The 54,619-nt window shown below is 69.1% G+C and carries 55 protein-coding genes, 1 pseudogene and 2 riboswitches (1 of these 58 cut by a window edge); of the genes and pseudogenes, 28 read left to right on the top strand and 28 right to left on the bottom strand.

Going from position 1 to position 54,619, the window contains the following annotated elements; all coding sequences use genetic code 11:
* Positions 1-223: the 5' portion of a LysR family transcriptional regulator gene (locus C1I89_RS08470; RefSeq protein WP_102772330.1), read on the bottom strand. Its footprint begins 665 nt before the window's first position; 223 of the gene's 888 nt are visible here — the first part of the coding sequence; it begins with the start codon at positions 221-223; the stop codon falls past the left edge of the window.
* A 147-nt stretch (positions 224-370) separates the two neighbouring features.
* Between C1I89_RS08470 and C1I89_RS08465 the strand changes: the two genes are divergently transcribed.
* Entirely contained in the window at positions 371-1,570 is a 1,200-nt protein-coding gene (locus C1I89_RS08465) for an MFS transporter (protein WP_102772329.1), read from the top strand.
* A 111-nt stretch (positions 1,571-1,681) separates the two neighbouring features.
* Here the strand turns inward: C1I89_RS08465 and C1I89_RS08460 are convergent, their stop codons facing one another.
* On the bottom strand, positions 1,682-2,137 hold the full coding sequence (locus tag C1I89_RS08460) for a DUF4168 domain-containing protein (RefSeq protein ID WP_102772328.1): 456 nt from the start codon (positions 2,135-2,137) through the stop codon (positions 1,682-1,684).
* 196 nt (positions 2,138-2,333) lie between these two features.
* A complete protein-coding gene (gene trhA, locus C1I89_RS08455; protein WP_102772327.1) occupies positions 2,334-2,978 on the bottom strand; it encodes a PAQR family membrane homeostasis protein TrhA in 645 nt (214 codons plus the stop codon).
* Between the two features lie 186 nt (positions 2,979-3,164).
* Here trhA and C1I89_RS08450 point away from each other — a divergent pair, with 186 nt between their 5' ends.
* On the top strand, positions 3,165-4,238 hold the full coding sequence (locus C1I89_RS08450; protein WP_102772326.1) for an extracellular catalytic domain type 1 short-chain-length polyhydroxyalkanoate depolymerase: 1,074 nt from the start codon (positions 3,165-3,167) through the stop codon (positions 4,236-4,238).
* Between the two features lie 5 nt (positions 4,239-4,243).
* Here the strand turns inward: C1I89_RS08450 and C1I89_RS08445 are convergent, their stop codons facing one another.
* Both C1I89_RS08445 and C1I89_RS08440 read right to left on the bottom strand, forming a co-directional pair.
* On the bottom strand, positions 4,244-4,750 hold the full coding sequence (locus tag C1I89_RS08445) for a VOC family protein (protein ID WP_102772325.1): 507 nt from the start codon (positions 4,748-4,750) through the stop codon (positions 4,244-4,246).
* 20 nt (positions 4,751-4,770) lie between these two features.
* Complete coding sequence (locus C1I89_RS08440; RefSeq protein ID WP_102772324.1) at positions 4,771-5,127, bottom strand: DUF1428 domain-containing protein; 357 nt, start codon at positions 5,125-5,127, stop codon at positions 4,771-4,773.
* Positions 5,128-5,291: 164 nt separating this feature from the next.
* Between C1I89_RS08440 and C1I89_RS08435 the strand changes: the two genes are divergently transcribed.
* Positions 5,292-6,272: a GlxA family transcriptional regulator gene (locus C1I89_RS08435; protein ID WP_102772323.1), complete on the top strand. Its 981-nt coding sequence runs from the start codon at positions 5,292-5,294 to the stop codon at positions 6,270-6,272.
* 74 nt (positions 6,273-6,346) lie between these two features.
* Here C1I89_RS08435 and C1I89_RS08430 read toward each other — a convergent pair whose 3' ends face one another.
* The 5 genes from C1I89_RS08430 to ppk2 (C1I89_RS08410) form a co-directional block, all read right to left on the bottom strand.
* A complete protein-coding gene (locus C1I89_RS08430) occupies positions 6,347-6,901 on the bottom strand; it encodes a hypothetical protein (protein ID WP_102772322.1) in 555 nt (184 codons plus the stop codon).
* 191 nt (positions 6,902-7,092) lie between these two features.
* Positions 7,093-7,548, bottom strand: a complete 456-nt coding sequence (locus tag C1I89_RS08425; RefSeq protein WP_102772321.1) for a DUF1801 domain-containing protein — start codon at positions 7,546-7,548, stop codon at positions 7,093-7,095.
* Between the two features lie 48 nt (positions 7,549-7,596).
* Complete coding sequence (locus tag C1I89_RS08420) at positions 7,597-8,049, bottom strand: SRPBCC family protein (protein ID WP_102772320.1); 453 nt, start codon at positions 8,047-8,049, stop codon at positions 7,597-7,599.
* Positions 8,050-8,152: 103 nt separating this feature from the next.
* Positions 8,153-8,881 carry a TerC family protein gene (locus C1I89_RS08415; protein ID WP_102772319.1) on the bottom strand — a complete coding sequence of 243 codons (729 nt, stop codon included), beginning with the start codon at positions 8,879-8,881 and terminating at the stop codon, positions 8,153-8,155.
* A 136-nt stretch (positions 8,882-9,017) separates the two neighbouring features.
* On the bottom strand, positions 9,018-9,836 hold the full coding sequence (ppk2, locus tag C1I89_RS08410; protein WP_102772318.1) for a polyphosphate kinase 2: 819 nt from the start codon (positions 9,834-9,836) through the stop codon (positions 9,018-9,020).
* A 352-nt stretch (positions 9,837-10,188) separates the two neighbouring features.
* Between ppk2 (C1I89_RS08410) and C1I89_RS08405 the strand changes: the two genes are divergently transcribed.
* The 7 genes from C1I89_RS08405 to C1I89_RS08375 all read left to right on the top strand — a co-directional run bounded on the left by C1I89_RS08405 (position 10,189) and on the right by C1I89_RS08375 (position 18,069).
* Positions 10,189-11,724 carry an efflux transporter outer membrane subunit gene (locus C1I89_RS08405; RefSeq protein ID WP_102772317.1) on the top strand — a complete coding sequence of 512 codons (1,536 nt, stop codon included), beginning with the start codon at positions 10,189-10,191 and terminating at the stop codon, positions 11,722-11,724.
* Complete coding sequence (locus C1I89_RS08400; protein WP_102772316.1) at positions 11,717-12,823, top strand: HlyD family secretion protein; 1,107 nt, start codon at positions 11,717-11,719, stop codon at positions 12,821-12,823. The genes C1I89_RS08405 and C1I89_RS08400 overlap by 8 nt, the downstream gene beginning before the upstream one ends.
* The gene (locus tag C1I89_RS08395) at positions 12,813-13,880 is read left to right on the top strand and encodes a DUF2955 domain-containing protein (protein WP_102772315.1); all 1,068 of its coding nucleotides are present in this window, start codon (positions 12,813-12,815) and stop codon (positions 13,878-13,880) included. Before C1I89_RS08400 ends, C1I89_RS08395 begins: the two co-directional genes overlap by 11 nt.
* Positions 13,881-13,893: 13 nt before the next feature.
* Positions 13,894-14,391: a transporter suffix domain-containing protein gene (locus C1I89_RS08390; protein WP_102772314.1), complete on the top strand. Its 498-nt coding sequence runs from the start codon at positions 13,894-13,896 to the stop codon at positions 14,389-14,391.
* 117 nt (positions 14,392-14,508) lie between these two features.
* Positions 14,509-15,561 (top strand): quinolinate synthase NadA, encoded by a 1,053-nt coding sequence (nadA, locus tag C1I89_RS08385; protein ID WP_102772313.1) that lies wholly within the window; start codon positions 14,509-14,511, stop codon positions 15,559-15,561.
* Between the two features lie 22 nt (positions 15,562-15,583).
* A complete protein-coding gene (gene nadB / locus C1I89_RS08380; RefSeq protein WP_102772312.1) occupies positions 15,584-17,143 on the top strand; it encodes an L-aspartate oxidase in 1,560 nt (519 codons plus the stop codon).
* Between the two features lie 95 nt (positions 17,144-17,238).
* Positions 17,239-18,069: an IclR family transcriptional regulator gene (locus C1I89_RS08375; RefSeq protein ID WP_246842345.1), complete on the top strand. Its 831-nt coding sequence runs from the start codon at positions 17,239-17,241 to the stop codon at positions 18,067-18,069.
* Positions 18,070-18,253: 184 nt separating this feature from the next.
* Here the strand turns inward: C1I89_RS08375 and C1I89_RS08370 are convergent, their stop codons facing one another.
* The gene (locus tag C1I89_RS08370) at positions 18,254-19,684 is read right to left on the bottom strand and encodes an FAD-binding oxidoreductase (protein ID WP_102772310.1); all 1,431 of its coding nucleotides are present in this window, start codon (positions 19,682-19,684) and stop codon (positions 18,254-18,256) included.
* A gap of 192 nt (positions 19,685-19,876) precedes the next feature.
* Between C1I89_RS08370 and C1I89_RS08365 the strand changes: the two genes are divergently transcribed.
* The 5 genes from C1I89_RS08365 to dmpG all read left to right on the top strand — a co-directional run bounded on the left by C1I89_RS08365 (position 19,877) and on the right by dmpG (position 24,784).
* On the top strand, positions 19,877-20,899 hold the full coding sequence (locus C1I89_RS08365) for a TRAP transporter substrate-binding protein (RefSeq protein ID WP_102772309.1): 1,023 nt from the start codon (positions 19,877-19,879) through the stop codon (positions 20,897-20,899).
* 123 nt (positions 20,900-21,022) lie between these two features.
* Positions 21,023-21,505, top strand: a complete 483-nt coding sequence (locus C1I89_RS08360) for a TRAP transporter small permease (protein ID WP_102772308.1) — start codon at positions 21,023-21,025, stop codon at positions 21,503-21,505.
* A complete protein-coding gene (locus tag C1I89_RS08355; protein ID WP_102772307.1) occupies positions 21,502-22,785 on the top strand; it encodes a TRAP transporter large permease in 1,284 nt (427 codons plus the stop codon). Before C1I89_RS08360 ends, C1I89_RS08355 begins: the two co-directional genes overlap by 4 nt.
* Positions 22,786-22,828: 43 nt before the next feature.
* Positions 22,829-23,737: an acetaldehyde dehydrogenase (acetylating) gene (locus C1I89_RS08350; RefSeq protein ID WP_102772306.1), complete on the top strand. Its 909-nt coding sequence runs from the start codon at positions 22,829-22,831 to the stop codon at positions 23,735-23,737.
* Positions 23,738-23,749: 12 nt separating this feature from the next.
* Positions 23,750-24,784, top strand: a complete 1,035-nt coding sequence (dmpG, locus tag C1I89_RS08345; protein ID WP_102772305.1) for a 4-hydroxy-2-oxovalerate aldolase — start codon at positions 23,750-23,752, stop codon at positions 24,782-24,784.
* A gap of 8 nt (positions 24,785-24,792) precedes the next feature.
* Here the strand turns inward: dmpG and C1I89_RS08340 are convergent, their stop codons facing one another.
* Entirely contained in the window at positions 24,793-25,647 is an 855-nt protein-coding gene (locus C1I89_RS08340; RefSeq protein ID WP_102772304.1) for a helix-turn-helix domain-containing protein, read from the bottom strand.
* Between the two features lie 261 nt (positions 25,648-25,908).
* On the opposite strand from C1I89_RS08340, the gene C1I89_RS08335 reads away from it, so the two are divergent.
* From C1I89_RS08335 to C1I89_RS08325, 3 genes are all read left to right on the top strand, one after another.
* A complete protein-coding gene (locus C1I89_RS08335; RefSeq protein WP_102772303.1) occupies positions 25,909-26,787 on the top strand; it encodes a fumarylacetoacetate hydrolase family protein in 879 nt (292 codons plus the stop codon).
* Positions 26,784-27,566, top strand: coding sequence for an alpha/beta fold hydrolase (locus tag C1I89_RS08330; RefSeq protein ID WP_102772302.1), 783 nt, complete (start codon positions 26,784-26,786; stop codon positions 27,564-27,566). The genes C1I89_RS08335 and C1I89_RS08330 overlap by 4 nt, the downstream gene beginning before the upstream one ends.
* 66 nt (positions 27,567-27,632) lie before the next feature.
* Positions 27,633-28,949, top strand: coding sequence for a metal-dependent hydrolase family protein (locus C1I89_RS08325; protein WP_102772301.1), 1,317 nt, complete (start codon positions 27,633-27,635; stop codon positions 28,947-28,949).
* A gap of 12 nt (positions 28,950-28,961) precedes the next feature.
* On the opposite strand, the gene C1I89_RS08320 is transcribed toward C1I89_RS08325, so the two are convergent.
* Positions 28,962-30,188, bottom strand: a complete 1,227-nt coding sequence (locus C1I89_RS08320; RefSeq protein WP_102772300.1) for a D-amino acid dehydrogenase — start codon at positions 30,186-30,188, stop codon at positions 28,962-28,964.
* Between the two features lie 46 nt (positions 30,189-30,234).
* A riboswitch (glycine riboswitch) is annotated at positions 30,235-30,326 on the bottom strand.
* A gap of 1 nt (position 30,327) precedes the next feature.
* A riboswitch (glycine riboswitch) is annotated at positions 30,328-30,420 on the bottom strand.
* Between the two features lie 205 nt (positions 30,421-30,625).
* On the opposite strand from C1I89_RS08320, the gene C1I89_RS08315 reads away from it, so the two are divergent.
* The 6 genes from C1I89_RS08315 to C1I89_RS08290 all read left to right on the top strand — a co-directional run bounded on the left by C1I89_RS08315 (position 30,626) and on the right by C1I89_RS08290 (position 35,859).
* Positions 30,626-31,423: a DUF2242 domain-containing protein gene (locus tag C1I89_RS08315; RefSeq protein WP_102772299.1), complete on the top strand. Its 798-nt coding sequence runs from the start codon at positions 30,626-30,628 to the stop codon at positions 31,421-31,423.
* 89 nt (positions 31,424-31,512) lie between these two features.
* Positions 31,513-31,938 carry a CopD family protein gene (locus tag C1I89_RS08310; RefSeq protein WP_258231367.1) on the top strand — a complete coding sequence of 142 codons (426 nt, stop codon included), beginning with the start codon at positions 31,513-31,515 and terminating at the stop codon, positions 31,936-31,938.
* 149 nt (positions 31,939-32,087) lie between these two features.
* Positions 32,088-32,903: a MetQ/NlpA family ABC transporter substrate-binding protein gene (locus tag C1I89_RS08305; protein WP_102772297.1), complete on the top strand. Its 816-nt coding sequence runs from the start codon at positions 32,088-32,090 to the stop codon at positions 32,901-32,903.
* Positions 32,904-32,906: 3 nt separating this feature from the next.
* Positions 32,907-34,013 (top strand): methionine ABC transporter ATP-binding protein, encoded by a 1,107-nt coding sequence (locus tag C1I89_RS08300; protein ID WP_102772296.1) that lies wholly within the window; start codon positions 32,907-32,909, stop codon positions 34,011-34,013.
* The gene (locus tag C1I89_RS08295; RefSeq protein ID WP_102772295.1) at positions 33,991-34,647 is read left to right on the top strand and encodes a methionine ABC transporter permease; all 657 of its coding nucleotides are present in this window, start codon (positions 33,991-33,993) and stop codon (positions 34,645-34,647) included. Before C1I89_RS08300 ends, C1I89_RS08295 begins: the two co-directional genes overlap by 23 nt.
* A 21-nt stretch (positions 34,648-34,668) precedes the next feature.
* Positions 34,669-35,859, top strand: a complete 1,191-nt coding sequence (locus tag C1I89_RS08290) for a trans-sulfuration enzyme family protein (protein WP_102772294.1) — start codon at positions 34,669-34,671, stop codon at positions 35,857-35,859.
* On the opposite strand, the gene C1I89_RS08285 is transcribed toward C1I89_RS08290, so the two are convergent.
* The gene (locus C1I89_RS08285; protein ID WP_102772293.1) at positions 35,834-36,301 is read right to left on the bottom strand and encodes a hypothetical protein; all 468 of its coding nucleotides are present in this window, start codon (positions 36,299-36,301) and stop codon (positions 35,834-35,836) included. The two genes, C1I89_RS08290 and C1I89_RS08285, sit on opposite strands and share 26 nt — an antisense overlap.
* Positions 36,302-36,450: 149 nt before the next feature.
* Between C1I89_RS08285 and ppk2 (C1I89_RS08280) the strand changes: the two genes are divergently transcribed.
* A complete protein-coding gene (gene ppk2, locus C1I89_RS08280) occupies positions 36,451-37,473 on the top strand; it encodes a polyphosphate kinase 2 (RefSeq protein WP_258231396.1) in 1,023 nt (340 codons plus the stop codon).
* 18 nt (positions 37,474-37,491) lie between these two features.
* Here the strand turns inward: ppk2 (C1I89_RS08280) and C1I89_RS08275 are convergent, their stop codons facing one another.
* From C1I89_RS08275 to C1I89_RS08255, 5 genes are all read right to left on the bottom strand, one after another.
* Positions 37,492-37,842: a DOPA 4,5-dioxygenase family protein gene (locus C1I89_RS08275; RefSeq protein WP_102772291.1), complete on the bottom strand. Its 351-nt coding sequence runs from the start codon at positions 37,840-37,842 to the stop codon at positions 37,492-37,494.
* Positions 37,843-37,852: 10 nt separating this feature from the next.
* Positions 37,853-38,212, bottom strand: a complete 360-nt coding sequence (locus C1I89_RS08270) for a translation initiation factor Sui1 (RefSeq protein ID WP_102772290.1) — start codon at positions 38,210-38,212, stop codon at positions 37,853-37,855.
* A 7-nt stretch (positions 38,213-38,219) separates the two neighbouring features.
* On the bottom strand, positions 38,220-38,600 hold the full coding sequence (locus C1I89_RS08265) for an RNA-binding S4 domain-containing protein (protein ID WP_102772289.1): 381 nt from the start codon (positions 38,598-38,600) through the stop codon (positions 38,220-38,222).
* Between the two features lie 65 nt (positions 38,601-38,665).
* Entirely contained in the window at positions 38,666-39,655 is a 990-nt protein-coding gene (locus C1I89_RS08260) for a tripartite tricarboxylate transporter substrate binding protein (protein ID WP_102772288.1), read from the bottom strand.
* On the bottom strand, positions 39,652-40,488 hold the full coding sequence (locus C1I89_RS08255; RefSeq protein WP_102772287.1) for an amidohydrolase family protein: 837 nt from the start codon (positions 40,486-40,488) through the stop codon (positions 39,652-39,654). Before C1I89_RS08255 ends, C1I89_RS08260 begins: the two co-directional genes overlap by 4 nt.
* A gap of 71 nt (positions 40,489-40,559) precedes the next feature.
* Between C1I89_RS08255 and C1I89_RS08250 the strand changes: the two are divergent.
* Positions 40,560-41,542: pseudogene (locus tag C1I89_RS08250) on the top strand (LysR substrate-binding domain-containing protein).
* 80 nt (positions 41,543-41,622) lie between these two features.
* Positions 41,623-43,458, top strand: a complete 1,836-nt coding sequence (locus tag C1I89_RS08245) for an ABC transporter ATP-binding protein/permease (RefSeq protein WP_102772286.1) — start codon at positions 41,623-41,625, stop codon at positions 43,456-43,458.
* A gap of 10 nt (positions 43,459-43,468) precedes the next feature.
* On the opposite strand, the gene C1I89_RS08240 is transcribed toward C1I89_RS08245, so the two are convergent.
* A complete protein-coding gene (locus tag C1I89_RS08240; RefSeq protein ID WP_102772285.1) occupies positions 43,469-44,272 on the bottom strand; it encodes an aspartate dehydrogenase in 804 nt (267 codons plus the stop codon).
* 167 nt (positions 44,273-44,439) lie between these two features.
* Here C1I89_RS08240 and C1I89_RS08235 point away from each other — a divergent pair, with 167 nt between their 5' ends.
* Complete coding sequence (locus C1I89_RS08235; protein ID WP_102772284.1) at positions 44,440-44,937, top strand: GNAT family N-acetyltransferase; 498 nt, start codon at positions 44,440-44,442, stop codon at positions 44,935-44,937.
* Here C1I89_RS08235 and C1I89_RS08230 read toward each other — a convergent pair.
* The 8 genes from C1I89_RS08230 to C1I89_RS08195 all read right to left on the bottom strand — a co-directional run bounded on the left by C1I89_RS08230 (position 44,910) and on the right by C1I89_RS08195 (position 54,393).
* Positions 44,910-45,872 carry a BMP family ABC transporter substrate-binding protein gene (locus C1I89_RS08230; RefSeq protein WP_102772283.1) on the bottom strand — a complete coding sequence of 321 codons (963 nt, stop codon included), beginning with the start codon at positions 45,870-45,872 and terminating at the stop codon, positions 44,910-44,912. The genes C1I89_RS08235 and C1I89_RS08230 overlap by 28 nt on opposite strands.
* Positions 45,869-46,846, bottom strand: a complete 978-nt coding sequence (locus C1I89_RS08225; RefSeq protein ID WP_102772282.1) for a Bug family tripartite tricarboxylate transporter substrate binding protein — start codon at positions 46,844-46,846, stop codon at positions 45,869-45,871. The genes C1I89_RS08230 and C1I89_RS08225 overlap by 4 nt, the downstream gene beginning before the upstream one ends.
* Positions 46,847-46,992: 146 nt before the next feature.
* Complete coding sequence (locus C1I89_RS08220) at positions 46,993-48,381, bottom strand: amidohydrolase (RefSeq protein ID WP_102772281.1); 1,389 nt, start codon at positions 48,379-48,381, stop codon at positions 46,993-46,995.
* Positions 48,382-48,524: 143 nt separating this feature from the next.
* A complete protein-coding gene (locus tag C1I89_RS08215; protein ID WP_102772280.1) occupies positions 48,525-50,018 on the bottom strand; it encodes an MFS transporter in 1,494 nt (497 codons plus the stop codon).
* Positions 50,019-50,097: 79 nt separating this feature from the next.
* The gene (locus C1I89_RS08210; protein WP_102772279.1) at positions 50,098-51,048 is read right to left on the bottom strand and encodes a Bug family tripartite tricarboxylate transporter substrate binding protein; all 951 of its coding nucleotides are present in this window, start codon (positions 51,046-51,048) and stop codon (positions 50,098-50,100) included.
* 38 nt (positions 51,049-51,086) lie between these two features.
* Positions 51,087-52,355: a carboxylesterase family protein gene (locus C1I89_RS08205; RefSeq protein ID WP_102772278.1), complete on the bottom strand. Its 1,269-nt coding sequence runs from the start codon at positions 52,353-52,355 to the stop codon at positions 51,087-51,089.
* A gap of 132 nt (positions 52,356-52,487) precedes the next feature.
* Positions 52,488-53,438, bottom strand: coding sequence for an adenosine deaminase (locus tag C1I89_RS08200; RefSeq protein ID WP_102772277.1), 951 nt, complete (start codon positions 53,436-53,438; stop codon positions 52,488-52,490).
* Between the two features lie 19 nt (positions 53,439-53,457).
* Positions 53,458-54,393, bottom strand: a complete 936-nt coding sequence (locus C1I89_RS08195; RefSeq protein WP_102772276.1) for a LysR family transcriptional regulator — start codon at positions 54,391-54,393, stop codon at positions 53,458-53,460.
* Positions 54,394-54,619 lie beyond the last annotated feature (226 nt).

The raw sequence follows: 54,619 nt of genomic DNA, 5'->3' as shown, positions 1-54,619 counted from the left end.
CGCACAGGATGCGCCGACAGCGCTCCAGGAACAGCGCGCCTTCGGCGGTCAGCGTGATGCTGCGTGTACTGCGGTGGAATAGACGCACGCCCAGGCGCTCCTCCAGCCGGGACACGCTTTTGCCCACAGCCGAAGAGGACACGCCGAGATTGCGCCCGGCTTCGGAGAAACTGCGGGTTTCCGCCGCCTGCACAAAGAATGCGATACCGCCGAGAGATTCCATGGCGTAGGTAATTTAGGAAAATTTGTCCAATATATTAAGAACATTAGCATTATTGTCTTGATCGGCATCTGCCTGCACCATGACTGCCTACATTCAATTCGTGCCGATTCCATGCCACATGGGCTCGGCATTCACAAAGGCAGATTCATGGCAATTTCGACCACAACGGCCCTCGGTGGCGTTACCCGATCCGCGCGCCTTCCCATCGCATCGCTTCTGGCCCTGGCGTTTGCCGGTTTCGTTACGATCCTCACGGAAGCGCTGCCAGCGGGCCTGCTGCCTCAGATCAGCGCCGGGCTGGGAATTTCCGAAGCACTGGCCGGCCAACTCGTGACCGTCTACGCCATTGGCTCGCTGGTAGCGGCGATTCCGCTAACCGCCGCCACGCAAGGCGCGCGCCGTCGCCCGCTGCTGCTTGCCGCCATTGCCGGTTTCTTCATCGCCAATACCGTCACCACGCTATCCAGCAGTTATGTCCTGACGATGGTGGCGCGCTTCCTCGCGGGTGTGTCGGCCGGCCTGTTGTGGGCGCTGCTGGCGGGCTATGCCGCGCGCATGGTGCCCGAGCACCAGAAGGGCCGGGCCATTGCTATGGCGATGGTCGGCACGCCGCTGGCGCTGTCGCTGGGCGTGCCGGCCGGCACTTTTCTTGGCGGCCTGGTCGGCTGGCGCATGTGCTTCGGCATCATGAGCGGGCTGGCGCTGCTGCTCATCGTGTGGGTACGCGTCAAGGTGCCGGACTTCGCCGGGCAGGCGGCCGGCAAACGGCTGTCGCTGCGCCATGCGTTCACCGTGGCCGGTGTGCGCCCGGTGCTGTTCGTGGTGCTGGCCTTCGTACTGGCGCACAACATTCTCTACACCTACATCGCACCGTTCCTGGCGGCGGCGGGGATGGCGCAACGGACGGACCTGGTGCTGCTGGTGTTCGGCGTCACGTCGCTGCTGGGCATCTGGATCGTCGGCGTGCTGATCGACCGGCACCTGCGTGCGTTGACGCTGGCCAGTACCGCTTTGTTCGGCCTGTCCGCACTGGCGCTGGGGGGCGCCGGCGATGCGCCTGCAATGGTCTATGCGGCGGTCGCCGTCTGGGGACTTGCCTTCGGTGGCGCGGCGACCTTGTTCCAGACGGCCATCGCCAAGACCGCAGGAGACGCGGCCGACGTGGCGCAGTCGATGCTGGTCACGGCCTGGAACATGGCGATCGCGGGCGGCGGCATCGTCGGTGGCGTGCTGCTGGACCGGCTGGGTGTCGTGGCCTTCTCACCCGCGTTGCTGGTGCTGCTGGCCGCCACCCTGGTCGTGGTGCGCGCCGCCAGGCAGCACGGTTTTCCAGCGGCGCGAGGATAAGACGCGATGGCGTTCCCGCATGTGCGTTGCTTCCTGGGGGGGCCTACGACAAAAAAAACGCCACGCGCCCGAAGGCGGGTGGCGTTTGCCGCGGCGGGGGCAGCGGCGGCGTCAGCGGGCGGGCGCGCCCTTGGTCATGTTCATGACGCGCTGCTTGAGCTGCGGGTCCTGCTGCACGGCCTGGCCGATGCCGTTGAATTCCTCGACGCTCAGGCCGTCGGCGCGGACCAGCTGCACCATCTTGGCGTCCGCTTCCTGGACGACCTTCTGCTTGGCTTCGTCGGTCTTGGCGGCGTCGACCTTGGGACGGTATTCGTCCACGACGCCGGAGATTTTCTGCGAGGCCGACGCGTAGCGCTGCAATTGCTGCTCGGTCGGCTGGATCGCGGGCGGGGGCGCCATCTGCTGCTGGGCCTGGGCTTGGGGCTGGGCGGCCTGCTGGGCAAAGGCGGGGGCACCGGACAGCGCCGCCGTCAGCAGCACGGCGGGCAGGACTCCCCACGCCGCGCGCGCCTTGCGCGCTTGCTGCCCCGCGGCAATATGGAATGCATTAGTGGAACGCTGCATGAAACCTCCATGTTCCGGTTGAATGTCCGACCATGATGGCAACCGGCCCGGCCCAGGGGCAAGTTTCGCGATGTGTTTTCCTGTGTCGGCAGGCCACCGCGGGCGCGCGGCGCGCGGCAGGGCGGCCCCGGGGGCGGGGCGGAAACGTTTTGCGCGTTTTCGTAGTCGCTGCTGGCCGCGATGTTTCCGGGCGCAATCAGGCCGCGTACCAGAGCACGGCGAAGAAATGGCAGACGGTGCCGGCCAGCACGAACAGGTGCCAGACGAAATGGCTGTAGCGCCAGCGGTTGTCGAGCACGAAGAAGGCCACGCCGCCGGTATAGGCCAGGCCGCCGGCGACCAGCCACCACAGGCCGCCGGTGGGCACTTTCTCGATGAGTGGATTGACGGCGATGAGCACCAGCCAGCCCATCGCCAGGTACAGTCCGGTGGACAGGGCGGGGCGGTTGAGCCGCTTGCTGGCCTTCAGGCCCACGCCCAGCAGGGCCATGCCCCACACCAGGCCGAACAGCGTCCAGCCCCACGGGCCGCGCAGCGCGCCCAGGGCGAATGGCGTGTACGTGCCGGCGATCAGCAGGTAGATGGCCGAATGGTCCAGCAGGTTGAAGAACTCCTTGGCGCGGCAGCGCGGCAGCGCATGGTATATGGTGGAGGCCAGGTACAGCAGGCACATCGACGCGGCGAATACCGCGGCCCCCACGATGAAGGCGGCGTCGCCCTGGCGCACGGCCGCGACGATCAGGATGGGCGCCGAGGCCACCGCGCCGGCCGCGCCGACGCCATGGCTGATGGCGTTGGCGATTTCTTCGCCTAGGGTCTGGGGTCTGTCGTCGGGAAACATGAATGCGTCTCGGTTGGGCAAGCCTCCACCATAGGCGCTTTGCGACGCCGTCTCAAGACCGCCGCAAGGCGGATACGGCGCAGATTTGATCTGGTGCAAGCCGGCGCTTGCCGCGGGGTCCGGGAGACCGCGCTGGCGCAGTTACCATACGATACATTCTCCAGGGGCTGACTGACCGAGGTTCGGATGGCGCGCAGTTTCACCAGTCTGATATTCAAGACCGCCAAGCGGCTCGGCCGGCTGCAGCGCGCCGCGTTACTGGCGGCCGCGCCCAAGGCCGCCAGGCGGGCGGCCGTGCGCCGCAAGCCGGCGAAACCGGCCGCCAAACCCGCCGCCAAGGCCGCGGCGGCGGCGTCCGCCGGCCTGGGAGCCGGGCGCTGGGAGGCCTCCCGCCAGTACACCGACGGGTCCGGCCGGCGCCTCGCCTTCGCGCGCTATACGCCGGTTTCCGCGCCGCGTACCGGCATGCCGCTGGTGGTGATGCTGCATGGCTGCCGCCAGACCAGCCTGGCGTTCGCGCGCGGCTCGCGCATGAACCAATGGGCCGATGCCGGCGGTTTCATGGTGCTGTATCCGCAGCAGTCGCTGGCGCGCCAGGTGCAGCGCTGCTGGCGCTGGTTCCAGCCGGACGACGCGCACGGCGGGGCCGAGGCCGACCTGATCGCCGGCCTGATCCGCTCGGAAGCGGCCCGCTTCGGGGTGGACCCGGAGCGCATCTACATCGCCGGCCTGTCGGCGGGCGCGGGCATGGCCGCGCTGGTGGCGCTGCGGCATCCGCGCCTGATCGCCGCGGTGGCCATGCATTCGGGGCCGGTGGCCGGCGACGCCCATAGCGCGGCCGGCGGCCTGGCCGCCATGCGGCGCGGCAGCGTCAAGCCGCTCGCGCCGCTACTGGAAAACATCGCGGACCCCACCGTTTTCCGGCTGGGCATGCCCGCGCTGATCCTGCATGGCCATCTGGACCCGGCGGTGGCGCCGCGCAATGCGCGCCAGTTGTTCGAGCAGTTCCGCGCGCTCAACGGCGTGCCGGCCGACGCCGCGCCGGTCGAGCGCGTGCTGGGGCTGGGCACCGAGCGGGCCTATCGCCGGCTGGACCTGCAGCGCGGGCGCAGCACCGTGCTGCGCCTGTGCGAGATCATCCGGCTGGAGCACGCCTGGAGCGGCGGAGACGGGTCCGTGCGCTACCACTCGGCCAACGGCCCCGATGCCTCGGCGCTGATCTGGCGCTTTTTCCGCACCCAGCGCCGCGTAGCCAGCTGAAGGGCTCAGGGCTGGGGCTTCTTGGCGGGATCGCCGCAGCCCTGCATGTCTCCCATCTTGGCCATGTTCTCGCGGATTTCGTCCGGCGTCAGGTCGAACTTGTGCGTGGCGATGGACCAGCGGTGGCCGTAAGGGTCCACCACCTGGCCATAGCGGTCGCCCCAGAACATGTCGGCCGCCGGCATGGTCACCTGGGCGCCGGCGGCGACGGCCTGCTTGATGGCCGCGTCCACGTCTTCCACGTACAGGTGCAGCGTGACCGGCGTGCCCTTGAGCGCCTTGGGGCCCAGCGAGCCCCATTCGGGGAAGTCGTCCATCAGCATCAGCACCGAGTCGCCGATGCGCACGGCCGCGTGCATGACTTTGCCGTTGGGTCCGGCCAGCCGCGTGATTTCCTGGGCGTTGAACGCTTTCTTGAAAAAGTCGATGGCTTGCGCCGCGCCTTCGCACACGATGTGCGGGGTCAGCGTGTGCATGCCTTCGGGGATGGGCTTGCTTGCAGGGGTGTTCATGTGGATCTCCGATATTGGGTTCAGTCGCCGACCAGCGTGCGGAATCCCCCCCAGCACATCCGCTTGGTGTCGAACACGCCTTCGCAGCACATGTCCTTCAGGCGCGGATCGGCCATGACCTTGGCGTTGATGCGGTCCCGCTCGGCCCGGCTGGCGTACAGAATCCAGGCGAATACGACGGTCTCGCCTTCGCGCGCGCCGGCCGCGGCGGTGAACGAGCCGAAGCCTTCGCCGTCGATGTCGTCGGCCGCGCCTTCGCGGTAGTCCAGCGCGCCGTGCTCGAGCCAGATGGTCCGGGCCAGGCTGGACATCTTCTGGTAGGCGTCCAGGTTGGCCGTGGGCACGCTCAGTAGAAAGCCGTCTATGTACTTTTCCATGATGAACTCCTGGTGTTGTTCTGATGCGCCCGGCGGCCCCGCGAGCCGCCTCTGGGCACATGCCGGAGCGGGTTCCGGTGTATGTCACTGTATCGGGATCCGGCGCGCTTTCAGATAGGCAATTGCGACATTCTTGAGGGTGGATTGCGACAGCCGCCAGGCGTATGCTTTGCAGGATGAAAAACATCGCTTTCCTGCTGCCCCGCGGGGCCAACATCGCGTCCCTGGAAACCGCCCGGCACGGCTTCCTGGTCGCCAACGAATATCTGGCCGCGCACGGGCGCGAGCCCCGGTTCAAGGTATGCACGCTGGCCCTGACGCGCGAGGTCAGCCTGGACGACGGCCGCATCACGGTGCAGGCCGACATGGTGCTGGACGAGGCGGCGGACATCGACATCTGCATCGCGCCGCCGCTGCTGGGTTCGGTGTCGGACGCGGTGCTGTCGAACCGCGAGCTGATCGAATGGCTGGCGCGCCACCACCGCGCCGGCGGCGAGGCCGCCAGCCTGTGCATGGGCGCCGCGCTGCTGGCCGCCGGCGGCCTGCTCGACGGCCAGCAGGCGGTGGTGCACTGGGTCGCGCAGAACCTGTACGCCAGCATGTTTCCCAACGTGCGCTGGGTCAGCGACCGCGTGGTCATGGCCGACAATGGCATCTACACCAGCGGCGGCGCGTTCTCGGCCGCGCACCTGGTGCTGCACCTGATCGAGAAATACACCGACCGCGAAACCGCCATCTGGTGCGCCAAGTACTTCCAGCTGGACTGGAGCCGCCAGAGCCAGCTGCCGTTCTCGGTGTTCATGGGCCAGAAGGCGCATGCCGACGAGGTGGTGCGCGCGGTGCAGGACTACATCGAAGGCCGCTACACGGAGAAGATCACGGTCGAGGAACTGGCCGGCCGCCACGCGATGGGCCGGCGCACCCTGGAACGGCGCTTCCGCCAGGCCACCGGCAACAGCATCGTGGAGTACCTGCAGCGGGTGAGGGTGGAAGCGGCCAAGAAACGGCTGGAGACCTCGCGCAAAAGCGTGGCCGAGGTCATGTACGAGGTCGGCTACAACGACACCAAGGCCTTTCGCGACATTTTCAGCAAGTACTGCGGCATGTCGCCGGTGGGTTACCGCGAGCGGTATCACTTCCAGTAGGATGGGTAGAGCGCGAGAGCCTTTATGCAAGAACGCAAACGTCCAGCGCGCGTAACCCATCGGTCCGCACCAAGTTATCTGGACGTGGTCGCCCACATCCGGTCTCTATACCACGCCGTGAACTTCATCGCCCCCGCAAGCGCGGCCAGCGTCACCGCGATCGCGATGCCCTGCGGCAGCTGCGGGCGGTAGACCAGCAGCGCGTCGGTCGCCGCCATCACGGCGAAGGCCAGCGCCCAGGCGGCGGCGATCGCGTATTTCATGCGCGCGAAGCTGCGGGCCTTCCAGACGTATTCGGGTTCTTTTTCGCGCGCGTAGGCCAGCGTGAACGGCCGGCGCAGCGCCAGGGTCAGCAGGATGATGAACAGCAGCCCGGTGTCCACCCGCAGGCGCGCCTCGGAGATGGTCCAGGATTCGCCGTCGACCATGGGCGCGTACAGCGTCAGCCCGGCGAACAGCACGAAGGTGCCCGTCTCCATCAGCTTGACGCGGCGCTCCGGACTGATCCAGTCGCGCAGCACCAGCCCGGCCGATACGATCGCGCCAGCGGCCAATCCTTCCAGCACCCCGACAGCCCTTTCGATGATGACAAACACGATGAAGGGCGCGAACGCCAGCAGGATGTTCATCTTGATTCCCCAACCCTTGAGCTTTTGAGCACGCTCATTGCGCGTTTGCCGCGCCACAGTGAGTATCAAGACGCGAACGGTGTCTATTTCTGTCTGTCGTCCAGGATGAAGCATGTCGGGCCGCTCGTCCATCGGCCGCCGGGACGCATACCCAAGGATGAAATCCGCCATGCGTAGCAATCGCCGGCGTCCTACATGCGTTCGCCGGGCAGTTCGCTGGCCTGCCTGACCCAGTCCAGGAACTGCGCCTCGTCCAGCGCATCGTTTTCGTGGATGTCCAGATAGCGCGTCGCGGGGTGCTTGGACGCGCCCGGCGGAATTGGACTCAGCGAAGCGCCGCGGAAGAAGGCCACCTTCACGTAGCGGGTGAAGCAATGGAAGCTGAGAAACCAGCCCTGGCCCTCGACCCCGTAAAAGGGCGAATTCCATTTGACCGCCTTGTGCACGCCGGGCACGGCGCGCACGATCAGCGCGTCCAGGCGCCGGCCCAGCGCGCTCTTCCAGCCGGGCATGGCCGCGATATAGGCCTGCACCGGCGCGTCGCCTTCGCCCTTGGGGATCTGGGGATTGCCGCCGGACAGCAGCGCGGGCTGTCCGGGGGCAACGGAGGCGCTTTTGGCGGCTCGCTTATCGGTCATGTTCGACATCCTGGCGCATGCACGGATTAGACCTGGAGCATTAATCCCGCGTTGCGGCTAGGCGTCGTCGGGCATCTCGGCCTCGACCAGGCGCCTGAGCTGGTCCAGCGAATCCTGCCAGCCCAGGTAGCACATCTCCGTGGGGATGGCCTCGGGGATGCCTTCCTGGCGGATGGTGATTTCCGTGCCGCAGGATACCTGGCGCAGCGTGACGCTGGTCTGCATGTCGCCCGGCAGGCTGGGATCGTCGAACCGGTCCGAATAGCGGATTTTCTGGTTGGGGATCAGTTCCAGGTATTCGCCGCCGAAATCGTGGCTGTGGCCCGTGCCGAAATTGCGAAACGCCATCTTGTGCACGCCGCCGACGCGGGCGTCGAGCTGATGCACCAGGCAGGTGTAGCCGTAGGGGGGAAGCCAGCGCGCGACGGCGTCGGGTTCCAGGAAGGCCCGATAGAGGCGATCGGGCGTGGTGCGCATGACGCGATGGAGATTGACAGTACCGGTAGCCATGGTGAGTCCGCCTTTCGAAGAGTTTGCGTACTGACACGACGTACCAGTGAAGCGGAAATCGACACGGCAGGCCTAGGGGAAAACCCTGGAAATCCACAAACCGTTACGAAGTCGAGGCCGATTCGCCGCGGGCCGGTCGCTTGCGCCGCCGGCGCGCGGCCAGCCACTTGCCGGCCACGATGACCAGCAGCGCGCCCGCCAGCTCCACGCCCAGCTTGAGCGGCGCGGCCGGCTCGCCCCAGCGCTCGACGATGAAGATGTCGGTGATCAGCATGCCGCCGGCGATCCAGCCCAGCAGCCCGGCGCCGAAGGTCACCGCGATGGGGAAGCGGTCGATCAGCTTGAGCACCAGGGTGCTGCCCCACACGATGATGGGCACGCTCACGCACAGCCCGAAGATGACGTAATACAGCTGGTGGTCGGCCTGGGCGTTCTGCGCAGCGCCGGCGATGGCGATGACGTTGTCGAGGCTCATCGCGAAATCGGCCAGGATGATGGTCTTGATGGCCGACAGCACGCTGGTGCCCGCGGCGATGTTGCCGTGCGCGTCTTCCTCGGGGGCGAGCAGCTTGATGCCTATCCATACCAGCAGCAGGCAGCCCAGGGCCTTCAGGAAGGGGATGTCCAGCAGCACCAGCGCGAAGGCGATCAATAGCACCCGCAACAGCACGGCCCCCGCCGTACCCCAGAGTATGCCCCGCATTCGTTGGCGCGGCGGCAGATTGCGGCAGGCCAGCGCGATCACGACGGCGTTGTCGCCGCCGAGCAGGATGTCGATGAGAACGATCTGGAATATGGCGCCCCAATGGAACGTCTCGATGGCCTCGAGCATAAGTCTCCCGCCGCGAAGAAACGATGGGGCGCAGTAGGCGACGCGTTGCCGCCGCTGCGGATTTTTCAACCATTCTAGGCAAGCGCGCGGCCCGGGCGGCCAGTACTGGCGCTGCGTTCATGGTTATGCGCGGCCCTCAGTACAGCTCGGGCACCTGCCTTACCGGACGGTCCGGCTCGCGGTAGTCGCCCGGCTTCTGGCGCTTGGGCAGCTTGACCTTGGGCCGCGGCACGGACTCGTACGGAATGCTGGCCAGCAGGTGGCGGATGATGTTCAGGCGCACCCGCTTCTTGTCGTCCGATTGGGCGACGTGCCACGGCGAAACGTCGGTGTCGGACGCCTCGAACATATCGTCGCGGGCGCGCGAATAGTCATACCAGCGGCTGTACGAGTCCAGGTCCAGCCGCGACAGCTTCCAGATCTTGCGTTCGTCGTTGATGCGGGCCTGCAGCCGGCGCGTCTGTTCTTCCTGGCTGACCTCCAGCCAGTACTTGAGCAGCAGCACGCCGGAGCCGATGATGGCGCGCTCGACCAGCGGCACGGCCTTCAGGAAATTGTCGACGTCTTCTTCGGAGCAGAAGCCCATCACGCGCTCGACGCCCGCGCGGTTGTACCAGCTGCGGTCGAAGATCACGACCTCGCCCGCGGCCGGCAGATGCGGCAGATAGCGCTGTATGTACATCTGCGTTTTCTCGCGGTCGGACGGCGCGGCCAGGGCCACCACGCGGAACACCCGCGGGCTCACGCGTTCGGTGATGGCCTTGATGGTGCCGCCCTTGCCGGCGCCGTCGCGCCCTTCGAACAGGATGCAGACCTTGGCGCCGGTGCGCACGACCCATTCCTGGAGCTTGACCAGTTCGACGTGCAGGCGTTCGAGCTCACGGTCGTACTCCTTGGCCGAAAGCCTGGCCGGCGCCGACTTTTTATCCTTTTCTGCCTTCTTTCGAGCGTTCATGGCGGCACTCCGGAGTGCATGGCTGGAAACCTGCGTGCGCGTCGCGCGTCGCGGCGCGCAATCGAATTTAGCGCCGGACGGCGGGTTTTGTACATCGGCGCAACGGGGTCATCCCGACCCTCGTCTCTTCCTGTCCACACCCCTCTGGCGGGAAGCAAAAAAGGCTCCTAGAATCGATGCGCAAGTTGACATTCCGTCATGCAATCGCGGCATCCAGACCAGGAGACCCGTCTTCTTTGGATTTTGACCGCCCGGCCCGGGCGCCCCGCTGAAAATGCCAGGGCCCCGAGCCGGGTCCACGGGCGCCGCGCGCGCCGTTGCGGCTAGGTTCTGATCGATCCGATATCCATCGATGTCGCTGCGGACTTGTACGAATCGGCTGCTGCTGATGGGCGTGTTCTGCCTGGGCGGCTGCATGAAACTCGGGCCGGACTTCCAGCCCCAGCACGCGTCCTGGGCCGACGGCTGGAACACGCCGGCGCTGCAGCAGGCCACCCGCGCCGGGGTCGAGCCCGACGCGCGCCAGTGGTGGCGCATCTTCGACGATCCCGTCCTCGAATACCTGATCGGCCAGGCCGACGCCGGCAACGGCGGGCTGCGCATTGCCGGCCTGCGCATCATGGAGGCCCGCGCCCAGCTCGGCATCGCCCGCAGCGGGCTCTATCCCCAGGTCCAGGTGGTGGGCGCGGACGCCCTGTACACGCATCGCGCTTCGCGCTCGGCCCTGGGCACGCCGCAGCCCAGCAGCTTCTGGCAGTACAGCGCGGGATTCGATATCGGCTGGGAGCTGGATTTCTGGGGGCGTTTCAGTCGCGCCATCGAGTCGGCCGACGCGGCGTATTTCGAGGCCCAGGCCAACCGCGAGGACGTGCTGGTGCTGCTGCATGCCCAGGTGGCCGACAGCTACTACACGCTGCGCACCGCCGAGGCGCGGCTGCGCATCGCCCGCGGCAACGCCGCCATCCAGAAGCGCAGCTACGAGATCACGCAGCGCCTGTACGCCAGCGGCGAGACCGACGAGCTGGACCTGCAGCAGGCCAAGACCCAGTACCTGAGCACGCTGGGCACCATTCCCCAGTTCGAAAGCCAGATCATGCGCGCGCGCAACGCGCTGGCCGTCCTCATCGGCCGCCCGCCCGGCCCCATCCCGCAACTGGCCGAGAAAGAGGCGGTCGTCCCGCTGGTCGACCGCGCGGTGCTGCAGGACGTGCCCGCCAACCTGCTGCTGCGCCGGCCCGACGTGCGCGCCGCGGAATTGCGCATCGCCGCGCAGTCGGCCCAGATCGGCGTGGCCGAGGCGGACCTCTATCCCTCGCTGACCCTGCTGGGCAGCATCGCCTGGACCGCCACTTCGCTGGCCGGAACCGGCGGCGGCGCGGCCCTGCTGGCCGGACCGAGCCTGAGCTGGAACGTGTTCGACCACGGCCGGCTGCAGAACAACGTGCGCGTCCAGGACGCGCGCCTGCAGCAGCTGATCGTCGCCTACCAGGACGAGGTGCGCGAGGCCGCGCGCGAGGCCGACGACGCCGCCAGCGGCCTGATCAAGGCCGTGGAGCGCGACCGCATCCTGCAGCAGTCGGCGCAGGCCGCCGAGCGTTCGCTGGCGCTGGCCAACGCGCTCTATCGAGAGGGCTATACCGACTTCCAGCGCGTGCTGGACGCGCAGCGCGCCGTGGCCTCGCAGCAGGACGCCTACGTGGTCAACCGCGGCGGCGCGGTGGGCGACCTGATCGCCTTGTACAAGGCCCTGGGCGGCGGCTGGCACACCGGCGAGCCGGTGCTGGACGCGGCCACCCGGCAACAGATGGAGCGGCGCACCGACTGGGGCGACCTGCTGGCCGAACCGCAGGCCGCGCCGCTCGCGAAGAAGGGGAAAGCCGATGAATGAACCGCAGCCCGCCGCCGCGCCTGCGCCGTCCGACCCTGCCCGCAAGGGCGTGGGCTGGGTCGCGCTGCTCATCGTGCTGAGCCTGGCCTGGTATCTGCTGGCCGACCGCTATACCCCGTATACGCAGCAGGCGAGGGTGGAGGCCTTCGTCATCGCGGTGGCGCCGGAAGTGTCGGGACGCGTGACCAAGGTTTACGTGCGCAACAACCAGGACGTGCAGGCCGGGGCCGCGCTGTTCGACGTGGACCCGGAGCAGTACCGCATCGCGCTGGAGCGCGCCCGCGCGGACCTGGAATCCATGCGCAGGCAGATCGGCGCCAGCACCGCCGGCATCGATTCGGCCCAGGCCTCGCTGCGGGCCGCGCAGGCCAACGAACTGAAGGCGCGCCAGGACAGCGGCCGGCTCGAACGCCTGTACCGCGAGGACCGCGGCACGGTCTCGCTGCGCCGGCTGGAGATCGCCCGCGCCAGCCTGGAGCAGGCCGTCAGCCAGGTCGCGGCGGCGCGCGCCGAAGTGCAGCGGGCGCGCGAGCAGGAGGGCGGCAGCGACGAGGACAACGCCAGGCTGCGCAGCGCCGCGGCCGCCGTGCAGAAGGCCGAGCTGGACCTGGCCAACACGCGGGTGCGCGCCAGTTCGCCCGGATTGATCACCGACCTGCGCACCGACGTCGGCCAGTTCGCCGCCGCCGGCAAGGCCGTCATGACGCTGATCCCGATCCATGACGTCTGGATCAGCGCGGAGATGACCGAGAACAACCTCGGCCATATCGAGCCGGGCACGCCGGTGGGCATCGTGCTGGACGCGCGTCCCGGCCGCATCTTCGACGGCCGGGTGCGCAGCGTGGGCTATGGCGTCAACGTCGGCCCGGGCACGCCGCCGGGCGGCCTGCCGACGGTGCAGAACAGCCGCGACTGGCTGCGCCCGGCGCAGCGCTTTCCGGTCATCGTCGAGTTCGACCGGGACGACCTGCCCGAACTGCGCGACGTGCGCGTGGGCGGACAGGCCGAAGTGATGGCGTTTCCCAGCTCCGGCAATCCGCTCAACCTGCTGGGCCGCGCCTATCTGCGCCTGATGAGCTGGCTTTCCTATGCCTACTGACGCCATTGCCGACGGCCGCGATCCGCGCGGCGTGCGCGCCCTGCGCCTGGGCGTGGGCGTCGCGCTGTGCGTGGCGATCGGCTTCGGCCTGGACCTGCCCATACCGATGGTCGCGCCGGTGCTGGGCGTGTTCCTGCTGGCCGGCATGAACCAGCCCTTGTCGGCCCGGGCCGGGCTGGGGCTGGTGGCGGCGGTCGGGCTGGCCACGGCCACCGGGCTGCTGCTCAGCCCGCTGCTGCGCTATTACCCGCTGGCCGGCGTGCTGCTCATCGGCCTCTGTCTGTTTCTGGCGTTTCGCGCCGGCATGCGCGGGGCCAACGGCGTGCTCACGATGTTCCTGATCATCGGGCTGACCATCATCGCCGCGGCCGGCACCGTCGATTTCCGGCTGGCGGCGCTGGCGGTCGAAGCGCTGGCCAAGGGCCTGCTCGCGGCCGTCGCCGTGCTGGGCTGTTGTCACTGGCTGTTCCGCGAGCCGGCGCTGGCGCCCAAGCCGCCGGCCGCGCCGGTCCTGCCGCCGGACCAGGCCGCCCGGATGGCCTTGCGCGCCACGCTGGTCGTGATGCCCGCCTTCCTGCTGGCGCTGACCGATCCGCTGGGCTACATGCCCATCATTCTGAAGTCGGTCAGCCTGGGGCGGCAGGCCTGCGTCACGGCGGCGCACGGCGCGGCGCGCGAACTGCTCGGCTCCACGCTGCTGGGCGGGCTGCTGGCCGTGCTGTTCTGGTGCGCGCTGAGCCTGTGCGTCAGCCTCTGGATGTTCTTTCTGTGGATGCTGCTGTTCGGCCTGCTGGCCGCGCGCAAGCTGTACCGGCTCAGTCCCACCCGGCATCCGCCGAGCTTCTGGCTCAACACGCTGGTGACGCTGGTCATCCTGCTCGGCCAGTCGGTGCAGGACAGCGTCGCGGGCAAGGACGTCTACACCGCCTTCGCCGTGCGCATGGGCCTGTTCATCGCCGTCACGCTGTACGCCTGCCTGATGCTGCGGCTGTTCGAACCGCGCCGCCGCGCGCCACGTCCGCCGGGGCCGTCAGTCCCGGCTTATTCAGACACCTGAAGAGGAGTCAGTCATGTCATCGCCGGAAAACACGTCTCAAGCCGCTCCCAGGGCGGGGTGGCGCTTCAAGTGCGGAATCGCGCTTTTCATCCTGGCCTTCGCGCTCTGGTTCCTCATCCCGATCGCCGCCGCCCTCGACGTGCCGGGCTCGCGCATCGCCGCGTTGACCGGCACCATCTTCATCGCCAACAAGGTGCTGCTGCTGACCTGCGTGGCCGTGATGGGCAAGGAGGGCTTCCAGCAGCTCAAGGCCATCGTCTTCGGGCATGCCAAACGGCTCGCGCCGGTGCAGAAGGTGGGTCCGGTGCGCCATGCCATCGGCCTGGCGATGTTCCTGATTCCCATCCTGACCTCGACGCTGGAGCCCTATGTGGATCAGCTGTGGCCCGGCCTCAGGCCCAATATGTGGCAGCTGCAGGTGCTGGGCGACGTGATGCTGATCGCCAGCTTTTTCGTGCTGGGCGGGGACTTCTGGAGCAAGCTGCGGGCGCTGTTCGTGAGGACGGCGTAGCCCCCCGCATCCGGGCAAAAACGGGTTGACACGATTTATGCTCAACACTAGCATAAATCGTGCCCTTTTTTTTGATCCACAAATACTCAAAATGAGTATATTGTGACGGAGACGCCCATGAATGCCCGGTCCAACGAATTTGACCTGCCCGCCGCCGCCGACCGCGTGCGCACGCTGCTGGCGCGCGAAGGCGCGGTGCTGGTGGCCCATTACTACGTGGACGCGGCCCTGCAGGAACTGGCCGAGCAGACCGGCGGCTGCGTCGGCGATTCGCTGGAAATGGCGCGCTTCGGGCGCGACCATCCGGCGCGCACGCTGGCGGTGGCGGGCGTGCGCTTCATGGGCGAGACCGCCAAGATCCTGAGCCCGGACAAGCGCATCCTGATGCCGGACCTGGAAGCCACCTGCTCGCTGGACCTGGGCTGCCCGGCCGCGGACTTCGCCGCGTGGTGCGACGCCCATCCCGACCGGACCGTGGTGGTCTACGCCAACACCAGCGCCGCGGTGAAGGCGAGGGCGGACTGGGTCGTGACCTCGTCCATCGCGCTGGACCTGATCGCCGCGCTGCACGCGCGCGGCGAGAAGATCCTGTGGGCGCCCGACCGCCACCTGGGCGCCTACGTCCAGCGCCAGACCGGCGCCGACATGCTGTTGTGGCAGGGCGCCTGCGTGGTGCACGACGAGTTCAAGGGCGTGGAGCTGGAACTGATGCGAGCCGAACATCCGCAGGCCCGGGTGCTGGCCCACCCCGAGTCGCCCGAGCCGGTGCTGGCGCAGGCCGACGTGGTCGGCTCCACCACGCAGCTGATCGACGCCGCCCGCCGGCTGGATACGGACACCCTGATCGTGGCGACCGACCAGGGCATTCTGCACAAGATGCGCGCGCAGGCGCCGGGCAAGACTTTCCTGGCCGCGCCGACCGCGGGCGACAGCGCCACCTGCAAGAGCTGCGCGCACTGTCCCTGGATGGCCATGAACGCGCTGTCCAGCCTGGCCGACGCGCTGGAACACGGGCGCAATGAAATCCTGCTGGACCCGGCGCTGGGCCTGCGCGCCAAGCGGCCCATCGACCGCATGCTGGATTTCGCCGAACGGCGCAAGCGCCGCGTGCAGGCCAGCGGCGACCTGGCCCGCGACGGCGCGCTGTACGCGCGCGTCGGTCCGGCCTGATTTCTAACCGGAGAACGGGCGCATGGAATTCGACGTCATCATCATCGGCAGCGGGTTGGCGGGCCTGGCCGCGGCGTTGGAGCTGGCCCCGCGCCGGCGGGTCGCGCTGGTGTCCAAGGGCGGGCTGGCCGACAGCGCCAGCAACCGCGCGCAGGGCGGCATCGCCGCGCCGCTGGCCGCCGGCGACAGCGTGCAGGCGCACGTGCGCGACACGCTCGTGGCGGGCGCGGGGCTGTGCGATGCGTCCGCAGCCCGCGCCATCATTGGGCAGGCCTGCGGCGCCATCGACTGGCTGCGCGAACAAGGCGTGGCGTTCAGCGCCGATTCCGGCGGCCTGCACCTGACGCGCGAAGGCGGGCACGGCCAGCGCCGCATCGCGCACGCGGCCGACGCCACCGGCCGCGCCATCGTGGCCGCGCTGGGCGCGCGGGCGCGCGCGACGCCGGGCATCACGCTGCTGGAGCGGCATTGCGCCGTGGACCTGCTGCTGTCGGGCGCGCCGGCGGCGTGCCGCGGCGTGCGCCTGCTGGATCTGCGCGGCGCGCGGGTGTTCGACGCCGCCGCCGCGCACGTGGTGCTGGCCAGCGGCGGCGCGGGCCAGGTCTATCGGACGACCACGGCGCCGCCGGCCGCCACCGGCGACGGCATCGCCATGGCGTGGCGCGCCGGCTGCCGCGTCGCCAATCTGGAGTTCACGCAGTTCCATCCCACCGGCCTGCATCATCCGCAGGCCGACGGTTTCCTGATTTCCGAGGCGGTGCGCGGCGAGGGCGGCCTGCTGCGCCTGCCCGGCGGCGAGCGCTTCATGCCGGCGCACGACCCGCGCGCCGAACTGGCGCCGCGCGACATCGTGGCGCGCGCCATCCAGGCGGAGATGTCCGGCCGCGGGCTGGACTGCGTGCAGCTGGACATCAGCCACCAGCCCGCGGAATTCCTGCGCGCGCACTTTCCCACCATCCACGCGCGCTGCCTGGCGCTGGGCATCGACATGGCCGCCGTGCCGATTCCCGTCGCGCCGGCCGCGCACTACACCTGCGGCGGCGTGGTCGCCGACGTGTCCGGCCGCAGCGATCTGCCGGGGCTGTACGCGGTCGGCGAGGCCGCCTGCACCGGGCTGCACGGAGCCAACCGGCTGGCCAGCAATTCCTTGCTGGAGTGCGTGGTGACGGGCAGGGCGGCGGCGCGGGACATCCTGCTGCATGGCGCGGCGTCCGGCCCGGCGGGCGGACTGGAACTGGCCGGCGACGCGGCGGCCGTCGCGCCGCCGGCCGCGGACCTGGCGCGGCTGCGGCACGAGCTGCGCGCAGTGATGAGCCGCGACGTGGGCGTGGTGCGCAGCGATGCGGGCCTGCGGCGCGCGGCCGCAACCACCGGCGCGCTGCGCGCCGAAATGCAGGCGCGCTTCGAGCGCGAGGGCGCCAGCCTGGAAATGCTGGAGCTGCGCAATCTGGCGCTGGTGGCCGACCTCATCGTGGCCGCGGCGCGCGCCCGCGCCGAGAGCCGGGGCGCGCACTTCAACCGCGATCGCCCGCCGGCCGAAACCGCCGACGCGCACTGCGCCGCGGCGCTTGCAATACCGTAGAATACCGGCGGCCAAGCCCGCTCATCGTCGAGCAAGGGCGTCTTGGCCGAACGGGATGCGCGGCGGGCATGGCATGCCGCGTCAGGGTGAAACAGGTGAAGCAAGCAAAGACCTCCTCCAGCACGGCCAAGTCAGCGGCCAAGTCCGCGGCCAAGTCGGACGACCAGGCCGCGCGCCCGGAACCGGGTTCCAGCCAGACGCTGATCCGCGGCCTGGACATCATCGAATCGGTCGCCGCCGGCATCGGCGACCTGGGGGAAATCGCGCAGCACACCGGCATGACCTACAGCACGGTGCATCGCATCGTGCTGGCGCTGGCGCGGCGCAACTACCTCAAGCGCGACCCGCAGCGCGGCTACCGGCTGGGCCGCAAGCTGCTGGAGCTCGGCTTTCACGCGTATTCCGAAGTGGAGCTGACGCGCATCGCGCGCCCCATGCTGCAGGCCCTGGCCGACAAGACCTCCGACACCGTGCACCTGGCCACCGTGGACCACGGCCTGGTGATCTACCTGGACAAGATATCCAGCCGCCGCGCCATCGAGATCAGTTCGCGCATCGGCGGCAGCAAGCCGCTGATCTCCACCGGCGTGGGCAAGGCGCTGCTGCTGGACGCGGGCGAGCAAGAGTGGGAAGCTATCTACGAACAGCAGCGCCATCTGCTGCGCCTGCCTGTGTCCAAGTCCGCGTGGATCAAGCTGATGCGCGGCTACGCGCAGGCCGGCTACGCCTACGACACCGGCGAGGACGAGCCGTCCATCCGTTGCGTGGCCGCGCCGATCCGCGACGGCAGCCGCAAGACCGTCGCCGCGATCAGCGTGTCCAGCACGCTCGAATACATGGATGAAAAACGCATGAAGGCGCTGGCGCCGGTGGTATGCGAGACGGCCCGCAGGATCAGCGCGGAGCTGGGCAGCAGCCAGGGGTAGGCGGTGGGTTTTGCGGGGTGATGGGTTTCGCGCGTTCGGCATTTGAGTTCTTGCTTACGGAATCTCGCGCTACACCCATCCTACGATGCCCAGGCCGTAGGATGGGTGTAGCGCGAGATTCTTTGAAGAAAAACCCGAATGCCGAACGCGCGAAACCCATCAGCCGCCGCCAACCGCCCCGTTATCAAACGGCCAGAATCTTCCCCGGATTCATGATCCCGTGCGGGTCCAGCGCCCGCTTCATCGCCGCGATCAACGACAGCTCCGCCGGATTGCGGCTGTAGTGCAGCCACGGCCGCTTGTGCAGCCCGATGCCGTGCTCGGCCGAGACTGATCCCGATAGGCTGCGCACGATGTCGTAGAACGCGGCCTCGATGCGCGCTTCGGTCTTGCGGCCATCGGCCGGCAGCGGCCCCACCACGATATGCACGTTGCCGTCGCCCACGTGGCCGAAGTAGATCGCGCGCACGTCGGGGAAATCGCGCGCCAGCGCCTGGCGCATCCGGGCCACGCATTCCTCGATGCGCGAGATGGGCGCGGATACGTCGAAGTTGATGGTGGGCGCGAAAGTGCGCAGCATCTCGGAGATGGCGTCGCGCAGTTCCCAGAAGGCCTGGGCCTGCGCGTGGGACTGGGCGATGGCGGCGTCGGCGATCCAGCCTTCGGCCAGCGCGTGCTCCAGTACCGCCTCGAAGCACGCCGCGTCCTCTTCGGGCGCGGCCGCCTGCAGGTCCAGCAGCACGTACAGCGGATACGTGGCCGGCAGCGGCGCGGCGATGCCGCCGGCGGTGGTGGCCGCGGCATAGTAGTCCTGCCACATCACCTCGAACGCGCTGACCCGGCCGCCCAGGCGGTGCTGCGCATGGCGCAGCAGCTTGATGGCCGAGCCGAAATCGGGCGCGGCCACCAGCGCGGTATTCGCGCCCGAGACGCCCGGATGCAGGCGCAGCACGGCCTGGGTGACGATGCCCAGCGTGCCCTCGGTGCCGATGAACAGATGCTTCAGGTCGGGGCCGGCATTGTTCTTGACCATCTTGTTCATCATGGACAGCACGGTGCCGTCGGGCAGCACGGCTTCCAGCCCCAGCACCAGGTCGCGCGCCATGCCGTAGCGGATCACCCGGTTGCCGCCGGCATTGGTGGCGATGTTGCCGCCGATCTGGCAGGAGCCGCGCGCGCCCAGGTCCAGCGCGAACAGAAAGCCGGCGGCCTGCGCGGCTTCCTGCACGGCCTGCAGCGGCGTGCCGGCCAGCACGGTCATGGTGGCCGAGGCGGGGTCCAGTTCGACCACGCCGGACATGCGTTCCAGCGAGACGAGCACGCAGCCTTCGATCGGCGTGGCGCCGCCGGCCAGGCCGGTCAGCCCGCCTTGCGGCACCACCGGGCAGCGTCCCGCGTGGCACAGCGCCAGCACGCGCGCGACCTCGGCGGTGTCGCGCGGACGCACCAGGGCCAGCGGCCTGCCGCCTTCCTCGCCGCTCCAGTCGTTCAGGAACCGGGCCTCGATGTCGGCGCCCGCCAGCACTTCGCCGATGCCGGCGTCGGCGCGCAGCGCGGCCAGCATGCTTTCAGGGTTCCAGGGTGCGGACGCTGTTTCCGATGCCGCAATGTTCATGCAGGGACTCCTCTTTCGGTTGTGGAATGGCCGGAGTGTCCGGCCATTATTCTCATATGTTGAGAGCATCTATCATTATTTGAAAAAATTCTAGCATCAATCTAGAATGCGCCTACGGCATTCCCAGCCCGATTCACCCGAACAAGAACATGCCGCCTCCCACGGGAGCGGCGCAGCGTTGGAGACAAACCAATGACGAATCTCATCACCACGAAGCTGTTCCGGCTTGCGGCCATCGCCGCGGCGACGACCCTGTGCGCGGCCGGCCTTGCGGGCCGGGCGCAGGCGGCCGAAAAAATCGTGCTCAAGGCGGGCCACGCCGCCTCCACCAGCAACACCGGCCACCAGGCCCTGGAACACCTGGCCAAGGAACTCGCGGCCAAGACCGACGGGCGCATCACGATGGAGATCTTCCCCAATTCGCAGCTCGGCAGCGAACGCGAACTGGTGGAAAGCATCCAGCTGGGCAACGTGGACATGACCTTCGTGTCCTCGGCGGTGCTGGGCAACTTCAACAAGGAATTCTTCGCGCTGGATATCCCGTTCCTGTTCAAGGACCGGGCCAGCGTCTATCGGGTGCTGGACGGCGATATCGGGCAGGGCCTGCTGGCCAGCCTGGACAAGGTCGGCATCAAGGGCGTGGCCTACTGGGAAAACGGCTTTCGCCAGCTGACCAACAGCAAGAAGGTGATCAAGTCGCCGGCCGACCTGGAAGGCATGAAGATGCGCACCATGGAGAACGAGGTGCACATCGCGGCCTGGAAGGCCGAGGGCGCCAACCCCGCGCCGCTGGCCTTCGGCGAACTGTTCACGGCGCTGCAGCAGGGCACGTTCGACGCGCAGGAGGGGCCGATCAACCTCTTCTACGACATGAAGTTCAACGAAGTGCAGAAGTACATCACCAAGACCAACCACGTGTATTCGCCGTGGCCGCTGTTGATCAATCCCGAGGTCTACGAGCGCTTCAGCGACGCCGACAAGAAGGCGTTCCTGCAGGCCGTCAAGGACACCACCGCCTACCAGCGCGAACTGGCGCAAAAGGCCGATGAGAAGGCCGAGGCCGCCATGCCCACGGTCACCTTCACCAGCCTCACGCCCGAAGAGCTGGCGGCGTTCTCCAGCCGCATGGGTCCCATCCAGGAAATGGTGAAGAAGAAGGTCGGCGGCGACATCGTCGACCGCATCGTGGCCGAAACCGGCAAGACCGGCGGCTGAGCCCGGCCGGCGCCGGGCGCCGGAACCCTTCCAACGCGCGCGCAAAGCGCGCCTCCAAGCCGCCGCCGCGCATCGCGGCGGCGCGGCCGGCCGCGCGCCGGCCGTCTTCGGAACGACGCAATCATGTGGAAATTTCTAGACAAGCACCTGGAAGAAGTGCTCACGGTGTTCCTCCTGGCGGCCATGTCGCTGCTGATCTGCGCCCAGGTGTTCATGCGCTACGTCATGGACAGCTCCCTGGCGTGGTCGGAGGAACTGGCGCGCTATTGCTTCATCTGGGCCACCTATCTGGGCGTGAGCTACGCCGTCAAGCGCAATGCGCACATCTGCGTGGAGGCGGCGGTGTCGCGCCTGCCCGGCAGGCTGAAGGCGGGCTTCGTGATCCTGTCGCACGCACTCTTCATCGTGTTCGCGGCGATGGTGGTCAAGGAAGGCTACGCGCTGACGCTCAAGATCTTCAAGTTCGGCCAGACCTCGTCCTCGCTGGGCCTGCCGATGGGCGTCATCTACCTGGCGCCCACCGTCGGCTTCGCGCTAGTGATCTTCCGGCTGGTGCAAAGCATCTTCGTTGAACTGGGCGCGCTGCGCCACGGAGGCCGCGCATGATTTCGCTATTGCTGTTCGGCAGCTTCCTGGCGCTCCTGATACTGAGCGTCCCCATCGCCATCTCGCTGGGCCTGGCCTCGGCCGTCGCGCTGATCTACAGCGGCAAGGTCAGCAGCAGCTACATCGCCCAGGGGCTGGTGACCTCCATCGATTCCTTCCCGCTCATGGCAGTGCCGTTCTTCATTTTGGCCGGCGACCTGATGGGGCAGGGCGGGCTGTCGCGCCGCCTGCTCAACGTGGGCAACGTGCTGTTCGGGCGCTATACGGGCGGGCTGGCCATCATCGCCATCGTCACCTGCATGTTCTTCGCCGCGATCTCCGGCTCGGGGCCGGCCACGGTGGCCGCGATCGGCGGCATCATGCTGCCGGCCATGGCCCAGCAGGGCTACGACAAGGGCTATTCGGTCGGCCTGATCGCCGCGGCCGGCAGCATCGGCATCATCATCCCGCCCAGCATCCCGATGATCATCTATGCGGTGTCGGCCAACGTGTCGATCACCAAGATGTTCCTGGCCGGCATCATTCCCGGCCTGCTGATCGGCGTGGCGCTGATCGTGGTGGCCTACCTCAGCGCGCGCAAGCACGGCTACCGCGGTTCGGAGCGGCGCTACAGCGGCGCCGAGATCGCGGCCGCGGTATGGGACGCCAAGTGGGCGCTGCTGGCGCCGGTGATCATCCTGGGCGGCATCTACGGCGGCGTGTTCACGCCGACCGAGGCCGCCGCCGTGGGCGTGCTGTACGGCTTCGTGGTGGGCGCCTTCGTGCACAAGGAATTGAGCTTCAAGGGGCTGTACCAGGTGATCGCCGGATCGGCGCTGACCTCGGCCACCGTGATCGTCATCGTCGGCACCGCGACCATCTTCGGCCGGGTGCTGGCGATCGAGCGCATCCCGTTCGTGATCGCCGACTACATCGTGCACCTGACCGACAACCCCATCGTCATCCTGTTGCTGATCAACGCGCTGCTGCTGTTCGTGGGCATGTTCATGGAGACCATCGCCGCCATCATCATCCTGACGCCGATTCTGCTGCCGGTGGTCACGGCGGTGGGCGTGGACCCGGTGCACTTCGGCATCGTGATCATCGTCAACCTGGCGATCGGCATGGTCACCCCGCCGGTGGGCGTGAACCTGTTCGTCGGCGCGCGCATCGGCGGCGTTGCGCTGGAGAAGGCGGCGGCCGGCTCCATCGCCTTCATCGTGGCCATGATCGCCACCCTGCTGGCGATCACCTACGTGCCCGGGCTGTCCCTGGCGCCGCTCGGCCTGATGGGCAATTGAGGCGGCGCGGCGGTTCTTTCGTTCAATCATCAAGGAGTAAACCATGTCACGCAAACTGCGGGCCGCCATCATCGGCTCGGGCAACATCGGCACCGACCTGCTGGCCAAGCTCCAGCGCAGCCCGGTGCTGGAGCCGGTCTGGATGGTGGGCATAGACCCGCAATCCGACGGGCTCAAGCGCGCGCGGGAAATGGGCCTGCGCGTCACCTCGGACGGGGTCGACGGCCTGCTGCCGCACCTGGAAGAGAACGGCATCGACTTCGCTTTCGACGCCACCAGCGCCTATGTGCACAAAGAGAACTCGGACAAGCTCACCGCGCGCGGCGTCAAGGTCATCGACCTGACGCCGGCCGCCATCGGCCCGTACTGCGTGCCGCCGGTCAACCTCAAGGACCTGCTGGGCGGCGGGCACAACAACGTCAACATGGTCACCTGCGGCGGCCAGGCCACCATTCCCATGGTCTACGCCGTCTCGCGCGTGCAGCCAGTGGAATACGGCGAGATCGTGGCCACCGTGTCGTCGCGCTCGGCCGGCCCCGGCACCCGCAAGAACATCGACGAATTCACCCGCACCACGGCCGGCGCCGTGGAACGCATCGGCGGCGCCAAAAAGGGCAAGGCCATCATCATCCTCAATCCGGCCGAGCCGCCGCTCATCATGCGCGACACGGTCCATTGCCTGACCGAGACCGAGCCCGACCAGGACAGAATTCGCGAGTCGGTACACGCCATGATCGCCGAGGTGCAGAAGTACGTGCCGGGCTACCGGCTGGTCAACGGGCCGGTGTTCGACGGCAGGCGCGTGTCGGTCTACCTGGAGGTCGAGGGCCTGGGCGACTACCTGCCCAAGTACTCGGGCAACCTGGACATCATGACCGCGGCGGCGGTGCGCAGCGCCGAAATGTTCGCCGAACAGATGCTGGCCGACGCCGCCGTCCCGGCCGCAAACTAGGAGATCAGGAACATGGAACTGAAAGGCAAGAAAGTCGTACTGCATGACATGACGCTGCGCGACGGCATGCATCCCAAGCGCCACCAGATCACGCTGGAGCAGATGGTGTCCATCGCCCGCGGCCTGGACGAGGCCGGCGTGCCGATGCTGGAGGTCACGCACGGCGACGGCCTGGGCGGCGCGTCGGTCAACTACGGCTTCCCGCTGCACACCGACGAGGAATACCTCGCGGCGGTGGTGCCGCAGATGAAGCAGGCCAAGGTGTCGGCGCTGCTGCTGCCGGGCATCGGCACGGTCGACGACCTGCGCCGCGCCCACGCGCTGGGCGTGCACACGCTGCGCGTGGCCACGCACTGCACCGAGGCCGATACCTCGGAGCAGCACATCGGCGAGGCGCGCAAGCTGGGCATGGACACGGTGGGCTTCCTGATGATGAGCCACATGAACAGCCCCGAGGGACTGGTGCGGCAGGCCAGGCTGATGGAAGGCTACGGCGCCAACTGCATCTACATCACCGACTCGGCCGGCCATCTGCTGCCCCATACCGTCAAGTCCAGGATCGAGGCGGTGCGCGCCGCGCTGCGCCCCGAGACGGAGCTGGGCTTTCACGGCCACCACAATCTTGCGATGGGCGTGGCCAACAGCATCGCCGCGATCGAGGCCGGCGCGGTACGCATCGACGCGGCCGCCGCGGGCCTGGGCGCGGGCGCCGGCAACACGCCGCTGGAAGTGCTGGTGTCGGTGCTGGACCTCATGGGCGTGGAGACCGGCGTGGACGTGTTCAAGATCCAGGACGTGGCCGAAGACCGCGTGGTGCCCATCATGGACTTCCCGATCCGCATCGACCGCGACGCGCTCACGCTGGGCTATGCCGGCGTGTACGGCTCGTTCCTGCTGTTCGCCAAGCGCGCCGAGCAGAAGTACGGCGTGCCCGCGCGCGAGATCCTGGTCGAAATGGGCCGGCGCGGCATGATCGGCGGCCAGGAGGACATGATCGAGGACACGGCGCTGTCGCTGCTGCGCCAGAAGCAGGCCGCGGCCGCCTGAGCGCGGCTTCAGTCGACGCCGGTCAGCAGATGCTGCGCCGGCCCGGTCGCCGCGCGCCGGAAGCGCGACGGCGACACGCCCATGTGCTCGCGGAAAAAGCGCGAAAAATTGCCGGGCGTCGAGAAACCCAGATCCAGTGCCACCGAGGTCAGGGGCTGCTTCTGGTGCGCCAGCAGGCGCACAGCTTCCTCCACGCGCACCGCGCTCCAGAACACCTGGGGCGTGGTGTTGAGCTGGTCGCGGAACAGCGCGAAGAAGTGCCCGCGCGACAGTCCGACGCGGCTGGCGACGTCCTCCACGGCCATCGGCTCGTGGACGTGCTGGCGCATATAGGCGATGGCCGCGCGCAGCCGGCGGTCCAGCGCGGGCGCCGGCGAGACCGGACGCGGCGCCCGGTCCGGCCCGGCCGACGATTCGATCGCGGCCAGCAGCAGGGCTTCGACCTCGGCGTCGATATCGGCGCCCGGGTGCTGGTGCGGCGCGACGATCTTGTCCAGCAGGCGCCAGCAGCTCTGCCGCACGGCGGCGTCGATGGGCACGCCGGGCGCGTCGAAATGGAACGGGCGGCCGGTGGCGGCGCGCCGTTCGTCCAGCCAGGGCTTGGCGATGTAGAGGACCAGGAAAATCGCCGGGCCCGAACGTTCGAGCAGCCGCGCGTCGTGCGACTCGTAGGGGTTGGCGCCCAGCGCCAGGTTTTCGCTGTAGGGCACCACGGTCTGGCCGACGCGGCCTTGCGCCCGCGAGCCGCCCAGCCACAGGGCGAGCTGCACTTCGGCGTGCGCGTGCGCGATCAGGTCATCGCGCAGTTCCAGCACGACGGCGCGGCCGAACGCGCCTTCGTGCAAGGCATAAGTCTCCTGCATCTCCGTCTCCTGTCTTTTCGTCCTCGCCTTGCGAGCCAGCTGGGTGAGTCCGTTGCGCGGCGGCGGCGCCTGCGGGAATTTTATGGGCGTTTGCGCGCGAATCCGGCGTAGGTGTATTCACCTAGCACAAGATCTGACTCTGCGATAAGTCCGCGCACCCGGCGATAAGCGCGCCGCGGCCGGCGCCTATAAAGTCCTCCGAACCTGCCGGCGCGCCACGGGCCCGCCGCGGGACTGTTCAGGTAGAAGAAGGAGACGGTAGTGCGCATTGCTAGCTTTATATTGAACGGCAGCCAGGAAGTGGGACTGGTGTCCGCCGATGGCGCGACGGTGGCGCCCCTGGCGTTCGACGCGGAACGCAAGCGCCTGGGCGCCCAGGCCGTGATCGACCTGCTGGCCGCGGGCCGCGAACTGCCCGCAACGGGGGCGGCGCTGCCGCTGGCCGAGGCGAGGCTGCTGGCCCCGCTGCCCAGGCCGCGCCGCAACCTGTGGTGCGTGGGACGCAACTACCACGCCCACGCCAAGGAGCTGTCGGCCTCGGTCTTCAAGGACAACGACGCGAATCCGGAGTCCTGGCCCATCGTCTTCACCAAGGTGCCCGAGTGCGTGGTGGGGCCGCGCGACGACGTGCTGCTGCCGGCCGACGTCTCGTCGCAGATCGACTACGAGGCCGAGCTGGCGGTCGTGATCGGCAAGGGCGGCAAGAACATCCCGCGCGCCCGGGCGCTGGAGCACGTGTTCGGCTATACGGTCGTCAACGACGTCACCGCCCGCGACGTGCAGATGCGCCACCAGCAGTGGGACATGGGGAAATCGTTCGACACGTTCTGTCCCATGGGGCCGTGGATCGCCACCGCCGACGAGTTCGACGGCACGCGCACGCGCGTGCGCTGCTGGGTCAACGGCGAGCTGCGCCAGGACGGACCCACGGAGAACATGATCTTCGACATTCCGTTCCTGATCGAAACGATTTCGCGCGGCATCACGCTGTATCCCGGCGACGTGATCGCGACGGGCACGCCCGCGGGCGTGGGCATGGGCATGCAGCCGCCGCGCTATCTGGCCGCCGGCGACGTGGTGCGCGTGGAGGTCGAAGGTCTGGGCGTCATCGAAAACACTTTTGTCGAGGAGCAAGCATGAGCACGAACTACGTCAACGGTCTGGCGGTGGAAATCGACGGCGAGGGGCCGGCGCTGTTGTGCATACACGGCCTGGGCGGCTCTTCCAACACCTGGACGCCGGTGATGGGCGCGTTCGAGGGCTTGCGCGTCATCCGTCCGGACCTGCCGGGCAGCGCGCGCTCGCCGCTGGGTTCGCAGCCCTTGTCCATCCAGACCTACGTGGACGCGCTGGCCGGCATGCTGGCGGAACTGAAGATCGATACGCTGCACATCGCCGCGCATTCCCTGGGCACCATCGTGGCCCAGCATTTCGCCGTGGCGCACCCCGGCCGGGTCAGGTCGCTGGCCCTGTTCGGGCCGCTGGCCGCGCCGCCCGACGCCGGACGCGCCGGCATCCGCGCGCGCGCCGAGCTGGCGCGCGGCGGCGACGCGGCCATGCAGGAGATCGCGGACGCCATCGTCAAGGGCGCGACCAGCGCCCGGACCAGGCAGGATCAGCCCGCGGTGCTGGCGCTGGTGCGCGAAAGCGTGATGCGCCAGCCGCCGGAAGGCTATGCGCAAAGCTGCGAGGCGCTGGCCGGCGCGCAGCCCGCCGCCGTGGAATCGCTGGACGTGCCGGCGCTGCTGGTGACCGGCGACCAGGACGGCGTGGCGCCGCCGGCCAACGTCGAGGCGCTGGCCGGCCGCATCGCGGCAAGCCGTTACGTGGTGTTCGGCGATTGCGGACACTGGACGACCTATGAACAGCCCCAGGCCTGCGTGCAGGCCCTGCGGGAGTTCTACGCGGCGCAGCGTTAGCCGCTCTTTTCCTGGCGTTTCAACATAAGAAAGCCGGCCCGCGGCGCGGGCCGGAGGAGACTTGTCATGTCCAGAATTGCCATTACCAATGTCGCCATCTTCGATGGCACCGGCGAAGCCGTGTTCAAGGGCGAGGTGCTGATCGACGGCGCGCGCATCGCCGAGGTCGCGCGCGCGCCGCGGCAGGTGAGCCGCGATGGCGCGCGCGTCATCGACGGCCGCGGCCGCTTCCTGATGCCCGGGATGACCGAGGCGCACACGCATTTCTCGTGGAACGACCAGCCCTCGCTCGCCGCCATCCAGTTCATGCCGCCGGAGGAACACATACTCTGGTGCGTGCGCGTGGCCAAGCGCTATCTGGAGATGGGCTGGACCTCGGCCGTCGGCGCGGCGGCCGCCAAGCCGCGCCTGGACGTGGTGTTGCGCAACGCGATCGACGCGGGAGAATGCCCCGGCCCCCGCTACCTGGCGGGCAGCCAGGAGATCACCACGATCGGCGCGCTGGGCGACAACACGCTGCCGCACATGCCGTTCGATGAGCTCAGCTTCGGCAGCGTCTGCAGCGGCCCCGAAGAGATCCGGCGGTCGGCGCGCACCTTCATCAAGTACGGCGTCGACCACCTGAAGATCAATCTGTCGGGCGAGTACATCGCCGGGCTGCCAGCCGAAATGTCGCCATTCTCGGAAGAGGAGATCGCCATGCTGGCGGCCGAGGCCAAGCGTTTCGGCAAGCGCGTGGCGGCGCACGCGCGTTCGAGCGAATCGGTCAAGCAATGCGTGCGGCACGGCATCGAGATGATCTATCACGCCAGCTTCGCCGACGAAGAGGCGCTCGACATGCTGGAAGCCAACAAGGACAGGCACTTCGTGGCGCCGGGCATCGGCTGGCTGGTTCGCACCGCCTTCCATGCTTCCGACTACGGCATCACGCCCGCCGCCGCCGAGCAGATGGGCTACAAGCGCGAACTGGAGATCGCCGCCGAATCGCTGCGCAAGATGCACCGGCGCGGCATACGCATCCTGCCTGGCGGAGACTACGGCTTCGCCTGGATGCCGCACGGAACCAACGCCTCCGATCTCCAGTATTTCGTGGATTATGTCGGCATGACGCCCACCGAGGCGCTGGTGTCGGCCACCCGGCTGGGCGGGGAGATCATGCAGCGGCCGCACGAGCTGGGCATGCTGCGTCCCGGCTATCTGGCGGACGTGGTCATGGTCGACGGCAATCCGCTGGAGGACCTGTCGCTGCTGATCGACCCGGACCGCATCAGCCTGGTGATGAAGGACGGGCGGATCTGCAAGAACGCCTGCCCGCCGGGCGCGGAAGGCGCGCCGCCGCGCGCCGTCGAGCAGGACAGCAGGGAAGCGGTCGCGGCGCATTGAGCGCCGCAGGGCTCAGGCCCGGCCCATGCCTGCCTGGACGCTGGCCGCCAGCATCTGGGCGGTCGCGGCCGACAGCGTCCATCCCAGGTGGCCGTGGCCGGTGTTGTAGAACACCCCCGGCCGCTTGCCGGGGCCGACCCTGGGCATCATGTTCGGCGTCATCGGGCGCAGCCCGCACCACGGCACCACGCGCGCGGTGCGCACGCCGGGGAAGTGGCGGCGGGTCCAGTCCACCAGCGGCTGCACGCGTTCGGCCCGGATGTCCAGGTTGAACCCGTTGAATTCCGCCGTGCCGGCCACGCGGAAGCGGTCGCCCAGGCGGCTGGTGACGATCTTGGCGGCCTCGTCCAGCAGGCTCACGCAGGGCGCGGCGGCGCGGCTGGCCTCGTCGTCCAGGTGCACGCTGATCGAATAGCCCTTGACCGGGTAGATGTTGAGCGAGTCTCCGAGCTGCCGCGCGAACTGGCGGCTGGCCGCGCCGGCGCAGATCACCACGGCGTCGGCCGATTCCTGGCGGGCCGGCAGCGCGCCTGCCGCCAGGTCCAGACGGTAGGCGCCGCCCTCGTGCGCGATGGCGGTGATGTCGGCGTCCTGCACGAACCGCACGCCGCGGCGCTGGCAGGCGCGGGCCAGGCCGCTGGTGAACTTGTGGATGTCGCCGGTGGCGTCCGACGGCGTGTAGAAGCCGGCGTGGCAGGCGGTCTGCAGGGCCGGCTCGATGCGGCGCGCTTCTTCCGCGGTTACCTCGTAGCGCTCCAGCCCGCCTTGCCGCAGCAGCGCGTTGGCGCGGCGCGCGGTGTCGAAGCTGGCCGCGTCGTGGTAGATGTGCAGGATGCCGCGGCGCTCCAGGTCGAAATCGATGCCTTCTTCTTCGGCCATGGCGTAAAGGTGCTGGCGCGCCTCGATGGCCAGGCGGGTGGTCTCGATGGTGTTCTGGCGATAGTTGCGGATCTGCCCGATGAACTGGGCCAGCCAGGAATACTTGTGCCAGCCCGGACGCGGATTGAGCAGCAGCGGGGCGTCGTGGCGGCCCAGCCAGCGCAGGCCTTTCATGATGGTGGACACGCTGTTCCAGACCTCGGCGTTGCTGGCCGACAGCTGGCCGCCGTTGGCGTAGGAAGTCTCCATGGCGGGGTAGCGCTGGCGGTCGTAGACGGTGACGTCGAATCCCAGCTTGTTCAGGGCATGGGCGGACGTGACGCCGGTGATGCCGGCGCCGATGATGGCGATGCGGGGCATGGTCGCTCCAAGGGTAGGGTGGCCGCGGCCACCCGGCCGCAGCACCCCATCTGTCTTGGTACCTGAGAGTTTCACGCGCCGCGCGGAGGGCGGCGGGTTCCCCTTCGGTGGGCGCGCGCGGCGCCGCTCTCCAGATTGTCTAGACCGCGCAGTCCTGGTTGCCTGAGAGTTTCCGGGGCGGTTGCTCCGTCGGCGCCTGCCGCGGCGGGCAGGTCTCTTCTGCGAGGTTTTGGATCGACGCGGGCAGAATAGCCAAAATCCGGCGGCGTGGGACCAGGGGTTAGTCCCAGTAGCCGTTCGTTTTGTCCCTGTTATATCGCCTGTTACCTCTCTGTTGAACTGTTCATTCCTGGTAAAGGCTTGAGGCGGGGGGATGCGCTATAACCGACGTTCACGCATCACACTGCCGCAAGCCGCCGGCTCGCGGACGCCCATACATGCCTCGTATCACCCGCCGTTCGTCCCTGATCCTGCTCGCCGCCCTGACGGGCGCCGTGGCCGGATGCTCCTCCCCCAAGCCCGCGTATGAGAAGGAGGACTTCACCCAGAACGACACCTACTCGCGCAGCGTCGCCGCCAGCAGCGCGGCCGCCTGCGACGCGGGCCGGCGCGCCTTGCTGAGCCAGGGCTACCTGATCGACCGCTTCGAGTCGGCGCGCGTGACCGGGCACAAGAATTTCCAGGCCGAGGACGGCCAGCATACGCAGATCAGCTTCAATATCGAATGCGCCGCCGATGGCGCGTCGAACGAGCGCTCGACGGTGTTCGCCACCGCGGTGCAGGACCGTTATTCGATCAAGCGCACCGCCAATTCGGCCAGCGTGGGCGTGAGCGTGCTGGGCCAGGTGTCCATGCCGTTCGGCGCCAGCGACGATTCGCTGGTCAAGACCGCCAGCCAGACGGTGGCGCGGCCCAAGTTCTACGACGGATTTTTCCAGCTGTTGCAGCGCTTCCTGCCGGACGCGCAGGCCGCTTCGGCGCCGCAACCGGCGCCGGCCGGACGCGGCAAGACGCCGCCCAAGCCGGCGCCGGCCGAGCCCGCGGTGTCGCCGGACGCGCCGGCCGACACCTTGAACCCGGCGGCCGCCAGCGATACGCCGGCCGCCAATGGCAAGGCCGCGCCCGCGGATGGCAAGACCGCCGCGCCCGCGAACGGCAAGGCGGCCGCGCCTTCGGACAGCAAGGCGGCGCCGGCGGGCAGCCCGCCGCCGGCAGGCGCCGACGCCGCCAAGTAAGGCCGCGCCGGGCCGCCGCTTTGCCGTAGCGCAAATTGCCGTTGCAAGCCGGTTCGCCGCGGCGCGCGCCTGCGGCGATAATGCCGGCCATGACATACCAACTCCTGAAAATGCTCCACGTGGCGGCCGTGGTCGCCTGGCTGGGCGGCTCGCTGTTCGTGTCGCTGTTCCTGCTGTCCTCTCAACCCCAGGAAGGCGGCCAAGCCCCGAAAGAAAGCAGGATGCTCGGCGCGCTGCGCCGCTGGACCCTGTACGTGACCACGCCGGCGATGGTGCTGGCCTGGCTGGTCGGCCTGCACCTGGCCGTGACCTTCGGCTGGTTCATCATGAACTGGATCTGGGTGAAGATCGCCCTCGCGCTGGCGCTGTCGGCGCTGCTGGGCGTCCAGAGCAAGGCCTTGCGCCGCATGGCCGGCGGCGGCGCGCAGCGTCCGGCGCTGATCGATTGGTACGCGCCGTTCACCGTGGTCGCGGCTTCCGCGATCGTCGCGCTGGTGATCGTCAAGCCGTTCTGAACGCCGTCGGCGCGCCGCGCGCATATGCCGCGCGGCCATAACCAAACGCCCCGGCCATAAGCACCGAACGAAGTCTTCGTTCGCGCCGGGCGTGCCCGTCCCTAGAATCGTTTCTCTCATAACCGCTTAGCCTGAGAGGCGATTCCAAAATGACTCCCCGTATTTTCAAGAAGCTGCTTGGCGTGGTGCTGGCCTCGGCGGCGATGTTCCACGGCCCGGCCTTTTCGGCCGACGCCAAACCCCTGAAGGTCGGCGTGCGCGGCGGCGTCGACGAACAGATCTGGGAAGTGGTGGCCCAGGTCGCCAGGAAGAACGGTCTGGCCGTGGAGCCGGTGGTCATCACCGGCACCGCCAGCCCCAACGAGGCCCTGAACAACGGCGACCTGGAGGCCAACGCCTTCCAGCACATTCCCTTTCTGAACGACCAGATCCGCCAGCGCGGCTACAAGCTGGTGCCGGTGGCCAACACGCTGATCTCGCCCATCGCGTTCTATTCCCGCAAATACAAGTCGCTGAAGGACCTGCCGGAAGGCGCGCGCGTGGGCATACCCAACGATCCCAGCAACCAGACGCGCGCGCTGGTGGTGCTGCGCGACCAGGGCCTGATCACGCTCAGGAACGGCTTCGACCCGGCCACCGGCACGGCCACGCTGGCCGACGTGACCGCCAACCCCAGGAAGCTCCAGTTCGTGGAGAGCGCCTCGGTGGTGCTGGCGCGCTCGCTGCCCGACGTGGACGCCGCCGCCATCGTCAACAGCTTCGCCTACCAGGCCGGCCTGATCGCCACGCGCGACGGCATCGCGGTCGAAAAGAAGGAAAACAATCCCTACGTGAACATCATTGCGGTCCGCGAACAGGACCGGAACGCGCCGTGGGTGCCCGAGCTGGTCAAGGCCTACCACTCGGAAGAGGTGCGCCAGTTCATCCTCAGCAAGTTCGAAGGCTCCGTGATTCCGGTGTTCTGAGCCATGATGCAACATGAGTTTTCCATTGCCCAGCCGGCGGCCGCGCCGCCGCTGCCGGCGGGCGACGAGCACATCGTGTTCGAAGGGCTGCAAAAGCGCTACGAGGGCGCGCGCGGCGCGGTTGCGGCGCTGTCCGACGTGTCGTTCTCGATTGCCCGCGGCACGGTGTTCGGCATCATCGGGCGCAGCGGCGCCGGCAAGTCCACGCTGCTGCGCTCCATCAACATGCTGGAGCGGCCCAGCGCGGGGCGCGTGCTGATCGACGGCGTGGACGCGGGCGGGCTGGACGAGAACGCCCTGGTGGCGCTGCGCCGGCGCATCGGCATGATTTTCCAGCACTTCAATCTGCTGTCGGCCAAGACGGTGGCCGAGAACGTGGCCCTGCCGCTGCGCGTGGCCGGCGTGAAGCCGGCGGCCGCGCGGGCCCGCGTCGCCGCGCTGCTGGAGCTGGTGGGGCTGGGCGACAAGGCCGACGTCTATCCGGCCAGGCTGTCCGGCGGCCAGAAACAGCGCGTCGGCATCGCCCGGGCGCTGGTGCACGAGCCCGAGATCCTGCTGTGCGACGAGGCCACCTCGGCGCTGGACCCCGAGACCACGCAGTCCATCCTGACCCTGCTGCGCGACATCAACCGCAAGCTGGGCCTGACGGTGGTGCTGATCACGCACGACATGGCGGTGATCCGCGAGATCTGCCACAAGGTGCTGGTGCTCGACGGCGGGCGCAAGGTCGAGCACGGCGAGGTCTGGCGTGTCTTCGGCAATCCCCAGGCCGAGGCCACGCGCGCCTTGCTGCGGCCCCTGCAACATGGATTGCCGGCCGACCTGGAGGCCAGGCTGGTGCCCGACCTGCAGGGCCGCGACGGCGTGGCGGTGCTGAGCCTGCGCTTCACGGGGCAGGGCCGGCCGGGCGGCGTTTCGCTGCAGGCGCTGGCCGCCCTGGGGCCGGGCGCGACGCTGCTGCATGGCGGGCTGGACCGCCTGCGCGGCCACGCGCAAGGCAGCCTGCTGGTGTCGGTGCCGGCGGGCGCATTACGGGAAGAGGCCGCGCGCGCCGCGCTGGTGGCCGATCAGATAAAGGTGCTGGGCTATGTCGCTGCCGATGTTCGATAAATACCTGCAGGCGTTTCTGCAGACCCTGACCATGGTGGGCGTGGCGGCGGCCATCGCCATCGTCTGCGGGCTGGCGCTGGCGCTGGTCCTGACGGTCACCGCGCCGGGCAATCTCTATCCGCTGCCGCGCCTGAACAAGGCGCTGTCCATCGTGGTGAATACCTTCAGGGCCATTCCCTTCATCATCCTGCTGGTGGCCATGCTGCCGTTCACGCGCATGCTGGTGGGCACCACCCTGGGAACCTGGGCCGCCATCGTGCCGCTGTCGGCCAACCTGGTGCCGTTCTTCGCGCGCATCGCGCAGGTCAGCCTCAACGAGGTGGACCGCGGCCTGGTGGAAGCCGCGCGCGCCATGGGCTGCCGGCGCTGGCACATCGTGCGCCACGTGCTGCTGCCCGAAGCGCTGCCCGGCATCGTCGGCGGCATGACGGTAAGCGTCATCGCCATGATCAATGCCTCGGCCATGGCCGGCGCGGTGGGCGCCGGCGGCCTGGGCGACCTGGCGATCCGCTACGGCTACGAACGCTACGAGACCCGCGTGATGTTCGAGGTGATCGTGATCCTGATCGCGCTGGTGTCCATCGTGCAATTCACCGGCGAATGGCTGGCGCGCCGCGCCGACCACAAACGCTGATATCCGAACAAGGAATCCCAGATGTCCGATTTTCCGCAACAGGGCTTCGCCACGCGCGCCATCCATCTCGGCTACGAGCCGCTGGACGAACAGGGCGCGCTGTCGCCGCCGCTCTACCTGACTTCCACCTACACCCAGGAAAGCCTGGAAGCCTTCGACCGGATCAGGCTGGGCGAGGCCCAGGGCTACGTCTACGGCCGCACCCGCAATCCCACGCAGGCGCTGCTGGAAGAACGCCTGGCCTCGCTGGAGGGCGCCGAGGCCGGTGTGGCGACCGCCTCCGGCATGGCCGCGATCTCCGCCACGCTGTTCACGCTGCTGCAAAGCGGCGACGAGATCGTGGTGGACCAGATCGTCTACGGCACCGCCTTCACGCTGTTCACGCAGGGCCTGGCCCGCTTCGGCGTGCGCGCGGTGTTCGCCGACTTCACCCGCCCGCAGGCCGTGGCCGACGCCATCGGCCCCAAAACGCGCGCGGTGTATTTCGAGACGCCGGCCAATCCCAACCTGCGCCTGGTGGACATCGCCGCCGTGTCGGCCATCGCCCGCGCCCGCGGCCTGCTGACCATCGTCGACAACACCTTCGCCACGCCGGCGCTGCAGCGTCCGCTGGAGCACGGCGCCGACCTCGTGCTGCATTCGGCCACCAAGTACCTGGGCGGCCACGGCGATCTGCTGGCCGGCGCGGTGCTGGGGCGCAAGCAGCACATCGACGCGATCCGGCTGCAGGGCCTGCGCTACTTCACCGGCGCGACGCTGTCGCCGTTCACGGCCTTCCTGGTGTTGCGCGGCCTGAAGACGCTGGAACTGCGCGTGCAGCGCCACAGCGAATCGGCCAGGAAGGTGGCCGAGCTGCTGCGCGGCCATCCCGCGGTGGCCGAGGTGTTCTATCCGGGCTTGGCGGACACGGCCGGCGCCGAGATCGCCCGGCGCCAGCAGTCGGCCGGCGGCGGGCTGGTGGCGTTCGAACTGAAGACCGGGCTGGCGGGCGGGCGCCGGCTGCTCGACAGCCTGAAACTGGCCCGCATCGCGGTCAGCCTGGGAGACCCCGAGACGCTGATCCAGCATCCCGCGTCCATGACGCACGCCAGCTACACGGCCGAGGACCGCGAGCGCTACGGCCTGTCCGAGGGGCTGCTGCGGCTGTCGGTGGGACTGGAGACGCCCGAGGATATCGTGGCCGATCTCAGGCAGGGCCTGGACCGGGTGTAGGCGCGGCGTCGGCGCGCCGCCAGGCTATCCAGTCGCCCTCGGCCTCGAAATTGTGCGGGCCGCGGCCGGCGGCGGCCAGGCCGGCGCGCAGCGCGCCCATGTCCAGCCCGGGCAGGTGGCGCAGCAGCGCGTCGGGCAGGCGCTCCGCGTCCAGCATGTCCTGGTCGAACTCCAGCGTCATCCGTCCGCCCTCGTCGCCGCAGACGCGGAAGATCCACAGGCCTTCCATGTAGTCGCCGGCCCAGGGATCGGGGTAGAGCGCCTGCGTGTAGCGAAAGCCGAATTCGTGGATCTCGTCCCAGGGCCAGAACTCGCGCTGGCGCAGCGCACGCAGCAGTTCGCTGGCGCGCGTCAGGCCGGCGTCGTCGAAACTCAGGGTTTCGCGCAGCGGATCTTCGGCCGGCGCGGGGCCGGCGAGCAGGCGCTTGATGAATGACCACATGGCGCGGATAACGGACGGCGCGGAGCCGGAGTCCGCAAAGATGCTACAACCTTTCATTCACGTCAATCCGCCGCGTCGCGAGGCGGACGACGCACATAACAAGGAGAGCACCCATGACGGACAAGATGCCAGACGCCATCGACCAGGACATGGCGCCCGCGCCCGCGGAGCAGATCCGCAGGCGGGCCGGCGCCCGTGTGCACGCCGCGCGCCAGGAGGCCGTGGCGCTGCTGGCCGACATCGCGCGCCGCCGTCCCGCCGGTGCGCCCGAACAGGCGCACGAGGCTTTGCGCTCGCTCATCGAGGCGCTGTCGCCCGACGATGCGCAGGCCGTGCACCGCGCGCTGCTGGAAGCCGGCGAGCAGGCCGAGGCGGCGCCGCGCAATCCCGACGACGAACTGGTCGCGCACTGGCGCGAAGGCATTTATCCGTACCGCCACCGCATGCTGCGGCGCAATTACGAAAAGCAGAAGTACCGTTTGCAGGTCGAACTGCTCAAGCTGCAGGCCTGGGTCAAGGCCACCGGCCAGCGTGTCGTGATCCTGTTCGAAGGCCGCGACGCGGCGGGCAAGGGCGGCACCATCAAGCGCATGATGGAGCACCTGAACCCGCGCGGCGCGCGCGTGGTCGCGCTGGAAAAGCCGTCCGACACCGAGCGCGGCCAATGGTATTTCCAGCGCTATGTGCAGCACCTGCCCACGGCCGGCGAAATCGTCATGTTCGACCGCTCCTGGTACAACCGCGCCGGCGTGGAGCGCGTGATGGGCTTTTGCACGCATGGGGAGTACCTGGACTTCCTGCGCCAGGTGCCCGGCTTCGAGCGCCACCTGGTCAGCAGCGGCATCCACCTGATCAAGTTCTGGTTCTCGGTCAGCCGCGAGGAACAGCTGCGCCGCTTCGAGCAGCGCAAGGTCCATCCGCTCAAGCAGTGGAAGCTGAGCCCGGTGGACCTGGCCTCGCTGGACAAATGGGATGACTACACCCGCGCCAAGGAAGCGATGTTCGCGCACACCGACACCGCCGACGCGCCGTGGGTGGTGGTCAAGTCCGACTGCAAGAAGCGCGCGCGGCTCAACGCCATGCGCTACGTGCTCAGCCGCCTGCCCTACGAGGGCAGGAGCGACGACGCCACCCTGGCGCTGGATTCGCTGATCGTGGGCCGCGCGCTCTGACGCTACGGGCCGGCGGGTTCAGCCCAGCGCCTGCAGATCGAGCACATGGCTGCGCCCGATCCAGACAGCGCGGTCGCGGTGGTCGCGCAGCGAGTCGCCGGTGTTCGGGTGCAGGAACACGTCCAGTCCGCCGTGGTGCAGCGTGAGCCAGGTCGCGATCTCGCCGAAGTCCCCGGGCGCGAAGGCGATCTGGTAGCTCCAGCACGGATGCGGGCCGACGGGGCGCTCATGGAAGCGCCCCAGCTCCATCCGGCCGCCGAAGCGCGAGGCGATCCGTTCGCGCAGCGCCTGCGCGGCATCCCGGCTGGCTGCGTCGAAATACACGTGGGCATGCCAGCTGGCCACGTCGGCCAGCGATGAATCGTTCATGTGCTTTCTCCTAGCCGCCGGCGCGCTTGGCGCGGTAGCCCTGTTTCTGCAAGGCCTCCATGACGCGCTCGCAATGGTCGCCCTGTACCTCGATCACGCCGTCTTTCACGGTGCCGCCCGAGCCGCAGGCCGCGCGCAACTGCTTGCCCAGCGCGCCCAGCGCAACCGGGTCCAGCGCCAGGCCCTTGACCACGGTGACGCTCTTGCCGCCGCGGCCCTTGGTTTCGCGCGATACGCGCGCCACGCCGTCGCCGGCCGGCGCGGCGCGCGCCGCGTCGCAGCGGCATTGCGCCACGGGCTGGCGGCACTGCGGGCACATGCGCCCGCCATCGGTGGAGTAGACCAGGCCGCCCATCGGATTTTTCTTCATGGCGGCCTCACTTCCCGCGCATCTGGTCGATCAGGCGCCGGTCGCGCTTGGTCGGCCGTCCGGCCTCGATGCCCAGCGCCGGTTCGGGCGCGAGCCGGCGCATTTCCGCCGCGCGCTCGCGCGCCGCGATGCTGTCGGGCGTTTCCTCGTAGAGCTGGCGCGCCACCGGCGCCGGGCCGCGCACGCCGCTCACGCCCACGACCCGCACGCGCAGCGCGGGGTCTTCCTTGCGGATGGTGACGAGGTCGCCGGGCGCGACCTCGCGCGCCGGCTTGGCCGGCTGGTCGTTCACCTGCACGCGGCCCTTGCCGATTTCCTGTACGGCCAGGCTGCGCGTCTTGTAGAAACGCGCCGCCCAAAGCCATTTGTCGAGCCGGATCTTGTCCATCTCCTGTCCCTGCGGTAAAGCTGTGTCAGGGACGATGATAGCCGGGCCGGCCGGCCCGGCACCAATCAATCCAGGCTGAGGCCGGCCTCCTTGACCACGCGCTGCCATTTGGCGATCTCGGCGCGGCGGAAGCTGTCCAGTTCGGCCGGCGTGGAGCCGATGGGTTCGGCGCCGATGCCGGCGAGCTGCTCGGCGATGGCGGGGTCTTTCAGCACCTTGGCCAGCGCCTGCGACACCTGGTCGACGATGGCGGGCGGCGTGCCGGCCGGCGCGAACACGGCGTTCCATTCGTAGGTCTCGTAGCCGGGCACGCCGGATTCGGCGATGGTGGGCAGCTCGGGCGCGGTCTTGGAGCGCTCCAGGCCGCCGACGGCGATCGCGCGCAGCTTGCCGTTCTTCACGTGCTGCCAGGACGAGCCCATGCTGGCGAACATCACGGGGACCTGGCCCGACATGACGTCTATCATGGCCGGGCCGCCGCCCTTGTAGGCCACGTGCTGCAGCTCGGTCTTGGCCAGCAGGTTGAACAGTTCGCCGGCCAGATGCTGCGCCGAGCCGGGGCCGGCCGAGGCGTAGTACACGTGCTCCTTGGCGCCCGGACGGCCCAGCCTGATCAGGTCGGCCACGCTGCGCACTTCGTACGAGGGCGTGACCACCAGCACGTTGGGCACGCGCAGCAGCAGGGACACCGGCGCGAACGCCGTCAGCGTGTCGAACTGCATCTTCGAATGCAGGGCGGGATTCTGCGCGTGGTTGGAGGCGTCCAGCATCAGCGTATAGCCGTCCGGCTTGGCCTTGGCCACGACCGCGCCGCCTATCATGCCGCCGGCGCCGCCGCGGTTTTCGATGACGACCGGCTGGCCCAGTTCCGCGGCCAGCCTGGGGCCGATCAGGCGCGCGACCACGTCCACCGTGCCGCCGGGCGGATAGGTGACGACCAGCGTGACGGCGCGTTCGGGATAGGCGGCGCTCGCGGCGCCGGCGACGCCGGCGAGCAGGCCGGCGGCCGCGTACAGGGCGCCGCGGCGCGCCAGGCGTTGGAACAGGTGGGTCATGGTTTGTCTCCTTGGAATCTGAACAGCCGCAGCGGCGTGTCGGCAAGCACCATGCGCCGCTGCACGGGATCGTCGATCCAGGCGTCCAGCCACCGGACTGCGGCGGAATAGGACGCCAGATGGCGATGTTCGGTGTGAGGCCAGTCGCTGCCCCACATGAGGCGGGCGGCCGTGTAGGCGTCGAGCAGCTGCCGCGCGGCGATCCGCCCAGAGGTCGTACAGGCGGACGCCGGCCAGTTGCGGTAGGGGGCCGACAGCTTGACCCAGACGCGGCCGCTGTCGGCCTGGCGCAGCAGGTACTGGAAGCCGGGATCGGCGACGCCCAGCGCGGGATCGGGGCGGCCGAAATGGTCCACCACCACGCGGCATTGCGCGGCCAGCAGCGCCGGCAGGATGTCCGGCAGGCGCGCGGCCGGCAGATGCACTTCGACGTGCCAGCCCAGCGCATTGACGCGCGCCAGCAGCGTGCGCCAGCCGGGCAGGCGCAGGTCCGGCACGGGCAGCCCGATCAGGTTCAGCCGGATGCCGACCACGCCCGCCTCGGCCAGCGCCAGCAGATGTTCGGCGGGGACGCCGGGCGCCACCACCGCGACGCCGCGCAGGCGCGCGGGCGCGGCGCGCAGGGCCTCGACCAGGTGGCTGTTGTCGGACCCCAGGAAACTGGGCTGCACCAGCACGCCATGGCCGAGCCCGTGCGCGTCCAGCAAGGCGAGGTAGTCGGCCGGCGTGGCGTCGTGGTCGGGGCTGTGGCGGCGCGTGGCGGCCAGCGCCAGCCCGCGGTGGAATACGTGGGCGTGGGTGTCGACGGATTTCGGCTCGGTGCGTGTGTCCATAAGCCGGGATTCTAAGAACGCGCTGTATAGTTTTCTATTTGGTAAAACTGTTTTATGTATATCGAATCGATATGGAAACCAGGCACTTGCGTTACTTCCTGGCCGTGGTGGACCACGGCAGCGTCAGCCGCGCGTCGGAGTGGCTGGGCATCGCGCAGCCGGCCTTGAGCCAGGCGCTGGGCCGCATGGAGCAGGACCTGGGCGTGCGCCTGTTCGAGCGCTCGCGCCGCGGCGCCGCGCCCACGCCGGCGGCGCTGGCCATACTGGAGGACGTGCNCTGTTCGAGCGCTCGCGCCGCGGCGCCGCGCCCACGCCGGCGGCGCTGGCCATACTGGAGGACGTGCGGACCAGCGTGGCGCGCATCGACGCGGCGGCGCAACGGGCGCGCGAGATCGGCCGCGGCAGCGCGGGGCAGCTGACCATCGGCCTGGTGTCCTCGGCCCTGTTCGACACCTTGCCGCGCGCGCTGCGCGAATTGCGCCGGCAGGCGCCGGGCGTGCGCGTGATCCTGCGCGAAATGAGCAACGCCGAGCAGGCCGAAGCCTTGCAGACCGGCGAAATCGACCTGGGCCTGATGCACACGCCGGTCGCCGTGGGCGGGCGCATGCGCGAGCGGCTGCTGCTGCGCGACCGTCTGGTGGCGGCGGTGCCGGACGAGCTGGAGGTGGCCGAAGACGGCAAGGTCTCGATGGCGCAGATCGCCCGGGCCGGCCTGGTCATGTACCCGCAGGCGCAATTGCCGGCCTTTTACGCGGGCATTCTCGACGCCATGCGCAAGGGCGGCCACGACGCGCAGGTGGCGCAGGAGGCCAACCGCACGCTGACCGTGCTGGCCTGCGTGGCCGGCGGCTGCGGCGTGGCGCTGCTGCCCAGCTGGATACGCTCGATGAACTTCGCCGGGGTGCGCTTTTGCGAGGTGCGCGACGGCCAGCGCCTGCCCGCCTTCGACCTGAGCGCGATCTGGCCCGCCCGCTCCGTGCCCACGCTGGCCGATCTGTTCGCCAGCCTGGACCTGGGCGGCCGCATCGAAGGCCGCGCCGGCCGCAACGCTTAAGCCAGGCTTAAAGCGGCCGCCATCCCCGGAACCTGGCGGCAAGCTCCCGTCTAACCAGAAACGGTTGGAGGACTTTGCCCATGGATCTGAACTGGCAACAGCAACTTGCCGAAAGCGCGCTGTGGCTCGCGCAGGCGTTCGGCATCAGCGCCGTCGCCCTGGCGCTGGCCGCGATGGCGCTGGCGCGCACCACGGACTGGGGCCGCAAGTTCTGGCGGCTGGCCTGGCCTTACCTCGATCCGCGCCGCAGCCTGCGGCCCTTGCTGACCGTGGCGCTGCTGCTGTTGCTGGCCATGTTCGCGGTGCGCATGACCGTGCTGTTTTCGTTCTGGTACAACGGCTTCTACAGCGCGCTGCAGGCGCTGGACCAGTCGGCGTTCTGGCGCTTTCTGGGCATATTCTCGGTGCTGGCCTGCGTGCACGTGGCGCGCACGCTGGTCGACAGCTACGCCGGCCAGGCCTTCGACATCCGCTGGCGCGTCTGGCTCAACGAGCGCCTGACGCGCGACTGGCTGGGCGCCGGCGCGTATTACCGCGGCCATTTCCTGGATGCGCCGGTGGACAACCCCGACCAGCGCATCGAACAGGACATCGCCATGTTCGTCACCGGCTCGCGCACGCTGGCGATCGGCGCGCTGAGCGCGGTGGTGTCGCTGGTGGCGTTCACCGCCATCCTGTGGAACCTGTCGGGCGCGCTCACGGTGGCCGGCGTGGAAATCCCGCGCGCCATGGTGTTCATGGTGTATCTCTACGTGATCGTGGCCACGCTGTTCGCCTTCAGGATCGGGCGGCCGCTGATCCGGCTGAACTTCCTGTCCGAACGCCTCACCGCGAATTTCCGCTATGCGCTGGTGCGCCTGCGCGAGAACGCCGAGAACGTCGCGTTCTACCAGGGCGAGGAAGTGGAGCGCGCCACGCTCTGGACGCGGTTCACGGCCTACGTCGCCAACCTGTGGGCGCGCGTGTACCGGGGCCTGAAGTTCGACGGCTTCAACCTGTCGGTCAGCCAGGTGGCCGTGGTGTTTCCCTTCATTCTGCAGGCGCCGCGTTTTTTCAGCGGCGCCATCAAGCTGGGCGACGTGATCCAGACCTCGCAGGCCTTCGGGCAGGTGCAGGATGCGCTGTCGTTCTTCCGCACCTCCTACGACACCTTCGCGCAATACCGCGCCACGCTGGACCGCCTCAATGGCTTCCTGGACGCCAACCAGGCCGCCCGCGCGCTGCCCGCCGTGCGGACCGAGACGCTGCCCGACGGGCTGGATATCGAGCGCCTGCAGCTGCGCCGGCCCGACGGGGCCGCGCTGCTGCGCGACCTGGACCTGCGGCTGCGGCCGGGCCAGGCCCTGCTGATCAAGGGGCCGTCGGGCAGCGGCAAGACCACCTTGCTGCGCGCGCTGGCGGGCCTGTGGCCATACGCCGAAGGCACGGTAAGGCGGCCGCAGGGCGCGAACGCGCTGTTCCTGTCGCAGCGGCCTTACCTGCCGCTGGGCGACCTGCGCGGCGCGGTGGCCTATCCCGGCCTGGCGCAGCCGGAGGACGATGCGCGCCTGGCCGATGCGCTGCGCCAGGTGAACCTGGGGCATCTGGCCGGACGGCTCGACGAAGTGGCGGACTGGGCGCGCACGCTGTCCATCGGCGAGCAGCAGCGCGTGGCGTTCGCGCGCGTGCTGTTCAACCGGCCCGCCATCGTGTTCCTGGACGAGGCCACGTCGGCCACCGACGAAGGCCTGGAGCACGCGCTGTACGGCCTTCTGCGCGGCGCGCTGCCGGACTGCATGCTGGTCAGCGTGGGCCATCGCAGCACGCTGGACGCCTTCCATACGCACAGGCTGGCGCTGGACGGCGCGGGCGGCTGGCGCATGGAACGCATCGAGGCGCGGGCGCGGCAGCCGGAGCCGGACCGCGCCGCGGCCTGAGCGGCGGGCGTCAGGTGCCCACGCGCAGAGGACCGGTCAGCTTGCGCAGCGCGGCCACCACGCTTTGCGCGGTGATGCGGCCGGTCTTGGGATTGGCCGAGGGAATGTTCTGGATTTCCATCGAGAACGAGGCCGAGTCGGATACGACCTCGACGCGGTGGACGTTGCGGTCCAGCGAGGGATCGGCCCAGATTTCCAGGGTGGTCTTGTCGGGACCGATGCCGGCCAGCGACACGCTGACCGCCACGTTCAGGTTGGCGGGAAAGCCCACAGCCGCTTCGCGCGGCGATCCGCGGAAAATCAGGCGCGGTTCGGCGATGTCCGCGATGTCGATGTTGTTGTCCGTCAGGTAAGGCGCGCCGAGCAGGCCGCGCACCGGCTTGCGCGTGATCATGGTGACGGAATGGATGACGCCTTCGGCCGCGGCGGTGATGGCGTCCAGGCCCAGGATGGCGCCCGACGGCACCACGATCTGGCCGTGATGGGCGCGGGCCAGTTCGATCAGGTCGTCGTTGCGCAGCAGGGCGCCGGAGCTGAGCACGACCAGCTTTTTGCCGGCGCGCAGCACCGGCTCGGCGATGTCGCGGAACACGGCGGCGGGCGCGCATTCCACCACTACGTCGCAATGCTCGTGCAGCGCGCCGATGGTGGTGAAGACGGGAGCGCCGCCGCTCCAGGCGTATGCCGGCGGGGCCTGCGGGTCGCGCACGGCGACGGCGGCCAGGGCCAGGCCGGGCAGCCCGGCGTCCAGGGATTGCGCCACGGCCTGGCCGATGGCGCCGAAGCCGGCGATGCCGACGCGGTAGCTGTTCATGGGAGTCCGGAGCAGGGCCGCGGCGCGCCGCGGGCGGTTCGAAAAGAAAAAGGGCGCCGCTGGCGGCGCGCGAGTCCGCCGGCCACTTTAGCCAGCATGCCGGCGGGCGTCAATGCGCAATGGCGGCCAGGGCGTCTACACTTCGCGCTTGAGCCGATGGAGCACGCATGCAGATACTTCCCGAGTCACCCGGCGACCGCGACGCGATCTTCACGTTGACGCAGGCCGCATTCAAAGACCACCCTCATAGCGCGCACACGGAGGGCCACATCATCGACGCGCTGCGCGAGGCCGGCGCGCTGACGTTGTCGCTGGTGGCGCGATTGGACGGGCGTATCGCGGGCCACGTTGCGTTTTCTCCGGTAGCGATCGGCGACGGCTCGCCGGACTGGTACGGCCTGGGCCCGGTGGCGGTGTTGCCCGAGCTGCAAGGCCGGGGTATCGGCGCGGCGCTGATCCGGGCGGGTATCGCGGGTCTGAAGTCGCTGGGCGCGGCAGGCTGCGTGGTCATGGGAGATCCGGCGTACTACCGGCGGTTCGGCTTCGCGCAGACACCGGCGCTGACGTATCCCGGCGTGCCGCCGGAGTATTTCATGGCGCAGGTGTTCACGCGTCCGGCGCAAGGGCAGGTCACCTATCACAAGGGGTTCGAGGCGGCGGCATGACCGCGGCGAGTCTGGATTGGCGCGGGCAGCATGAATTCCGCCCCGGCGTAATCGGTCGCGATGTCGGTGGCCCCCGATGCGAGCCGTTCGGCCCATTCGTCCAGCACACGGCGTTCTTCCGCGCAGACCTTGGCGTTCAGCACCAGCCGCAGCGATGCGGCTTCCTCCAGTCCATAGCGGGTCGCGCGGCCCACGGTCAGCGCGCCCGCGGCATGATCCGCGGCTGCGCGTTGCACGCACAGCCCTGAGTCGGCCAGCGCCGAAGCCAGATAGACCTGCGGATCGCGGGCCACCCAGTCCAGCACATTGCCGATTTGCCACACTCCGGTTTCGCGGCAAACGCGCGTCACGCCCTCGCGCCCGCCATCCATCATGGCGAACAGCACGCGGGCGTCGCGCGCGGCCAGTGCGCGCGTCCAGGCAGCGCCAAGCGCCGCATCGTGCTGGTTGCCGCAGAATGCGGTCAGCGGGTCCTGGCCGGTGACGCGGCGCACGCCGTCAGCGTAGGCGGCGCGTCCCTTCAGGCCGGGCCGGACGCGTTCGCCCGACAGATGGGCGGCGCGCCCGTTACCGACGCGCAGGCCGGCCAGTATGCCGGCAAGAAAGGCCGAATGTTCTTGCAGGATCTCGTATGACGCGACATTGGCCGCGGTGTGGTGGCCCTGGGTGATGGCGAATTGCGTGCGCGGGTAGCGTGGCGCCACGGCGGCGACGGGCGCATCGCCCTGGCCGCCATGCACGACGACCAGGTCCGGCCCGGTTGCGCACAATTGCGCAAGTCGGTCGGCGCGCGCGGCGGCGTCGTTCGCGGCTATCCATTCCTGCTTCAGGGGTTGGCCCGCTTGCGCGGCGCGTTCGGCGCCGCGCAGCGCCGCTTCATTGAATCCTCCGCGGCCCGGATGGCCGAACAGCACGAGCAGGCGGCGGGTGCTCACAGGCTGGCTCCCGTGGCACGCACGACCGGCCCCCAATCCTCGGCCTGGCGCCTGACGAAGTCGGTGAACTCGGCGGGAGACTTCCGCGACAGGACAAAACCTTGCCCTTCGAGCTTGGCGCGTATGCCGGGCGCCTCCAGCGCCTGCGCAATCGCGTCATTCAAGCGCTGCGACACCGCGCCGGGCAAGCCAGCGGGACCGGAAAGACCGATGAAGTTCTCGGCGATCAGGCCGGGATAGCCCAGCTGTCCCACCGCCGGGATGTCCGGCGCCTGCGGCACCGGCAGAGGCGTGGTGACGGCCAGCAGGCGTAATTGGCCGGACCGCAGGAACGGCAGGTTCTGCGGCAGGGCGTCCACCGCAAAGCGGATCTGACCGCCCAGCAGGTCATTGCGCATGGCGCCCGAGCCTTTGTACGGGATGTGCTGCAAGCGCGCGCCGGTCTGCCGGGAATACAGTTCGCCGACGATCTGGCCCACGGAGGCCAGGCCGCCGCTGCCGTATTGCACGGGCTGTTCCTGCGCGCGAATCCAGGCGGTAAGCTCCGCGAAACTGGACGCCGGCACCGAGGGATGGACGACGAACACGGTGGGCACCGCGCCCACGTAGGCGATGTGGTCGAAACTGGCGAGTGCGTCGTATCCGCCCTGCGGCATCAGCGCGGGCGAGATGGACAGCGGCGCCGAATTGGACATCAGCAAGGTGTAGCCGTCGTTGGGCGCCTGCGCCACCAGGCTTGCGCCGATGGTCGAGCCCGCGCCGGGCTTGTTTTCGATGACGATGGGCTGGCCCAGCTGTTCGGCCAGCACGGGCGCGATGACGCGCGCGGCGATATCGCTTGCGCCGCCAGGCGGGAAGGTGACGATGAGCCGGATGGGACGTTCGGGCCAGGCGGATGCGCGCGCGATGCGCGGCCGCGCCAAGGGCAGCGCCAGCGCGCCGGCAAGCATGAAGGTTCGTCGGGATATCGGCATTGCGTGGTTTTCTACGTGGCTGCCGCAAGGGCGGCGAAGGGGCGTACTGTAGAAAGCCGTGCCGGGCCTGACAAAGATTTTGTAGCCGTTTGCTTATGCCCGCCGCGTTGCGCGGCGGGCATGTTTCACACGTGCAGGGCGCGGTTTCAGCTGCCTTTCTGCGCTTGCGCCATGTAGTCCACGGTCAGGTTCGCCAACGCGCGCACACCGTTGAGCAGGCCCGATTCATCGACGTAGAAGCGCGGCGAGTGGTTGGGCGCGGCCTTGTCCACGTCCGTACCCTTGGGCGTCACGCCCAGATAGAAGAACATGCCCGGCACCTTCTCCTGATAGAACGAAAAGTCCTCCGACGCCGTGGATTTGGGTTGCAGGCCGTAGTTGCCTTCGCCCGCGACGCGGCGCAGGGTCGGGCCCATCTTCTCGGTCAGCGCCGGATTGTTGACGGTGGCGTTGTACAGCTCGACCACGCGCACGTCCGCCTTGGCGCCCGCGCTTTGCGCGATCATGTCGGCGGTGCGCGCGATGCGCTGGTGGATGTCCTTCTTCATGCCCTCGTCGTAGGTGCGGATGGTGCCGGTCATGGCGAGGCTTTCGGGCACGATGTTCATGCGGTTGCCGCCGTGGATCGCGCCCACGGTGATGACGGCCGGCTCCAGCATGCTGTTGATCTGGCGGCTGGGAATGGTCTGCAGGCCCAGGATGATCTGCGAGCCGACCACAATGGGGTCGATCCCCGACCACGGCCGCGCGCCGTGCGTCTGCTTGCCGGTGACGTCGATCCAGAACTGGTCGGCCGCCGCCATGGCCGGGCCGCTGCGCCACGACAGTTTGCCCGACGGATAGGCGCTGGACACGTGCAGCCCGAAGATGGCGTCGACCTTGGGATTTTCCAGCACGCCTTCCTGCACCATCATCTTGGCGCCCCAGACCTTCTTGCCGTCGGGCTCGAATTCGGCCGGGCTTTCCTCGGCCGGCTGGAAGATGAACTTGACGCTGCCGGGCAGCTCGTTCTTCATGCCCGCCAGCACTTCGGCGGTGGCCATCAGGATGGCGGTATGGGCGTCATGGCCGCAGGCGTGCATGACGTCCACTTCCTTGCCCAGGAACGTGCCCTTGGCCTTGGATGCGAACGGCAGATCCACCTGTTCCTTCACCGGCAGCGCGTCCATGTCGGCGCGCAGCGCCACCACCGGGCCGGGCTTGCCGCCCTTGAGCAGGGCGACCACGCCGGTGCCCGCAACGCCCGTCTTCACTTCCATGCCAAGCGCGCGCAGATGGTCGGCGACCAGCTTGGAAGTGCGCTGTTCCTGGTTGCCCAGTTCGGGGTGCTGGTGGATGTCGCGCCGCCACGCGATGAGCTTGTCTTCGATGGCCTTGGCGCGCTGGTCGATCTGCGCGGCCAGCGCCGGCGCGGGCGCCGGGACCGGCGGGCCCTGGGTGCCGGGCGCGCTCTGCGCGGCTGCCGGGCCGGCCATGAGCAGTTGTGCGGCCAGCGCCAGCGGCGCCAGGCGGAACACGGCTTTGGAATACGCCATGTCTGTTCTCCTCGTGGTTGTTAACCTGTTATTGGTCGAGGATCTTACCGGAGCGCCGCAGCGTCGTCGCGTCTGGTTACGGATGCTTAAAAACAGGCCGTTTTGATTCCGGCGAGTGGAATTTCGGGCACCGGAACCCGGCTTCAAGCGGCGCGCAGCAGGCGGCGCGAACCGCGCGCCAGAAGCGCGAGCAACAGCGCCGCCAGCAGCGCGGCGCCGCCGGCGGCGGACATGGCGGCGTGGAAGCCGCCGGTCAGCGCGTCGCCGAACAGGGCGGCCGCATCCGCGGGCTGCGCCGGCATGACGTGGCGCGTGACGGCGGCGTGCGCGGCGATCTCTGCCCCGGGCACCCCACGGCGCGCCAGCGCGGCCGCCAGCGCGTCGATCGCGCGCGCGCTCATGAGCGCGCCCAGCAGCGCGATGCCTATGGTCATGCCGGTCTGGCGCAGCGCGTTCATGGTGGCCGAGGCCATGCCGGAACGTTCGCGCGGCACGCTGGCCATCACCGCCATGCTGGTCGAGGGCACGGCCAGCCCCGTGCCCAGCCCCAGCAGCACCAGCAGCGACCCGGTGACGGCGTAGGGCGTGCCCGCCTGCAGCAGCGTCATGCCCAGCATGGCCGCGCCGATGAACACGTAGCCGGCGACCATCAGCCGCGGCAGGCCGAAGCGCTGGTTGAGCCGGCCGAACACGATGGAGACCAGCCCCGCCGCGGCGAACTGCGGCGCCAGCTGCCAGCCGGCCGCCAGCGGCGACAGGCCCTGCACGTGCTGCAGATACAGCGAGAAGAAGAACAGGCTGCTGTAGGCCGAGAAACCCAGCACGAAGGACGCGACATTGGTGATGGCGAAGGCGGGGTCGCGAAACAGCCCCAGCGGCAGGATGGGCCGGGCGACGCGGTGCTCGACCCACAGAAAGGCCAGCAGCCCGGCTGCGGCCAGCGCCAGCGCGCCCGCGGCCTGCGGCGCGGCCCAGCCGTGTTCGCCGGCGGCGATCAGGCCGTAGGTCAGCGCGCCCAGCCACAGCACGCTCAGCGCCTGGCCGGCGGGATCGAAGGCGGCATGTTCGGGATGGGCGCTTTCGGCGATGCTCCAGGCGCCCAGCGCGACGGCCAGCGCGCCCACCGGCAGATTGATGAGGAAGATGCTTTGCCAGTCGAAGTGCGCCACCAGCACGCCGCCCAGCATGGGGCCGACGATGAGCGACACCGCGTTGCACGAGGCCCAGACGCCGATGGCCTGCGCGCGTTCCCTGGGGTCGGGGAACGCCTGCGTCAGCAGCGACAGCGCGCCCGGGATCAGAAGCGCCCCGGCCACGCCCTGCACGGCGCGGCCGATCAGCAGCGCCGTGAGGTTCTGCGCCATGCCGCAAAGCGCCGAGCCGGCCGTGAACAGCAGCACGCCCGCCAGCCACGAACGCTTGCGGCCGTAGCGGTCGCCCAGCGGCCCGGCCGACAGCATGAAGGCGGACAGGAACAGGGCGTAGGCGTCCACCACCCATTGCAGGCCGGCCATGTCGATGCGCAGCGCGGCCTGCATGGTGGGCAGCGCCACGTTGACGATGCTGATGTCGAGGATGGTGATGAAGCTGCCCAGGTTGACGGCCAGGACGAGCGCGCGGCGGCGTGCGGGATGCATGGAGGAAGCGGGAGTGGGAGTCGGGCCATTCTATATTTCACCCGCGTCCCGCTCCGTGATGCCCGCGCCCGGCCGCGGGTTATTGCAGCTTGATGCCCAGCTCCTTGATGAGCGGCTCCATCTCGGCCCGGTCCGAATCTATGGTGGCGGCCAGCGCCTGCGGCGTGCTGCCGATGGGGATCATGCCCAGCGTTTCCATCTGCGCCTTCATCTCGGGTTCCTGCAGGACGCCGGACACCGCCCGCTGGATCAGCGCCACGCGGTCGGCGGGCGTGCCGGCCGGCGCCATCAGGCCGATCCACGGCTGCGGCGCGTAGCCCTTCATGCCCGACTCTTCCAGCGTCGGCGTGCCAGGCAGGCCGGCGAAGCGCTGCGGACTGGTGATGGCCAGCGCGCGCAGGCGGCCGCCGTCGATCAGGCCCTTGGCGCTGGAAGGCGCGTCCAGGGCCACGTCGAGCTGGCCGCCGATCAGGTCGTTCTGGGTCTTGCCGAACGAGGAAGAGGGCACGTACAGGGCCTTGATGCCGGCGCGGCGCGCGGTCTGCTCCCAGACCAGGTGGAACGCCGTGCCGATGGAAGACGAGCCCAGGCTCAGGCTGCGGGCCTTGCTGGCGCGCACGAAATCCTCCCAGGTCTTGAGCGGGCTGTCCGTGGGCACGACGAAGATGAACGGCGTGCGCGCCACCAGCGAGATCGGCTGCAGGTCTTTCTGCGGATCGAAAGGCAGGCTGTCGACCGCGAACGGCACGATGGTGACCGACGAGGCCACCACCATGCCCAGCGTATAGCCGTCGGGCGCGGACTTGGCCAGCGCATTGGTGCTGATGATGCCGGAGGCGCCCGGCCGGTTTTCCACCACCACGGGCTGTCCCCAGGCGGCGCCCAGCTTGCCGGCCAGCACGCGCAGCATGACGTCCACCGGCCCGCCCGGCGGGTTGGACACGAAGATCTTCACCGGCTTGTCCGGATAGGCGGCCGAGGCGGCCACGGGCAGCGCGAGCGCCAGCGCCAGCATGGTTTGCTTGAACATGGATTCCCCTTGTTTGATTGATGTGGATTGCGTGCGGCTCAGGCCAGCGCCTGCAGATGCGGGGCCGCCGGCCAGTCGGGCGCTTCGCCGCGGATGAAGGCGATCCAGGCCGCCTGCGTGCGGCGCGCCAGCGACTCGGCCTGCGCCGGCGGCAGGCCGGCCAGCATGGGCGCGGCGGCGAAAGCCTGCCGGGTGTCGAACACGAAAGGCAGTTCGATGCAGTGGCAGGCGCCGAAGCGCGCCGTGGGCGCCACGTCGAAGCGGGCCAGCCAGGCCTGGCGGCCCTGGGCGACGGCGTCCTGCGCCCATAGGCGCGAGGGCGCGCCGAACAGCGCGTCGCCCAGTTTCTGGCCGGCCGCATCCGTTGCGTGTCCGGGGAAGGCGGCCATTTCGTCGCGCGTGTAGCTGACCAGCACGTCGGCGCGGGCGGCGGCGCGCCGCAGCGCCGGCGCGATCTCCAGCGGCAGCGTATCGCCGTCGACCACCGGGCCGAACAGGCTGCGGCTGCTGTCTTCGGCGCGCAGGGCCGCCATCACTTCGGGCGCCTGCTGCGCGGCCAGCAGCGCGGCCACCGGCAGCGCGCGCGCCGCTTCCAGGGAGTCGGCGCCGGCGGCGCGCAGAAACGCCTGGCCCAGGACCTCGGCCTGCTGCGCGCTGCGAAAACCGCGGCCCAGCGCGGCGCTTTGCAGGATGGCGCGCGAGAAGCGAGGCTTGCGCGTCAGCATGGCGCAGATCGAGGAAGCGCCGGCCGACTGCCCCATGAGCGTGAGCCGCTGCGGGTCGCCGCCCAGGGCCTCGATATTCTCCAGCACCCAGTCGATGGCGGCTTCCTGGTCCAGCAGGCCCACGTTGGCGGTCTGGCCCGGCACGTACAGCCAACCCAGCGCGGCCAGCCGGTAATTGACCGCCACCACGACCACGTCGCCGCGCTGCGCCAGCAGCGACCCGTCGTACCAGTCGAGCGCGCCGCCGCCGCTTTGCCAGGCGCCGCCGTGCAGCCACACCACCACGGGACGCCGCTTGCCGTCGGCCGCGGGGGTCCACACGGTGAGGTGCAGGCAGTCTTCCGATTGGGGGGCGTCGAAGTCGCCCATGGCCTCGCGCAGGCGCGAGGGCAGCTGCGGCGCGACCGCGCCGCGTCCGGTGGCGTCCAGATCGCCGCGCCACGCCGGCGGCTGCGGCGGCGCGAAGCGCAGCGGACCCACCGGGGCCTGCGCATAAGGAATGGCGCCATAGCGGCAAACGCCGCCCGCGCGTACGCCGGTCAGCGTGCCCGCCCGCAGGGCCGCCTGAACGGTTTGACTCATATCCTGCCTCCTTGGTCCGTCGATCGGCCGCGGCGGATGCCGGGGCCGCCGGACTATGGTAGGGAGGAAAGGGCCGGACCGGACATTCCGGTTTTGAAAGAAGCCATGCGAAACGGGAATGGCCGGCTGCGCCTACCCGGCGATGCGCGCGTCCAGGCTGTTGTCGGCCAGCGCCCGGGCCTGCCCGCGGGTCATGCCCAGGTGTTCGTACAGGGCGTGGAAGTTCTCGTTCACGTAGCCGCCGAAGTAGGCGGGATCGTCGGAATTCACCGTCACCTTCACGCCCGCGTCCAGCAGCGACAGGATGTTGTGATGGCGCATGTGCTCGAACACGCGCAGGCGGATGTTCGACAGCGGGCAGACGGTCAGCGGGATCTGCTCGTCGATCAGGCGGGCGATCAGCCTGGGGTCTTCGGCGGCGCGCACGCCGTGGTCGATGCGCCGCACCTTGAGCAGGTCCAGCGCCTCCCAGATGTATTCGGGCGGGCCTTCCTCGCCGGCATGGGCCACGGCGGGCAGGCCTTCGGCGCGCGCGCGGTCGAACACGCGCTGGAACAGGCGCGGCGGGAATCCTTTTTCGCTGCTGTCCAGGCCCACGGCGATGAAGGCGTCGCGGTAGGGCAGCGCGGCTTCCAGCGTCTGCATGGCCTGCGCTTCGGGCAGGTGGCGCAGAAAGCTCAGGATCAGCCCGCTGCTGACGCCGAGCTGCCTGCGGCCGTCGTCGAGCGCCTGCCCGATACCTTCCAGCACCGCTTCCAGCGGCACGCCGCGGTCGGTGTGGGTCTGGGGATCGAAGAAGGGTTCGGTGTGGACCACGTTCTGCTCGCGGCACTTCAGCAGATAGGCCCAGGTCAGGTCATAGAAGTCCTGCGCGGTGCGCAGCACGTCCGCGCCCAGGTAATAGAGGTCCAGGAATTCCTGGAGATTGCCGTAGTCGTATGCGCCGCGCAGGGATTCGACGTCGGGCCAGGGCAGGGCCACGCCGTTGCGCGCGGCCAGAAGGAACAGCAGCTCGGGTTCGAGCGAGCCTTCCAGGTGCAGGTGCAGTTCCGCCTTGGGCAGTGCGTTGAGCCATTCGTGCATGATGTCCGGGTCCAGAGGTTCAGGCCGCCAGCGCGATGCCGTCGGCGGCGATGGCGAGTTCGAGCTGCGCGGCGAACGCGCGCGCCTGCCGCGTGCTGGGCCGGTCGCGGCGCCAGATGGCGGCCAGCGGCGACTTGCGCAGCGCCGGGCGGGCCGGCAGCACCACCAGTTCGCCGCGCGCCTGGCGCACGGCCGCCACGCTGCCGGGCAGCATCCACAGATATTGGCCTTCCAGCAGCATCTCGCGGCCGAATTCCAGCGACAGGACGCCGATCATATCCGGTATCGGCAGCCCGGCCTGGCGCAGCGAAAGTTCCAGTTCGCCGCGGATGCGGCTGCCGGGCAGGGCGGCGATCCAGGGATAGGCCACGCAGTCGGCCAGCGTGGCCTCGGGCGCGCCGGCCAGCGGATGGTCGGCGGCGCAGGCCAGCACGATGGGGTCGTTGAGCAGGTTGATGGAGCGGTAGATCTGCGGATTGACCGCCGACGAGAAACGGCTGATCAGCACGTCGATGGCGCCGGCGTCCAGGTCTTCGATCAGCCGCTCGTGCGTGCCGATTTCTATGCTGAGCGTGATGCGCGGACAGGCCACGCGAAACGCCCGCGCCGCCTCGGCCATGGGCCAGCTGGCGAACATCGAAAAGCAGCCGACGGTCAGGCTGCCCTCGTCGCCGCGCGACACGGCGGCGAGGTCGGGCTCGGCCTTGCGCAGGCCGGTGAGCAGCTGGCGGGCGTGGCGGCACATGGCCACGCCCAGCGCGGTGCAGGTGGTGCCCTTGGCGGTGCGCTCGAACAGCCGCGCGCCCACCAGTTCCTCGATCTCGGCGATGGCGCGCGACAGGGCCGATTGCGTGCTGTGCAATTGCGCGGCCGCCTTGGACAGGTTGCCCAATTCGGCGACGGTCAGCACGATTTCCAGGTGCCGGATGCGTAGCTTGCCTCGGAAGGGTGTCATGGCGCGGACAGGGTGGCGATGGGGCGATTATTCTCCGTCGCCGCAGGCTTGGCAACGCGCCCGGCGTTCGATGGACAGGCCCGGATCGCGGTACGATCCGGGCTGACTTCGAATTTTCAGGATTGCCATGCGCCAGCGTTCCATTCGCTTTCGGATCGATACCTTTGCCCGTGTGCTGAGCGCCGCGGCGTTCGCGGCCGCGGCCGCCGGCGCCGCGCACGCCCAG

The organism is Achromobacter pulmonis (assembly GCF_002885955.2).
GTDB classification, from domain to species: Bacteria; Pseudomonadota; Gammaproteobacteria; order Burkholderiales; family Burkholderiaceae_B; genus Achromobacter; species Achromobacter pulmonis_A.
The sequence above is the reverse complement of the archived record's forward strand: the minus strand, read 5'-3'. Positions and strand labels throughout refer to the sequence as shown.

Excerpts from the sequence above, each read along its gene's own strand:
- C1I89_RS08310 (WP_258231367.1), top strand. The coding sequence starts at position 31,513 with ATGACATACCAACTCCTGAAAATGCTCCACGTGGCGGCCGTGGTCGCC.
- C1I89_RS08290 (WP_102772294.1), top strand. The coding sequence starts at position 34,669 with ATGTCCGATTTTCCGCAACAGGGCTTCGCCACGCGCGCCATCCATCTC.
- C1I89_RS08425 (WP_102772321.1), bottom strand. The coding sequence starts at position 7,548 with ATGTCGAACATGACCGATAAGCGAGCCGCCAAAAGCGCCTCCGTTGCC.
- C1I89_RS08255 (WP_102772287.1), bottom strand. The coding sequence starts at position 40,488 with ATGGACACACGCACCGAGCCGAAATCCGTCGACACCCACGCCCACGTA.
- C1I89_RS08235 (WP_102772284.1), top strand. The coding sequence starts at position 44,440 with ATGCAGATACTTCCCGAGTCACCCGGCGACCGCGACGCGATCTTCACG.
- C1I89_RS08265 (WP_102772289.1), bottom strand. The coding sequence starts at position 38,600 with ATGGACAAGATCCGGCTCGACAAATGGCTTTGGGCGGCGCGTTTCTAC.
- C1I89_RS08320 (WP_102772300.1), bottom strand. The coding sequence starts at position 30,188 with ATGCCCCGCATCGCCATCATCGGCGCCGGCATCACCGGCGTCACGTCC.
- C1I89_RS08355 (WP_102772307.1), top strand. The coding sequence starts at position 21,502 with ATGATTTCGCTATTGCTGTTCGGCAGCTTCCTGGCGCTCCTGATACTG.
- C1I89_RS08360 (WP_102772308.1), top strand. The coding sequence starts at position 21,023 with ATGTGGAAATTTCTAGACAAGCACCTGGAAGAAGTGCTCACGGTGTTC.
- C1I89_RS08295 (WP_102772295.1), top strand. The coding sequence starts at position 33,991 with ATGTCGCTGCCGATGTTCGATAAATACCTGCAGGCGTTTCTGCAGACC.
- ppk2 (WP_102772318.1), bottom strand. The coding sequence starts at position 9,836 with ATGAACGCTCGAAAGAAGGCAGAAAAGGATAAAAAGTCGGCGCCGGCC.
- C1I89_RS08300 (WP_102772296.1), top strand. The coding sequence starts at position 32,907 with ATGATGCAACATGAGTTTTCCATTGCCCAGCCGGCGGCCGCGCCGCCG.
- C1I89_RS08395 (WP_102772315.1), top strand. The coding sequence starts at position 12,813 with ATGCCTACTGACGCCATTGCCGACGGCCGCGATCCGCGCGGCGTGCGC.
- C1I89_RS08365 (WP_102772309.1), top strand. The coding sequence starts at position 19,877 with ATGACGAATCTCATCACCACGAAGCTGTTCCGGCTTGCGGCCATCGCC.
- C1I89_RS08325 (WP_102772301.1), top strand. The coding sequence starts at position 27,633 with ATGTCCAGAATTGCCATTACCAATGTCGCCATCTTCGATGGCACCGGC.
- C1I89_RS08315 (WP_102772299.1), top strand. The coding sequence starts at position 30,626 with ATGCCTCGTATCACCCGCCGTTCGTCCCTGATCCTGCTCGCCGCCCTG.
- C1I89_RS08240 (WP_102772285.1), bottom strand. The coding sequence starts at position 44,272 with ATGAACAGCTACCGCGTCGGCATCGCCGGCTTCGGCGCCATCGGCCAG.
- C1I89_RS08260 (WP_102772288.1), bottom strand. The coding sequence starts at position 39,655 with ATGACCCACCTGTTCCAACGCCTGGCGCGCCGCGGCGCCCTGTACGCG.
- C1I89_RS08205 (WP_102772278.1), bottom strand. The coding sequence starts at position 52,355 with ATGAGTCAAACCGTTCAGGCGGCCCTGCGGGCGGGCACGCTGACCGGC.
- C1I89_RS08220 (WP_102772281.1), bottom strand. The coding sequence starts at position 48,381 with ATGGCGTATTCCAAAGCCGTGTTCCGCCTGGCGCCGCTGGCGCTGGCC.
- C1I89_RS08460 (WP_102772328.1), bottom strand. The coding sequence starts at position 2,137 with ATGCAGCGTTCCACTAATGCATTCCATATTGCCGCGGGGCAGCAAGCG.
- C1I89_RS08340 (WP_102772304.1), bottom strand. The coding sequence starts at position 25,647 with ATGCAGGAGACTTATGCCTTGCACGAAGGCGCGTTCGGCCGCGCCGTC.
- C1I89_RS08210 (WP_102772279.1), bottom strand. The coding sequence starts at position 51,048 with ATGTTCAAGCAAACCATGCTGGCGCTGGCGCTCGCGCTGCCCGTGGCC.
- C1I89_RS08405 (WP_102772317.1), top strand. The coding sequence starts at position 10,189 with ATGTCGCTGCGGACTTGTACGAATCGGCTGCTGCTGATGGGCGTGTTC.
- C1I89_RS08420 (WP_102772320.1), bottom strand. The coding sequence starts at position 8,049 with ATGGCTACCGGTACTGTCAATCTCCATCGCGTCATGCGCACCACGCCC.
- C1I89_RS08445 (WP_102772325.1), bottom strand. The coding sequence starts at position 4,750 with ATGAACACCCCTGCAAGCAAGCCCATCCCCGAAGGCATGCACACGCTG.
- C1I89_RS08195 (WP_102772276.1), bottom strand. The coding sequence starts at position 54,393 with ATGACACCCTTCCGAGGCAAGCTACGCATCCGGCACCTGGAAATCGTG.
- C1I89_RS08440 (WP_102772324.1), bottom strand. The coding sequence starts at position 5,127 with ATGGAAAAGTACATAGACGGCTTTCTACTGAGCGTGCCCACGGCCAAC.
- C1I89_RS08415 (WP_102772319.1), bottom strand. The coding sequence starts at position 8,881 with ATGCTCGAGGCCATCGAGACGTTCCATTGGGGCGCCATATTCCAGATC.
- ppk2 (WP_258231396.1), top strand. The coding sequence starts at position 36,451 with ATGGCGCCCGCGCCCGCGGAGCAGATCCGCAGGCGGGCCGGCGCCCGT.
- C1I89_RS08450 (WP_102772326.1), top strand. The coding sequence starts at position 3,165 with ATGGCGCGCAGTTTCACCAGTCTGATATTCAAGACCGCCAAGCGGCTC.
- C1I89_RS08285 (WP_102772293.1), bottom strand. The coding sequence starts at position 36,301 with ATGTGGTCATTCATCAAGCGCCTGCTCGCCGGCCCCGCGCCGGCCGAA.
- C1I89_RS08245 (WP_102772286.1), top strand. The coding sequence starts at position 41,623 with ATGGATCTGAACTGGCAACAGCAACTTGCCGAAAGCGCGCTGTGGCTC.
- C1I89_RS08330 (WP_102772302.1), top strand. The coding sequence starts at position 26,784 with ATGAGCACGAACTACGTCAACGGTCTGGCGGTGGAAATCGACGGCGAG.
- C1I89_RS08215 (WP_102772280.1), bottom strand. The coding sequence starts at position 50,018 with ATGCATCCCGCACGCCGCCGCGCGCTCGTCCTGGCCGTCAACCTGGGC.
- nadB (WP_102772312.1), top strand. The coding sequence starts at position 15,584 with ATGGAATTCGACGTCATCATCATCGGCAGCGGGTTGGCGGGCCTGGCC.
- dmpG (WP_102772305.1), top strand. The coding sequence starts at position 23,750 with ATGGAACTGAAAGGCAAGAAAGTCGTACTGCATGACATGACGCTGCGC.
- C1I89_RS08275 (WP_102772291.1), bottom strand. The coding sequence starts at position 37,842 with ATGAACGATTCATCGCTGGCCGACGTGGCCAGCTGGCATGCCCACGTG.
- nadA (WP_102772313.1), top strand. The coding sequence starts at position 14,509 with ATGAATGCCCGGTCCAACGAATTTGACCTGCCCGCCGCCGCCGACCGC.
- C1I89_RS08225 (WP_102772282.1), bottom strand. The coding sequence starts at position 46,846 with ATGCCGATATCCCGACGAACCTTCATGCTTGCCGGCGCGCTGGCGCTG.
- C1I89_RS08400 (WP_102772316.1), top strand. The coding sequence starts at position 11,717 with ATGAATGAACCGCAGCCCGCCGCCGCGCCTGCGCCGTCCGACCCTGCC.
- trhA (WP_102772327.1), bottom strand. The coding sequence starts at position 2,978 with ATGTTTCCCGACGACAGACCCCAGACCCTAGGCGAAGAAATCGCCAAC.
- C1I89_RS08370 (WP_102772310.1), bottom strand. The coding sequence starts at position 19,684 with ATGAACATTGCGGCATCGGAAACAGCGTCCGCACCCTGGAACCCTGAA.
- C1I89_RS08270 (WP_102772290.1), bottom strand. The coding sequence starts at position 38,212 with ATGAAGAAAAATCCGATGGGCGGCCTGGTCTACTCCACCGATGGCGGG.
- C1I89_RS08200 (WP_102772277.1), bottom strand. The coding sequence starts at position 53,438 with ATGCACGAATGGCTCAACGCACTGCCCAAGGCGGAACTGCACCTGCAC.
- C1I89_RS08435 (WP_102772323.1), top strand. The coding sequence starts at position 5,292 with ATGCTTTGCAGGATGAAAAACATCGCTTTCCTGCTGCCCCGCGGGGCC.
- C1I89_RS08465 (WP_102772329.1), top strand. The coding sequence starts at position 371 with ATGGCAATTTCGACCACAACGGCCCTCGGTGGCGTTACCCGATCCGCG.
- C1I89_RS08305 (WP_102772297.1), top strand. The coding sequence starts at position 32,088 with ATGACTCCCCGTATTTTCAAGAAGCTGCTTGGCGTGGTGCTGGCCTCG.
- C1I89_RS08350 (WP_102772306.1), top strand. The coding sequence starts at position 22,829 with ATGTCACGCAAACTGCGGGCCGCCATCATCGGCTCGGGCAACATCGGC.
- C1I89_RS08430 (WP_102772322.1), bottom strand. The coding sequence starts at position 6,901 with ATGAACATCCTGCTGGCGTTCGCGCCCTTCATCGTGTTTGTCATCATC.
- C1I89_RS08390 (WP_102772314.1), top strand. The coding sequence starts at position 13,894 with ATGTCATCGCCGGAAAACACGTCTCAAGCCGCTCCCAGGGCGGGGTGG.